Annotated in this window: 44 protein-coding genes (1 of these 44 running past the window's edge); 21 read left to right on the top strand and 23 right to left on the bottom strand. The window is 38.2% G+C overall.

All coding sequences use genetic code 11. The features are described from left to right. The first annotated feature begins 30 nt into the window (after nucleotides 1-30). Nucleotides 31-1,032, top strand: a complete 1,002-nt coding sequence (locus A7A78_RS06215; protein WP_068761574.1) for a PorP/SprF family type IX secretion system membrane protein — start codon at nucleotides 31-33, stop codon at nucleotides 1,030-1,032. Between the two features lie 72 nt (nucleotides 1,033-1,104). On the opposite strand, the gene A7A78_RS06210 is transcribed toward A7A78_RS06215, so the two are convergent. Next, complete coding sequence (locus A7A78_RS06210; RefSeq protein WP_068761591.1) at nucleotides 1,105-2,253, bottom strand: vWA domain-containing protein; 1,149 nt, start codon at nucleotides 2,251-2,253, stop codon at nucleotides 1,105-1,107. 203 nt (nucleotides 2,254-2,456) lie between these two features. Between A7A78_RS06210 and A7A78_RS06205 the strand changes: the two genes are divergently transcribed. The 3 genes from A7A78_RS06205 (at nucleotide 2,457) to A7A78_RS06195 (ending at nucleotide 6,007) form a co-directional block, all read left to right on the top strand. Further along, nucleotides 2,457-4,652 carry a histidine kinase gene (locus tag A7A78_RS06205; RefSeq protein ID WP_068761590.1) on the top strand — a complete coding sequence of 732 codons (2,196 nt, stop codon included), beginning with the start codon at nucleotides 2,457-2,459 and terminating at the stop codon, nucleotides 4,650-4,652. Continuing rightward, entirely contained in the window at nucleotides 4,652-5,383 is a 732-nt protein-coding gene (locus A7A78_RS06200; protein ID WP_068761573.1) for a LytR/AlgR family response regulator transcription factor, read from the top strand. The genes A7A78_RS06205 and A7A78_RS06200 overlap by 1 nt, the downstream gene beginning before the upstream one ends. A gap of 111 nt (nucleotides 5,384-5,494) precedes the next feature. Continuing rightward, a complete protein-coding gene (locus tag A7A78_RS06195; RefSeq protein WP_068761572.1) occupies nucleotides 5,495-6,007 on the top strand; it encodes a gamma carbonic anhydrase family protein in 513 nt (170 codons plus the stop codon). Here the strand turns inward: A7A78_RS06195 and murI are convergent, their stop codons facing one another. The 8 genes from murI to A7A78_RS06155 form a co-directional block, all read right to left on the bottom strand. Continuing rightward, a complete protein-coding gene (murI, locus tag A7A78_RS06190) occupies nucleotides 6,008-6,799 on the bottom strand; it encodes a glutamate racemase (RefSeq protein ID WP_068761571.1) in 792 nt (263 codons plus the stop codon). Nucleotides 6,800-6,893: 94 nt separating this feature from the next. Further along, nucleotides 6,894-7,403, bottom strand: coding sequence for an OmpH/Skp family outer membrane protein (locus A7A78_RS06185; RefSeq protein ID WP_068761570.1), 510 nt, complete (start codon nucleotides 7,401-7,403; stop codon nucleotides 6,894-6,896). Nucleotides 7,404-7,459: 56 nt separating this feature from the next. Beyond that, nucleotides 7,460-8,335 carry an OmpH/Skp family outer membrane protein gene (locus A7A78_RS06180; RefSeq protein WP_068761569.1) on the bottom strand — a complete coding sequence of 292 codons (876 nt, stop codon included), beginning with the start codon at nucleotides 8,333-8,335 and terminating at the stop codon, nucleotides 7,460-7,462. Nucleotides 8,336-8,374: 39 nt separating this feature from the next. Then, nucleotides 8,375-10,975, bottom strand: coding sequence for a BamA/OMP85 family outer membrane protein (locus A7A78_RS06175; protein WP_068761589.1), 2,601 nt, complete (start codon nucleotides 10,973-10,975; stop codon nucleotides 8,375-8,377). Continuing rightward, nucleotides 10,956-11,699 carry an isoprenyl transferase gene (locus tag A7A78_RS06170; protein WP_068761588.1) on the bottom strand — a complete coding sequence of 248 codons (744 nt, stop codon included), beginning with the start codon at nucleotides 11,697-11,699 and terminating at the stop codon, nucleotides 10,956-10,958. The genes A7A78_RS06175 and A7A78_RS06170 overlap by 20 nt, the downstream gene beginning before the upstream one ends. 7 nt (nucleotides 11,700-11,706) lie before the next feature. Continuing rightward, nucleotides 11,707-12,399: a type IX secretion system protein PorG gene (porG, locus tag A7A78_RS06165; protein ID WP_068761568.1), complete on the bottom strand. Its 693-nt coding sequence runs from the start codon at nucleotides 12,397-12,399 to the stop codon at nucleotides 11,707-11,709. A gap of 99 nt (nucleotides 12,400-12,498) precedes the next feature. Beyond that, a complete protein-coding gene (locus tag A7A78_RS06160) occupies nucleotides 12,499-13,383 on the bottom strand; it encodes an NAD kinase (protein ID WP_068761567.1) in 885 nt (294 codons plus the stop codon). A gap of 3 nt (nucleotides 13,384-13,386) precedes the next feature. Further along, on the bottom strand, nucleotides 13,387-14,043 hold the full coding sequence (locus tag A7A78_RS06155; protein WP_068761566.1) for a CBS domain-containing protein: 657 nt from the start codon (nucleotides 14,041-14,043) through the stop codon (nucleotides 13,387-13,389). A gap of 89 nt (nucleotides 14,044-14,132) precedes the next feature. On the opposite strand from A7A78_RS06155, the gene A7A78_RS06150 reads away from it, so the two are divergent. From A7A78_RS06150 to clpX, 8 genes are all read left to right on the top strand, one after another. Beyond that, entirely contained in the window at nucleotides 14,133-14,846 is a 714-nt protein-coding gene (locus A7A78_RS06150) for a pyridoxine 5'-phosphate synthase (RefSeq protein ID WP_068761565.1), read from the top strand. After that, complete coding sequence (locus A7A78_RS06145) at nucleotides 14,846-15,607, top strand: alpha/beta fold hydrolase (RefSeq protein ID WP_068761564.1); 762 nt, start codon at nucleotides 14,846-14,848, stop codon at nucleotides 15,605-15,607. The genes A7A78_RS06150 and A7A78_RS06145 overlap by 1 nt, the downstream gene beginning before the upstream one ends. 89 nt (nucleotides 15,608-15,696) lie before the next feature. Then, nucleotides 15,697-16,947, top strand: a complete 1,251-nt coding sequence (locus A7A78_RS06140; RefSeq protein ID WP_068761563.1) for an OmpP1/FadL family transporter — start codon at nucleotides 15,697-15,699, stop codon at nucleotides 16,945-16,947. A gap of 18 nt (nucleotides 16,948-16,965) precedes the next feature. Then, a complete protein-coding gene (locus A7A78_RS06135; RefSeq protein ID WP_068761587.1) occupies nucleotides 16,966-18,501 on the top strand; it encodes an SGNH/GDSL hydrolase family protein in 1,536 nt (511 codons plus the stop codon). 83 nt (nucleotides 18,502-18,584) lie between these two features. Beyond that, entirely contained in the window at nucleotides 18,585-18,929 is a 345-nt protein-coding gene (locus A7A78_RS06130; protein WP_068761562.1) for a phage holin family protein, read from the top strand. An 82-nt stretch (nucleotides 18,930-19,011) separates the two neighbouring features. Next, entirely contained in the window at nucleotides 19,012-20,331 is a 1,320-nt protein-coding gene (tig, locus tag A7A78_RS06125) for a trigger factor (protein ID WP_068761561.1), read from the top strand. Between the two features lie 133 nt (nucleotides 20,332-20,464). After that, on the top strand, nucleotides 20,465-21,139 hold the full coding sequence (gene clpP, locus A7A78_RS06120) for an ATP-dependent Clp endopeptidase proteolytic subunit ClpP (protein WP_068761560.1): 675 nt from the start codon (nucleotides 20,465-20,467) through the stop codon (nucleotides 21,137-21,139). Nucleotides 21,140-21,163: 24 nt separating this feature from the next. Further along, nucleotides 21,164-22,396 (top strand): ATP-dependent Clp protease ATP-binding subunit ClpX, encoded by a 1,233-nt coding sequence (gene clpX, locus A7A78_RS06115; protein ID WP_068761559.1) that lies wholly within the window; start codon nucleotides 21,164-21,166, stop codon nucleotides 22,394-22,396. 436 nt (nucleotides 22,397-22,832) lie between these two features. Here the strand turns inward: clpX and A7A78_RS06105 are convergent, their stop codons facing one another. After that, entirely contained in the window at nucleotides 22,833-24,353 is a 1,521-nt protein-coding gene (locus A7A78_RS06105) for a GH3 auxin-responsive promoter family protein (protein ID WP_068761557.1), read from the bottom strand. A 122-nt stretch (nucleotides 24,354-24,475) separates the two neighbouring features. Here A7A78_RS06105 and A7A78_RS06100 point away from each other — a divergent pair, with 122 nt between their 5' ends. The 7 genes from A7A78_RS06100 to A7A78_RS06070 all read left to right on the top strand — a co-directional run bounded on the left by A7A78_RS06100 (nucleotide 24,476) and on the right by A7A78_RS06070 (nucleotide 32,687). Further along, nucleotides 24,476-25,270: a DUF2797 domain-containing protein gene (locus tag A7A78_RS06100; protein WP_068761556.1), complete on the top strand. Its 795-nt coding sequence runs from the start codon at nucleotides 24,476-24,478 to the stop codon at nucleotides 25,268-25,270. Between the two features lie 13 nt (nucleotides 25,271-25,283). Further along, a complete protein-coding gene (gene folK / locus A7A78_RS06095) occupies nucleotides 25,284-26,411 on the top strand; it encodes a 2-amino-4-hydroxy-6-hydroxymethyldihydropteridine diphosphokinase (protein ID WP_094746053.1) in 1,128 nt (375 codons plus the stop codon). 98 nt (nucleotides 26,412-26,509) lie between these two features. Next, nucleotides 26,510-27,439: a pseudouridine synthase gene (locus A7A78_RS06090; RefSeq protein WP_068761554.1), complete on the top strand. Its 930-nt coding sequence runs from the start codon at nucleotides 26,510-26,512 to the stop codon at nucleotides 27,437-27,439. 311 nt (nucleotides 27,440-27,750) lie between these two features. Next, nucleotides 27,751-29,148, top strand: a complete 1,398-nt coding sequence (locus tag A7A78_RS06085) for a type III PLP-dependent enzyme domain-containing protein (protein WP_068761553.1) — start codon at nucleotides 27,751-27,753, stop codon at nucleotides 29,146-29,148. Continuing rightward, nucleotides 29,138-30,073, top strand: coding sequence for an agmatinase (gene speB, locus A7A78_RS06080; RefSeq protein WP_068761552.1), 936 nt, complete (start codon nucleotides 29,138-29,140; stop codon nucleotides 30,071-30,073). The genes A7A78_RS06085 and speB overlap by 11 nt, the downstream gene beginning before the upstream one ends. Continuing rightward, nucleotides 30,063-31,040, top strand: a complete 978-nt coding sequence (locus A7A78_RS06075) for a deoxyhypusine synthase family protein (RefSeq protein ID WP_068761551.1) — start codon at nucleotides 30,063-30,065, stop codon at nucleotides 31,038-31,040. The genes speB and A7A78_RS06075 overlap by 11 nt, the downstream gene beginning before the upstream one ends. 108 nt (nucleotides 31,041-31,148) lie before the next feature. Continuing rightward, nucleotides 31,149-32,687 (top strand): bifunctional GNAT family N-acetyltransferase/carbon-nitrogen hydrolase family protein, encoded by a 1,539-nt coding sequence (locus A7A78_RS06070; RefSeq protein ID WP_068761550.1) that lies wholly within the window; start codon nucleotides 31,149-31,151, stop codon nucleotides 32,685-32,687. 45 nt (nucleotides 32,688-32,732) lie between these two features. On the opposite strand, the gene A7A78_RS06065 is transcribed toward A7A78_RS06070, so the two are convergent. Together A7A78_RS06065 and A7A78_RS06060 are read right to left on the bottom strand one after the other, a co-directional pair. Then, the gene (locus tag A7A78_RS06065) at nucleotides 32,733-34,109 is read right to left on the bottom strand and encodes an MptA/MptB family glycosyltransferase (protein WP_068761586.1); all 1,377 of its coding nucleotides are present in this window, start codon (nucleotides 34,107-34,109) and stop codon (nucleotides 32,733-32,735) included. Nucleotides 34,110-34,186: 77 nt separating this feature from the next. Next, complete coding sequence (locus A7A78_RS06060) at nucleotides 34,187-35,314, bottom strand: TolB family protein (protein ID WP_068761549.1); 1,128 nt, start codon at nucleotides 35,312-35,314, stop codon at nucleotides 34,187-34,189. A gap of 30 nt (nucleotides 35,315-35,344) precedes the next feature. On the opposite strand from A7A78_RS06060, the gene A7A78_RS06055 reads away from it, so the two are divergent. Further along, nucleotides 35,345-36,574 carry a M20/M25/M40 family metallo-hydrolase gene (locus A7A78_RS06055; RefSeq protein ID WP_068761548.1) on the top strand — a complete coding sequence of 410 codons (1,230 nt, stop codon included), beginning with the start codon at nucleotides 35,345-35,347 and terminating at the stop codon, nucleotides 36,572-36,574. An 8-nt stretch (nucleotides 36,575-36,582) separates the two neighbouring features. Here A7A78_RS06055 and A7A78_RS15090 read toward each other — a convergent pair whose 3' ends face one another. From A7A78_RS15090 to miaB, 11 genes are all read right to left on the bottom strand, one after another. Continuing rightward, entirely contained in the window at nucleotides 36,583-36,753 is a 171-nt protein-coding gene (locus tag A7A78_RS15090; protein WP_165593551.1) for a hypothetical protein, read from the bottom strand. A gap of 12 nt (nucleotides 36,754-36,765) precedes the next feature. Further along, complete coding sequence (locus tag A7A78_RS06050; protein WP_068761547.1) at nucleotides 36,766-36,966, bottom strand: hypothetical protein; 201 nt, start codon at nucleotides 36,964-36,966, stop codon at nucleotides 36,766-36,768. Next, the gene (locus tag A7A78_RS06045) at nucleotides 36,963-38,357 is read right to left on the bottom strand and encodes a radical SAM protein (protein ID WP_068761546.1); all 1,395 of its coding nucleotides are present in this window, start codon (nucleotides 38,355-38,357) and stop codon (nucleotides 36,963-36,965) included. The genes A7A78_RS06050 and A7A78_RS06045 overlap by 4 nt, the downstream gene beginning before the upstream one ends. Nucleotides 38,358-38,372: 15 nt before the next feature. After that, nucleotides 38,373-39,152 (bottom strand): prolipoprotein diacylglyceryl transferase, encoded by a 780-nt coding sequence (locus A7A78_RS06040; protein WP_068761545.1) that lies wholly within the window; start codon nucleotides 39,150-39,152, stop codon nucleotides 38,373-38,375. 100 nt (nucleotides 39,153-39,252) lie between these two features. Next, nucleotides 39,253-40,890: a chaperonin GroEL gene (gene groL, locus A7A78_RS06035; RefSeq protein ID WP_068761585.1), complete on the bottom strand. Its 1,638-nt coding sequence runs from the start codon at nucleotides 40,888-40,890 to the stop codon at nucleotides 39,253-39,255. A 154-nt stretch (nucleotides 40,891-41,044) separates the two neighbouring features. Continuing rightward, nucleotides 41,045-41,320, bottom strand: coding sequence for a co-chaperone GroES (locus A7A78_RS06030; RefSeq protein WP_062623053.1), 276 nt, complete (start codon nucleotides 41,318-41,320; stop codon nucleotides 41,045-41,047). A 151-nt stretch (nucleotides 41,321-41,471) separates the two neighbouring features. After that, on the bottom strand, nucleotides 41,472-41,804 hold the full coding sequence (secG, locus tag A7A78_RS06025; protein WP_068761544.1) for a preprotein translocase subunit SecG: 333 nt from the start codon (nucleotides 41,802-41,804) through the stop codon (nucleotides 41,472-41,474). Continuing rightward, a complete protein-coding gene (locus A7A78_RS06020; RefSeq protein WP_068761584.1) occupies nucleotides 41,801-42,700 on the bottom strand; it encodes a hypothetical protein in 900 nt (299 codons plus the stop codon). Before A7A78_RS06020 ends, secG begins: the two co-directional genes overlap by 4 nt. Before the next feature lie 4 nt (nucleotides 42,701-42,704). Next, a complete protein-coding gene (locus A7A78_RS06015; RefSeq protein ID WP_068761543.1) occupies nucleotides 42,705-43,217 on the bottom strand; it encodes an LptE family protein in 513 nt (170 codons plus the stop codon). Nucleotides 43,218-43,253: 36 nt separating this feature from the next. Continuing rightward, on the bottom strand, nucleotides 43,254-44,531 hold the full coding sequence (locus A7A78_RS06010; protein ID WP_068761542.1) for a sigma-54 interaction domain-containing protein: 1,278 nt from the start codon (nucleotides 44,529-44,531) through the stop codon (nucleotides 43,254-43,256). A gap of 3 nt (nucleotides 44,532-44,534) precedes the next feature. After that, nucleotides 44,535-45,980: a tRNA (N6-isopentenyl adenosine(37)-C2)-methylthiotransferase MiaB gene (gene miaB / locus A7A78_RS06005; RefSeq protein ID WP_068761541.1), complete on the bottom strand. Its 1,446-nt coding sequence runs from the start codon at nucleotides 45,978-45,980 to the stop codon at nucleotides 44,535-44,537. 131 nt (nucleotides 45,981-46,111) lie between these two features. On the opposite strand from miaB, the gene A7A78_RS06000 reads away from it, so the two are divergent. Next, nucleotides 46,112-46,312, top strand: partial view of a hypothetical protein gene (locus tag A7A78_RS06000; RefSeq protein ID WP_068761540.1) — the start only. It continues 570 nt past the right edge of the window; only the first 201 of its 771 coding nucleotides appear in the window; it begins with the start codon at nucleotides 46,112-46,114; its stop codon lies beyond the right edge, outside the window.

Below are 46,312 nucleotides of genomic sequence, written 5' to 3'. Positions count from 1 at the left end.
CATTTTACCTTAAAACGATAAAAAGAAACTATGAATATTAAACGAATCTCCCTCATCCTACTTTTGTTGACATCTTTTTATGGATTTTCCCAAGATGGAATACCGATATATTCAGATTATTTTTCAGATAACCTCTATTTAATTCATCCGTCTATGGCAGGTGCGGCCACACATAACCAAGTACGGTTAACTGCGCGGCAACAGTGGTTTGATCAAAATGAAGCCCCAAATCTTCAGACGCTAAGCTTTAATGCACGCCTTGGTGAGCAATCTGGGGTAGGAGTTATTTTATATAACGATAAAAATGGCTATCATTCGCAAACTGGAGGATATGTTACCTATGCCCACCATATTATGTTTTCAAGAAGTGAGGCAGACCTTAACCAGTTGTCCTTTGGTTTGAGTGCGGGATTGACCCAATCTAGACTCGATGAGACTAATTTTGATCTAACGGATTTCGACCCAGTAATTGCAGGAATTATTCAAAGCACTTCTTATTTTAATGTGGATGCTGGTCTTTCGTATAACTTTTTGGATTTCTCCGGGCATTTTACCGTGAAAAATATCATATTTCAAAATAGGTCGATTTATACAGAAAAATACGAATCTAACAATCAACGTAAATACTTGATTTCCGCAGCATATGCTATTGGTAAATATGGAGCCGATTGGAGCTATGAGCCTTCCTTCCTTTTTCAATGGAGCGAACGTACAGGTGAACAAGCTATTGACGTAAATTTTAAGGCTTACAGAACAATGGATTTTGGACAACTGTGGGGCGGACTGTCATACAGAAGAAGCCTTGATGGTGCAGAATACCTTAATGGGGAAGAAGTAAAGGTGCAAAAATTGCAATATTTCACACCGGTTTTAGGTATTAATTATAAGAATTTTATGTTCGCATACACCTATTCTTACCAAGCTGGAAATGTAAAATTCCAAAGTGGTGGTTTTCATCAAATTACTTTGGGTTACGACTTTTTGGGTGGAAGACCAGAACCGTATGATTGTAATTGTCCAGCCATTAACTAAATTATATATTTCGTAAAAGAAAAAGCCTGATACTTTTAAAAGTATCAGGCTTTTTTTATTTGTTAAAGAGAGTTATTCCCACGTGTAATTCTTTTTTTCAGCTTGCTTTTTTATGGCTTGCACCATTGCATTTTCCAAACCGTTGTCTATTTGTTTGCTATTTTCTGAAATGTATTTCCGGCGCTGTTCATTCAATTCCTTTATTTCATTTTGAATTGCTTCTCTTTCGTTTCGCTTCGTTTCAAGATATTTCTTTATTTCAGAATTAGATTTACCTTTCAGTTCCTGGGGCAATTCATCTTTCTTCAATTTGTCATAACTAAAACCTGCTTCTTTTTCGGCATCTACCAAATCCCAAGTACTGTTGGTGTAAAGATGGCTTCCTTTTGAAACTGTTCGGCTCACGGCGTTTGCCTTGCTATATTCCTCGGCATTTGCGTCCTGCTCCTGTTGCATGGCTTGTTTCATTTCTCCACGCGATCCATAAGGTACATAGGTGTTGTTCAGTTTTATGTTTAGTTGAATAATTACATCATCATATGGAGAGGGAACATAAACAGTTTGCTGGTTTTGATTGATGGCCATATAATCGCCATAAGTAAGTTGGGCGCCATCTTTCCAGTAACTATCAATTCCGTGTTTATAATCCCCACAGAAAATAGTATTTACTACAATACCGTCTTCTTTTGCGGCCATTGCTGCATCTTTATAATTAATTTTGCCTTGATTGAAAGGTTCATTACCCGCAATAAAAACCATTTTTAAATCATCATTTTCGTTTCCCCAATCAAGTTTATTTAATGATTCCTGAATTACCGCCCCGCAGTATTCGCTTCCGCCGTTTGTTGTGAGTGAAAAAAGTTCTTTCGATACATCGTCAAAATCTTCAGTAAAGCTTAAAATTTTTCGAATGTAATTGTCACGCGAACTCAAATTATCATTCCCGTATTCGTATAAAGCAATTTGAAGTTTAGGACGGTCATTACGGCATTTTGCGTAGCTGAGTTCGTTTACAATTTCCCAAAGTTGGGCCTTGGCTTGGTCGATCAATCCGTCCATGCTGTTGCTTGTGTCAAGTAATAAAGCCACTTTTATATAGTGTTCTTTTTTCGGCGTTTCTATTGCTGCCAATAATTGTTTATCGGTCTTTTTCGTGTCTGCTTTGCAGGAATATGTAAGTGCGAGCATTAAAGCCAAAAGAATAATTTGAGATTTTTTCATAACGGTCATATTTATTTTAATGTAAACCTATGGCGAACATTTTTCTTAAAAAATAGACTTTGAGGAAGCAGTTTGTATCAATTAGGGAAAAGTATTTTTGGATGAGTGAAGTATTCTTTTTTCACCTTTGCAGAAGCTATTTCAGAAAAACGTAATTTTAGGCATTGCGCCAAAGTGCGTATGTTTACCGTTTTAAAGACGAAATGAAAAAACTTTTTTTCCTTTTATTTATAGTTGTCCTTTTTTCTTCGGAAGAAAGCTTTTCGCAAGTGAAGCGTTCTTTGGAAAATAAATCATTTATGCTCAAGGGCGAAGTGATTGATGGCGAAACCAATATGCCTATCCCAAAGGTGAACGTTGAGATTCTGGGGGGCCAATACACTACAACGAATTTTTCGGGCAGGTTTGCCATTTCAGCAAAAATAGGTGACGAGCTGGTGATAAAAAGTGATGATTTTGTTACGGTTTATTACACAATCAAGGAAAACGACTTTGTAACGGTCCGGGTGGAAAAGGCCAAAACTGAATCTGCGCCGGTTGTTTCAAAAACCTCCCAAAACGGTAGGCAAGCCGGTTTCAATGTTTATTTGGATTCTGCTAAATTTTTTCTGAAAAAAGATGCACAAAAAAGTATTGAATACGTAACCAAAGCATTGGAGCCGAAACGGGGACAAACTATTTCAAAAAAAGAAAAAAGTCTGGCCTTTGAAACTTTGGGCGATATCAATTTGTTTTGGAGCCAGCCAGATTTAGCGATTGATAATTTCAAACAAAGCCTTCAAAATAGCAGCAATACAGATGTGGCGATTAAATTGGCAAAGGCATTTGCGCAGAACAAAAATTATCAGGAAAGTATTTCGGAATTTCAAAAATTGTTAAAAGATAATCTTTCCGGTTATCAAAAAGTGGAAGTTTACGAAGGCTTGGGCGATACCTACAAAGCTATTGGCGACGGGGTGAAAAGTGTTTTTAACTACCAAAAGGCATTGGACACAGCCAAAGAAAATAGAATTACCCCAAAAATCACAAACTTAAATTCCAAGATTGGCGAGGCTTATGCACAAAGTGGCGCGTTGAGCGAAGCGGAGGAATATTTTGACAATTCATTGAAACTTGCCAAAAAGGAAAATAAACAGCGCGCAGTATCTGAAAAAAATAAAGTAGCCGATTTTTACAACCAAAACCGTGATTATGAAAAGGAAATCCAACTTCGGGAAGAAACCTTGGAAGAATTAAATTCAATGGATAAAGGCGCCACCGTTGAAGATGAAGCACTAACACCTCAACGCCAAAACTATAAAATTGCAAATGCCTTTGTGGCTCAGGAAAAGTATAAGCAGGCAATTCCGTATCTCGAAAAAAGTATTGCGGAGGCAGATAAAAAGGAAGATTTGATTGTGCAAAAAGATGCCGTGCGAAAGCTTTCTGAAATTTATCGGGACATTGGCGAGTTTGATAAAGCTACCGAGAGCTATCAGCGATATGTGGAAGTGGTGGATGAGCTTTACATAAAAAAAGAACAAGAAATAAGCCAAGCAGCACGTTTCAGTAAAGAGATTACACAGAAACAAAACCGAATTGCCAGTCTTGAAAACGACCGAAAATTGAATGAAAGCCGCTACAAACTCGCTTTTGAAAACCAAGAGCTCATTCAAAAGAATGACCGAATTCAAAAATGGATTATTGGGTCTTTGATTTTAATAGTGTTGCTTTTGTTTTTTGCGGCTTATACACAGTATAAAAACGTGAAACAACAAAAATTTGCCAATAATATTTTGGCGCTGAAATCGCTTCGGTCGCAGATGAATCCGCATTTTATTTTTAATGCACTGAATTCCGTAAATAGCTTTATTGCGGTAAATGACGAGCGTACGGCGAACAAATATTTGACCGATTTTTCACTGTTGATGCGTTCCGTTTTGGAAAACAGCGAAGAGGATTTTATTCATTTGGAAAAAGAAATTGAGCTGCTTGAACTGTATGTGAAATTGGAACATTTTCGGTTTAAGGATAAATTCGACTATAAAATTTCGATTGACGAAAACATAAAGTTGAATGAATTTGTAATTCCGCCAATGTTGCTTCAGCCGTATGTGGAAAACGCCGTTTGGCACGGACTTCGGTACAAAGAGGAAAAAGGATTGTTGGAAATTAATTTCGCGCAAATAGATTCCGAAACCATAAAAATTTCCATTATCGATGATGGAATTGGCCGTTCTAAATCGAACGAATTCAAAACCGAAAACCAAAAGAAACAAAAATCAAAAGGAATGGGGAACACGCAAAAACGGATTGCTATTTTAAACCAAATGTATAAGGACAAAGTGGATGTAAAAGTGGAAAACGTTTTTGAAAATAACGAAGGAACCAAAGTTGAACTTATTTTAAAGAAAGACTGATGAAATTAAACGCAATAATTGTTGAAGACGAAGAGACAAGCCGCGAAATTCTGAGGAATTATTTGGCGAAATACTGCCCGAATATTGTCTTGAAAGGTGAGGCCGCAAACGTAGATGATGCTTTGGTCTTAATACGAAACAATGATTTGGATGTAGTTTTTCTCGATGTGGAAATGCCTTATGGAAATGCTTTCGATTTGCTCGATAAAGTTGGCGACAGGCAGTTTGAAACTGTTTTTGTGACGGCTTATAACCATTATGCAATTGATGCTTTAAACGCCCATGCTTCCTATTATTTGCTGAAACCAATTTCCATTGATAAATTGATTGAGGCTGTTGATTACGTTTCGGAAATAAAAACGAAGGAAAACAATCTGCAGAATTCAATTTTAAAGCCGTTACAAACGCAGGTTGCGGGAAAGATTACAATTCCGCTGCAAAACGGTTTTGAAGTGCTTCAAATGGAAGATATATTGTATTGCCAAGCCGATGATAATTACACGCAGATTCATCTAAAAGTTGGAAAGCGATTGGTGAGCAAAACCTTGAAATATTTTGAGGATTCGCTTTCGGAAAATGGCTTTGCAAGAGTACATAAATCCTATTTGGTAAATGTGAACGAAATTACCGAATACAAAAAAGGAAAGGGTGGGAGCGTAGTGCTTTCCAGCGGAAAGGAAATAATGGTAAGTCCTTCGCGGAAGAAGGATTTGTTGGCTTATTTTGGGTGAAAAGTTCAAAGTTGCAAGTTGCAAGTTTGGCGAGATGTCTTATTTTAGCTTTATTTTGCAACCTGCAACCTGCAACCTGCAACCTGAAATCACAAATCACAAACCTAAAAAATGATTATTAGAGAAGTAAACGGAAAACACCCCCAAATCCCCGAAGATTGTTACATTGCTGAAAATGCTACTATAGTTGGCGATGTGGTGATAGGTAATGAATGTAGCGTTTGGTTTAACGCTGTAATTCGCGGCGATGTGAATTTCATCAAAATGGGCAATAAAGTGAATGTGCAGGACGGCGCTGTGATTCACGCAACTTATAAAACTTCGCCCACAACTATTGGCAATAATGTGTCTATTGGACACAATGCCATAGTTCACGGTTGCACAATTCATGATAATGTGTTGATCGGGATGGGAAGTATTGTTATGGACGATTGTGTAATAGAGAGCAACACAATAATTGCTGCTGGCGCCGTGGTTTCAAAAAACACGAGAGTGGAAAGTGGAAGCATTTATGCAGGCATTCCTGCCAAAAAGATAAAAGACATAAGCCCTGAACTTACCAAAGGTGAAATAGAAAGGATTGCAAATAATTATGTTATGTATTCTTCGTGGTTTAAGGAATAATCAAAAATCTATTTTTTCTACGGAAATTTTTTCTGAATACTCTTTCAGTAGAAATTTTAAAGTATTGGTTTCAGCGTTTGTGAAAAACTGAAGTTTCGGCTTTGTATTTTCTTCGCGAAGCAAATTCAAGCTTTGCAAAACTGTTTTAGTTTGCCTTGCAACCGCTTCGCCGGAATCGATAATTTTCACGTTCTCGGGAAGAATTTTTTTCAACTGCGGAATAATATACGGATAGTGGCTGCAGCCCAAAACCACATAATCAACATTTGCATCAATCATCGGTTTGGTATGTTTTTTCAAAAGCGAAATCATTTCAGGGCCGTCAAGATTTCCCGCTTCAATTAAAGGTACAAGCCCTTCACCAATAATTTCAACTACACTAATATCTTTTGTAAATTCTCTAGTTGTTCTGCTGAAGAGAGCGCTGCTAAGCGTTCCCTTTGTCGCTAAAATTCCAATACTTTTTGAGGTGGTTTGCAGGGCTGCGGGTTTTATTGCGGGTTCTATTCCGATAATGGGAATTTCATATTTTTCCCGAAGTGTTGAAATGGCATTTGTAGTAGCCGTGTTGCAGGCCACAACTATTATTTTACAGCCCAGTTCGAGCAACTCTTCAACATTCTTGATGCTGAGAGCGGTTATTTCATCTGAAGATTTGTTTCCGTAAGGCGCATTTTTACTATCTGCAAGATAGATTGTATTTTCATTTGGCATAAGTTTATTAATTTCCTGCCAAATGGAGGAGCCACCAACTCCCGAATCAAAAACTCCTATGGGACTGTTTTTATCCATATCGTAAAAGTAGCCAATTACTTCAAATTTGGGAATAAAAAAACTGTCCGTTAATAACGGACAGTTTTTAAAATTTTATAAGCCTAAAAAAGAATTACATTCCCAATTCTTTTTTAACGTCTGCCATAAGATCTTTACCATCGGCAAGGATAACACCGCTACCTACAGTTGAATCCAAAACATATTGAAAGCCTTGTGCTTTAGCTACTCTTTGAATTGTAGATTGTGCTTTTTCAAGGATTGGCTTGAAAATATCGGTTCTTTTATTGTCTAAATCCTGAAGTGCTTGTTGTCTGTATGCTTGAATGTTATTCTGCATACCTTGAACTTCTTCAACTCTTTTTTGATTTTCAGCGTCTGTTTTGCCAGCAGCCTCGCTATCGTATTGTCTCATTTTGGTATCAAGTTCCTTGGCCATTGCTTTAATCTCAGTGTCATAGGTTTTCTGCACTTTTTCCAATTGGCTTTGTGCTGCCTTGTATTCTGGCATTGCCTCGATCAATTCCTGTGCATTAATATGAGCAATTTTTGATTGGGCATTTACAAAACTTGTAGCCCCAACGAAAAGTGCAATTGCAACTAATAACGTTTTCATTTTTTTCATTGTAAGTGTATTTAATTTAAGTGTTATTTTATTATAAGTGTAAAAGTATTTAAAATTTATTCTCCACCTTCTTGACCATCTCCACCTTCGTTCCCCCCAGAAGGAGTGTTGTTTCTATTTTGGCGTGAATTCATAATGGAATCTCTTCTTCGTTCTCTTTCTTCAATCAAGCGTTGTCTGCGATCTTCAAATTCCTGCTTTTTAACGGCTCTAATTGAATCCCGCTCTCTTTGCCTTTGTGCCATCATTTCCTCACGTTCGGTTTTTTTGGCTTCAACAGCTTCTTGACGCTCTTGCTTTTCTGCTACTTTTTCTTTTTCTTCTGCGGTTATTGGCCCATCAAGCGGATCCTCGCTTTGTTCAATTTTTCTTTGTTCCTTTTTGTTTGCAGCCTGAACTCTTCTTCCTGCTCGTTCTATACTTCTAAGAACTGCATCACTGATGTCGTTTCTTTTTGCAGCAAAAAGCATAACAACGTCTGCAGATTTATCAAAAATGAAATCATATTTTTTTGCTTCAGCAATTTCCTGCACAATATTGAAAACCTGATCCTGGATGGGCTGCACCAATTGTCTTCTTTGAATCATCAAATCACCATTAGGGCCAAAACGATCCTGTTGGTATTGAAGCATTTCATCTTCCTTTATTTTAATTTCCTCTTCGCGCTCGTCAATCAATTCTTTGGTAAGAAGAACCCTTTCATTAGCAAGGTTCAATTTCATTTGATCAATTTCTTTCTGCTTTTTTTCAATATCCTGTTTCCAGCGTTGAACCTTACCTTCCAATTGGATGGAAGCTTCTTTGTATTCTGGAACACTTTCTAAAATATATTCCATATCAATATATCCTATGCGAACGCCTTTTTGAGCTTCAGCCATAAAGGTGAAGCAAAAAAGGGAAAGGGTAAAAAATAGTATTTTTTTTGTCTTCATATTAGTTGGTTGTTGTTTAAGAAAATATCGTGCCAGTTTTTAAAATTGTTGTCCAATGATAAAGTGGGTTTCCCATCCGTTCTTCTCTGTACCGCCCAAAACAGGGTCAAATCCATATCCAAAGTCAATACCTAAAAGTCCAAATGCAGGCATAAATATACGTAATCCTGCGCCAGCGGAACGTTTTAATTCAAAAGGATTGTAATTCCTGAACCCATCATAAGATGCTCCACCTTCCACAAAGCCAAGCACATAAATGGATGCAAGTTGTTTTAAGGTAACAGGATATCTTAACTCTAACGAAAATTTATTGTAAATCGTATTTCCGTCAGTATCAGAAAGTGACTGGTTGGGGTAACCTCTCATCTGGATCACTTCCCTACCGTCCAAACTATACGCGCCAAGCCCATCTCCACCAACGAAAAATCTTTCGAATGGAGGAACGCCTCGATCTTGATTATAAGCACCCAAGAATCCAAATTCAGTGTTGGTGCGAAGAACCATTTTGCCAATCATTCTGGTGTACCAAGTTCCTTTAAACTTGATTTTATAATATTCTAGCCACTTGAAACGCTCTTGGTCAATTTCTGAAATTCGCTTGTTGTCGTCAACATATTCAGGATTGTCAGGCAGTGTTTGGGAAAGCAAATCCCTTTCATCAGCAAGTGCTTTATAATCTACACTGTTAAAGGCTGAATACGGTAAAGTAAGTTTCGCTGTAATACTAAAATCTGAACCCGAAGTAGGATAAATGGGGTTGGTCGCTGTGTTGTTTCGGCTTATACCTATTGTATATGCAAGGTTGTTTGAATATCCATCCCCAAACGTAAACAATCCGGTATTGTAATTATTAAGGTTGTAGTGTTGGAAACTAATGGCATTTGACCACACAAAATAATCATCAGGCCATTTTATCTTTTTTGCCAAACCAATTGAACCACCAGTAATTGTAAAGCTTCTGGATTTATCTGCCCGTCGGTTGTTATAATCATAAAAATTCTGAATGGTATGTGAAAATGAAGTAGATAATTGTACCGGTTTTCTACCGCCTAACCAAGGTTCTGTAAGCGAAAGGCTATAGGTTTGGTAATAACTACTTGCTTGCGCACGTAACGAAAGTTTCTGTCCATCTCCCATTGGAAGAGGCTTATATGAATCAAAGTTGAAAATATTGCGAAGTGAAAAGTTGTTGAATGAAAGCCCTAATGTTCCCACAAAGCCACCACCGCCATAACCTCCTTGAAGCTCAATCTGGCTGGAGCCTTTTTCAACTACAGAGTATTCCAAATCTACCAATCCGTTGTTTTCATCTACTTTTTTGAAGTTTGGAGAAAGCTGCTCTGGATCAAAGAAACCTAATTGGCCCAACTCACGGATGGTTCTTACCACGTCGCGTTTGCTGTATTTCTGTCCGGGTCGGGTTCTTAATTCCCTGTAAATAACATGGTCATTGGTTCTATCGTTTCCTATAACCGTAACGTGGTCAAAATAGAAAAGATTACGCTCCATTATCCTGATTTCAAAATCTATGGTGTCGTTACGAACCGCCACTTCCACAGGGTTTATACGTGCTGCAAGATAACCGTTGTTTTGGTATAGGTTTGTAAGGTCATTTGCTTCGGGATCGGTTTCGTCCGCAATACGTTCCTGTAAAAGAACCCCGTTGTAAACTTCACCTTTTTTTATCCCTAATATTTGGCGCAACTGGCTATCAGTAAAAACACTGTTTCCAATAAATTTTATATCGCCAAAATAATACTTATCGCCTTCTTCAAGTTTAATGTCCAGGGCAACATTCTTTTTGTCCAAAACCCTTAAAGTGTCGCTAATAATGCGCGCATCACGATATCCATTTGATTTGTACTTTTTCAGAATTGATTCTTTGTCTTCTTCAAACCCTTCTTCAGTATATTTTGAGCGCTTCCATAAACGAATAAAATTTTTCCGTTTTGTCTTTTTCATGGAGCGTCTCAATTTACCCTTGGTAAAATGTTCGTTTCCTTCAAAAGTGATCTTTTTTACCTTAACACGTTTTCCTTTATCTACGGTGATAGCCATGTTTTTTGAAACTTCAACACCTGTAGAATCTATATAGGGAGTGGTAGTAATGGATACTTCGGTATTATAAAAACCGTCTTTTTTATATTTGTTGGTAATGTAATTTTTGGTGGTTGTAAGCAGGTTTTTTGTGATTTTTGCACCCGCATTCAAATCATTGTCCTTAATAATTTCCTTTCGTTTTGCTTTGCGGACGCCTTTCCCGTTTATAGTTACTTCGTGAAGCTTTGGTAGCTCTACAATGTATAGTTCCAAATCTACACTGTCGCCATCCATGTTTGTAACATAAAAAGCAATGTCGCTAAATAGGTTTTGCTCCCAAAGTTTTTTGGTCACTTGGCTCAATTTTTCGCCCGGAATGTAGATGCGGTCTCCTTTTTTAAGGCCGGTAAAAGCTATAACCGTTTGTTCGTTAAAACTTTGTGCGCCTGTAACGGTTATTTGATTGATGGTGTATTTTTTTCCGCTGTCAAGTTCTTTTTGCTGCGCCTGTAGTGTAAAAACGGAAAGTATTGTAAATAATAAAATACAATAAGATTTTCTGTATGTATGCAATAGGGAACTATTGATTGAGTTGTTCACTGGTTTTTCCAAATCTTCTTTCTCTGTTTTGATAATTTAATATTGCTTCAAAAAGATGGTTTTTAGTATAATCCGGCCAAAGTGTTTCAGTAAAATACAGCTCGGCGTACGCTATTTGCCATAGTAAAAAATTACTGATGCGCTGTTCGCCACTGGTGCGGATCAATAAATCTACATCTGGTAAATTTTGCGTGTAAAGATGATTATTTATTACCGTTTCATCAATATCATGCGGCGAAATTAGGTTATTTTTAACTTTAAGACTAATCTCTTTTATTGTTTTTGTAATTTCTTCCCTTGAACCATAACTCAAGGCTAGGGTAAGGGTCATTCGCTTGTTGTTCTTGGTTTTTTCAATAACGTCCATCAATTCTTTGTGCGCTTTTTTTGGCAAAGCGTCCAAATTACCTATTGCGTTAAGTTTTATATCGTTGTCCGTTAATGTCTTTATTTCTTTTTTGAGGGAAGAAACCAAAAGTTTCATCAACAGTTCTACCTCCAATTTTGGACGGTTCCAGTTTTCTGTTGAAAAGGCGTAGAGTGTTAAAAAAGGAATTCCAATTTCAGCACTGCCTTCCACTATTTCCCGAACGGCTTTGGTGCCGTTTTCGTGACCAATAGACCTGAACAAACCTTTCTGTTTTGCCCAACGACCGTTGCCGTCCATAATGATGGCAAGATGTTGAGGAAGTTTGTTTTTATCTATTTGGTCTTTTTGATCCATTATGTTTTTAAAAATTGCAATAGCAAGGTTTTCTTCCGAAAGCAAAAGTAACGGTTATACCCGTAAATACATACCAATCATCACTATTGGTGTTTCCGAATTTTAGACCTTCTTCGTCTGCCAAGCCTTTTATGGGGTTACTTCCGTCCAAATCGTCCGTGAATGTATATCGGGCTCCAATTTCAAAACCTAACATTGCATTTTGGCCCATATTCGCTTTGAAGCCTACTACCATTGGGATTGCGATGCTTGCTGCATTGTCATATTCAACAATCTGACCGGAATTTCTTTTATAAAGTGCTGAATAGCTGAAACCTGTAAGCCCAGTATATAAATAAGGAGTGGAAATTGCTTTTTGGCTATGAACATCAAAATCCCAAAATGTATATTCAATACCAATAGAAAGTTCCTTTACCGTATTTTCAAAAGAATACCCACGCTCTTTTCTGCGACTGTTGGAACTTTTTGAGTCGTCTCCTTTTATTTTTGCAACCATTACCGAACCCCTAAATGCATGTCTGGCACTGCGGTTCCATTTAAAAATACCGCCTACCGCTAAACTATTTGGGTTTATATAATTGGTTTTCCCAACATCTCCAATATAGTTAGCGCCACCAATCATTCCGCCAATTTCATATGTTTGGGAATGTGCTAAAAACGCTGTTGAGAGTATTAAAAATACAGTCGCGAAATACTTCATATTCTTTAAAAGTTTGCAAATATAACAATAAACTTGGCTTATCTATATTCTAAGCCTATTTGTCTCTGTTGATTAACAAATTTTGGAGCGTTTTATTGTTTAATTGCGCTTGTCTTCACCCCACAAAAGTTTTTTGCGAAGGGTTTTTATAAAGCTATCATCGTGAAGTTGAAGTAATTTGATAGTGAAAGGCGCTTTTTTTATAATAATACTTGTTTCGTTTTCCAGTGTAGCTATTCGCGAGTCCATAGAAACCAAAAAGCTACTTTCCCTTCCCGAAACTTTTAAAGCGATGGTGCAGGAATCTGGTATTACCAAAGGTCTTGCGTTAAGATTATGCGGTGCAATAGGTGTGAGTACAATATTATTAGCCTCCGGGTCTATTACCGGTCCGCCGCAGCTCAATGAATAACCTGTAGAGCCCGTAGGAGTTGCAACAATAAGCCCGTCTGACCAATAAGAGGTGAGGTATTTGTCGTTTACTAGCGTTTCCACTTTAATCATGGAAGTTGTGTTCCGTCGGTTTACGGCTACTTCGTTTAAGGCAAAATTTAGCGGCTTTATTTCGTCGCTCTCCGGAAAAGTTTCCACTGTAAGTAAGCTCCTTTCAGAAATGGAATATTCGCCTTCCAAAATTTGGTTTAGGCTTTCCGTCATTTCCTCTTTTTGGATTGTGGCCAAAAAACCAAGTCTTCCTGTATTTATTCCCACAATAGGAATGCCTAGATCCCTTACAAATGTTACGGCTTTCAAAATTGTTCCATCGCCACCAATGCTGAAAAAAAGATCGAAGCTGGAATCTAATTCAGTAAAAGTGGAGAATCCCGAGAAATTTTTCGTGATTTCCTGATTTTGGTTGATGATGCCCAAAAAATTTGCTTCTATAAGTACTTCTGCCTCTCTCTTCTGAAGTGCATCGAGCAACATCTGAATATAGATTTCAGAATTTTCGTGATAAAACTGGCCGTAGATACCTATTTTCATCAATTATATATTAAGGTATTTATCCAAATATTCGGAACGCTCTTTTAAATCCTCCAAAAATTTATCTTCTTCATGATGGCTAATAACGTTATAATTATATCTTCTAAAAGTTTGAACAATACTGTTAAGTGCGGTGTGACCCACTTTTAATGTAACCTGAACCGTGTCATTTTCAATTTTTGAAATAAAGACACCAAATATTCGGGTTCCGTTAGATTCCACAATTTGGCATACTTCACTGAAAGAATAATCCTGAATTCCTTTTTCAACAACTATAATTCCGCCCGTTTCATTTAAAAATGGGGTGTTGTTGAAAAGACTCATGATGTCGCCCAATTCATAATATCCTAAATATTTGTTGTCCACACCCAAAACAGGCATTATGTTGCTGTTGTTTAGGGCGAAAGCTTCCAAAATATCCAGCCAATTGGTATCTTCCAAAACGTGGAAAGGCTCCAAAGCATATTGAAAATCACTAAGCAATTTTTTGTTGTCGAAACAATACGCATCGTTTTCTGAAACACAACCTATATAATGACCATCCTTTTCAACGGGTACATGGGAATAGGTAAGCTGATTGAAAACGGTTTGCACATCTTTTATCTTCGCCGAAATGTCAAAGGGTTCAATATCGTTGATGATGTAATTCAAGGTTTCCATTGCAATCTATTTTTTAATGCAAATTACTTAAAATAAAGGTTCAGTAAGCGCTGTAAGGTTTGTATTTTTGTTAATTCTAACACAAAGAAATGACAAAATTAAGCGTAAACATAAACAAAATTGCCACGTTGCGCAACGCGCGAGGCGGCAACGTGCCTGATTTGTTGCGGGTTGCAACGGATATTGAAAAATTTGGCGCACAAGGAATCACCATCCACCCTAGACCCGATGAACGCCACATTCGGTATCAAGATGCGTACGATTTAAAACCCATCGTTTCCACCGAATACAACATTGAGGGAAACCCGATGGATAATTTTACAAAGATGGTTTTGGAAATAAAACCCACCCAAGTTACCCTCGTTCCCGATGCTGTTGATGCAATTACTTCCAACGCAGGTTGGGATACTGTGAAGCACGCAGCTTATTTAAAGGAAATAATTTCTGAATTTAAACGAAACGGAATCCGCACTTCCATATTTGTAGATCCAACCTTAAAAATGATTGAAGGCGCCGCAGAAACGGGAACCGATAGAATTGAATTGTATACAGAAGAATTCGCCAAGCAATATTCTTTGGGCAATAAAGAAGCAATAAAACCATATACGGAATGTGCAATTCTTGCAAACAAATTGAATTTGGGCATCAACGCAGGTCACGATCTTTCATTGGAAAACATAAAGTTTTTTAAAGAAAATATTCCAAACCTTTTGGAAGTGAGCATTGGGCATGCGCTTATTTGTGAGGCGCTTTATGATGGGTTGGAGAAAGTGATTTCAGAATATTTAAAAAAGCTTAGCTAATGACTTTACACTCCCAAATACTCGGCTCCGGCAAACCCTTCGTAATCCTCCACGGCTTCCTCGGTATGAGCGACAACTGGAAAACCCTCGGCAACCGATGGGCGGAAGATGGTTATGAAGTTCATCTTTTAGACCAACGAAATCACGGTCGAAGTTTTCACAGCGATGAATTTTCGTATGAACTAATGGCTGAAGATTTGAAAAATTATTGCGAAGAGCACGGTTTAAAGGAAATAATTCTGCTCGGTCATTCCATGGGCGGGAAAGTTGCAATGCAGTTTGCGGTAACCTATCCTGAAATGGTTTCGAAATTAATAGTTGCAGATATTGGCCCAAAAGCCTACCCGCCACACCATCAAGATATTTTGAAAGCGCTTTCTGCATTGGACTTCTCTAAAATAAAGTCCCGCGGTGAAGCAGAAGATATTCTTTCGAAATATATAAAAGACGAAGGCACAAAGCTTTTTCTTCTAAAAAATCTTTACCGAAAAAATAAAAATGAATTGGGGCTTCGTATAAATCTTCCTGTCCTTTCAGCAAAAATTGGAGAAGTAGGCGTAGCTCTTCCTGAAAACACTATTTTTAAAGGCGATACGCTATTTTTAGGGGGCGAAAAAAGCGGTTATATTGAACCGATGGATGAAATTTTGATTAAAAAACATTTTCCAAAAGCAAAAATTGGAACAATTTCGAACGCTGGACATTGGCTACACGCAGAAAATCCCGACGAATTTTATGAAAATGTTATGAATTTTTTATAATATTGTAAGGGTATTTATTATGCACGCATAAGAAATAAATTATTATTAAACAGATTCCTTTCACATTTAACTTAAAGAAATAAACAATTATGAAGAAAGTATTATTAATTGCCGTTTTTGCACTTGCAAGTGCGGTTACTTATGCGGGAGGTTACCGCGTAAGTTTGCAGGGCAATAAAGCCTTGGCTATGGGGCACACGGGTGTTGCGATAGTAAATAGCAGTGAGCTAGTGTTTTTCAACCCTGCTGGTCTGGTTTATTTGGATGATAAATTTAATATCTCTGCCGGGGCTAGCGGTGTATTTTCCAACATTGCTTACCAAGATACCGAAAGTGGCGCCAACGCGCGCACAGATAGCCCAGTGGGAACACCGCTTTATTTATATGCCTCTTATAAGGCGACCGATTGGTTGGCTTTTGGCCTTGGTGTTTACACGCCTTATGGAAGTGAAGTGAAATATGAAGACGATTGGGCAGGTTCACATTTGGTAAATAATATTGACTTAAAAGCAATATATATCCAGCCAACAGTTTCCTTTAAAGTAAATGATGTTATAAGTTTTGGGGGTGGTCCTATTTATGTGACTGGTTCGGTAAACTTTAACAGAAACCTAAACCGTACTCTTACAGATCTTGATGGAAACCGTGCCAACGTTACTGTTGATGCAACTGGTGTAAGCAATTGGGGTTGGGTTGCCAGTACGATGGTGAATCTTACGGAAGACCTTCACATTGGTGCTACATACCGTTCCGAAATTATTCTTGATGCTGAAGACGGCGATGCAACTTTTGAAAATGTTCCAAACTCGCCATTAACACCTTTTGAGGATACTAAAATTAATGCTTCATTGCCGTTGCCTGCTGAAATGACTGTAGGTATGTCATACGATTTCTGCGAAAAATGGACATTTGCTTTTGATTTCAACCGTACTTTTTGGGATGTTTACAAATCATTGGATATAGATTTTGCAAATCCGGATATTCCAGATTCAAAGAATGCACGTAATTATAAAAACGCTTCTATTTATCGTTTCGGAATGCAGTATGACGCAACAAAAATGTTCACCTTGCGCGCTGGTTATTATTTTGATGAATCTCCAGTTCAGTCTGGCTATTTTGCGCCAGAAACTCCACGAAATGATAGTAGTAATTTTACTGCAGGTTTAACCGTAAACCTTGGCGAGCACTTGCAGATAGATGCATCATTCCTTTATTCATACTTTAAGGAAATAGATGCTTCCTATAATTATTATTTCGAAAACGGACAGTCTGTTCCTTTTAAAGGAACTTATAAAACCAATGCCTTTGTTCCAGGATTGGGGCTTACTTATAAACTATAATTGAAAAATTCAGAAAAGATGAAAAATATATTTAAATATACATTCGCACTTTTAGCTATTGGCTTTGTGAGTTGCGACCCAGAATTTGACAGCCCAGTAACGGATGAAGGTTTTTACACAAGTGGATCGGCCGATCTATCAAAATATGTTTCCGTTGGAAACTCTTTGACCGCTGGTTATGCTGATGGAGCACTTTATATTACTGGTCAGGAAAACAGTTACCCAAACATTATGGCACAGCAATTTTCCTTTGCTGGTGGTGGCGAATTCACCCAACCATTAATGAATGATAATGTGGGGGGGCTATTGTTGGGAGGTGCCCAAATTACCGAAAACAGATTTGTATTGGCCGTTGGCCCGGACGGCAGTCCTTCGCCAGTGCGTTTGGTTGGTACCCCAACTACAGACATTACTAATAGATTAACAGGACCATTTAATAATATGGGTGTTCCTGGAGCTAAAAGTTTTCACTTGGTAGCTCCTGGCTATGGAAATGTTGCAGGTGTTCCAACAGGTGCTGCAAATCCTTATTTTGCTCGTTTTGCTAGTAGCGAAAGCGCAACGGTTATTGGCGATGCCGCTTCTCAAAACCCAACTTTTTTCAGTCTTTGGATTGGAAATAACGACATATTGAGCTATGCCACTTCAGGTGGGGCAGGTGTTGACCAAACTGGAAATTTTGATCCGTCAACCTATGGGCCAAATGATATTACAGACCCAAACGTTTTTGCTTCTGTTTACAGCCAGCAAGTTGATGCTTTAACCGGTGCCGGGGCTAAAGGCGTTTTAGTGAATATTCCTGAAGTAACTTCAATTCCATATTTCACAACAGTTCCTAGAAATGCAATTCCTTTGGATGCTGCTACTGCAGCACAGTTAAATGCTCAGTTCAGCGCTTACAATACACAAATATTACCAGGTTTGGTAGGAGTGGGCATTATCACTCCGGAAGAAGCTGCGCTGAGAATGATTAATTTTTCCGCAGGTCAAAACTTTCCAATTATGACTGATGATGATTTAACTGATGTTACAGCAATTCTTCAAGGCCCACCATTTAGTTTGCCAGCGCCATTAGCGGCATTGTTGGGCCAATTGCGTCAAGTGAAATCTGATGATTTAATCGTTCTGACTGCTTCTTCCGTTTTGGGAACAACCCCAGACCCAAGCAACCCTCAAGGTGTTATTGGCGTTTCAATTCCACTTAGCGATCAATATGTATTGGCCGTTTCAGAGCAAGCCCGAGTAACAGCTGCAAGCACCGCATATAATGCAACTATTCAAGCACTTGCCGGAGCTAAAGGATTGGCCTATGTTGATGCAAAAGTTGCTTTAGCAAGAGTTGCAAATGGTGGCGTTGCTTATGACGGTGGCATTCTTACTTCCCAGTTTGTAACTGGTGGCGCATTCTCTTTAGACGGTGTTCACCCAACGCCAAGAGGATATGCTTACACTGCAAATTTGATTATTCAAGCAATAAATGATACCTATGATGCTACCATCCCAATGGTGCATATTGGCAATTATGCAACCATTACGGTAACAAATAGCCCATAATTTTATAAATTAACTTATAAAAAACCGCTATCGTTTGATGGCGGTTTTTTTTATCTTTAAATTCAACTTAAACCTCATTAAAAATGAAACTAATAATAAAACTTTTACTCACCGCTGTGGCTGTTGTTGTTTTGGCCAAAATCCTTCCGGGAGTTGCCGTGGAGGGTTACGGCTCTGCAATTATTGTTGCTATTGTTATTGCTTTATTGCGGTTACTTGTTAAACCAATATTGGTGCTTTTAACCCTGCCGATAACCATTGTTACTTTCGGGCTTTTCCTCCTTATAATCAACGCGATTATTATCTTAATGGCAGATTACTTTGTAGATAGTTTTGAAGTGGTTTCAATATGGTGGGCGCTACTTTTCAGCTTGTTGTTGTCGCTTTTTCAATCCATTCTTTTTTCACTTTTGAAGGAAGACCAATAATTCGCTGAACATCAATTTGTAAATGTTTGTTGGGTTTTGCAAAAAACCGTACTTTTGCATCCCGAAATTCAGAAGAGAAAAAATGAACATTACAAAAAAAGACATTGATAAATTAAACGCTGTACTTACAGTGGAAATTTCAAAAGACGATTATTCAAGCAAGGTTGAAAAAGTATTGGCTGATTATCGTAAAAATGCTAATATTCCTGGTTTCCGTAAAGGCCAAGTGCCAATGGGAATGGTGAAAAAACAATACGGAAAGGCCGTTTTGGTTGAAGAAGTAAATAAACTTTTGCAGGACGCACTTCATAAATTCCTTACCGAAGAAAAACTTGACATCCTCGGAAATCCGCTTCCAAAGAACGAAGCAGATATAAACTGGGATGCTGATGATTATTCATTTGAATTTGAATTAGGCCTTGCGCCAGAATTCAGCGTTGACGTAAAAGGAAAGGAAGTGCTGCAATATAAAATTGTTGCGGACGATGAAATGTTGAACAACCAAGTAAAAACTATCCGCAAGCAATACGGAAAATTGATTTCCAAAAAGGAAGTTGAAAAAGGCGATGAGATAACCGGAACTTTTACTTCAACTGAAAAAGAGATCGAAAAGAAAACAACTCTTTCCACAGATGAAATTGCTGGAAAAAAGCAATTAGAAAACCTGATTGGTGCAAAAGTGGGCGATACGGTTACTTTAAAAACAAAGGGAATGTTCGCCGATGATCACGATAACCAGAAATATTTGGGTGTTGCCCACGATGACGCACACGGTTTGGATATTGAGGTTTCCTTCAAAATTGAAGAAGTGAATAAGCGTGAAATGGCCGAATTAAACCAAGAATTGTTCGATAAATTATTTGGCGAAACCGTTGTTACTTCAGAAGAAGAATTGAAAGCTAAAATTAAGGAAGATGCCGAAGGACAGTTTGCACAACAAAGCGACCAAAAGCTTTTGAATGACGTTGTCGATTCTTTATTGGAAAACACAAAGTTTGATCTTCCGAAGGAATTTTTACAACGTTGGATTGCAATGAGTGGCGAAAAAAGACTTTCCGAAGAAGATGCAAAAGCAGAATACGAAAGAAGCGAAAAAGGACTCCGCTACCAATTGATTGAAGGAAAACTTCGCGCTGAAAACAAATTGCAAGTTACTTTTGACGAGTTGAAAGACTACTCAAAAAACATGATAAAAGCACAAATGGCACAGTTTGGACAAACCAACCCTTCTGAAGAGGAATTGGAATCCATTGCTGCCAGAATCCTTTCAAACAAAGAAGAAATTGAGCGCTTGAGCGAGCAATTGAACACAGCAAAATTGCTAAACTTCTTTAAGGAAAATGCAAAATTGAAGACCAAAGAGGTTACTTACGACAAATTCATTAAGGAAGCCTACGCATAATTCAGCGAAGAAATAGTTATATTTAGGCGTTGAATTTTTTTAATTTAACGCCTTTTTAATTCCTGCGAAGGCAGGAATATTTTGAGGCTATCTTAATTAACTTTCGTATCTTAAAACAAACGAACACACATTTATGAACTACAGTAAAGAATTTAGAAATTTTGCTATAAAAGATCAAGGGATCAACAATATGTATTATGACCAGATCATAAGCAGTATGTATCCAACAAACTTGACACCAAATATTATTGAAGAACGCCAAATGAACGCCGTGGCGATGGACGTTTTTTCGCGTTTAATGATGGACCGAATTATTTTTCTCGGTACCGGAATCAATGATCAAGTTGCAAACATTGTGCAGGCGCAATTGCTGTTTTTGGCAAGTACCGATGCCTCTCGCGATATTCAAATTTATATCAATTCTCCCGGGGGAAGCGTTTATGCAGGTTTGGGAATTTATGATACCATGCAATTCATAAAACCAGACGTAGCAACTATTTGCACCGGAATGGCGGCCTCAATGGCAGCCGTACTTTTATGTGCCGGTGAAAAAGGAAAACGCAGTGGTTTGACGCACTCGCGAGTGATGATTCACCAACCATTGGGTGGCGCGCAAGGGCAAGCTAGTGATATTGAAATCACGGCACGTGAAATAATTACATTAAAAGAAGAGCTTTATAAAATTATTGCGAAACATTCCGGTCAAACCTACGAAAAGGTTTACGAGGATAGCGATCGTGATTATTGGATGAAAGCAGACAGAGCTTTGGAATACGGAATGATTGATGAAATATTGACACGAAGCTAAAAGAAGATTTTGAAAAAAGATAATATGTCGAAAGAAGATTTAGAATGTTCCTTTTGCGGCCGTAAAAAGTCGGAAACCAACTTGCTTATTGCCGGTTTGGACGCCCACATTTGCGACCGTTGCATTGAGCAGGCTCATGGAATTGTGGTAGAGGAGGCTTTGCATTCCGGCAATACGGAATTGTCCAAAGATTTAATGCTGAAGAAACCGAAGCTTATAAAAGCATTTTTGGACGAATATGTAATTGGGCAAGAATTCACGAAAAAAGTGATGTCCGTAGCCGTTTACAACCATTACAAACGTTTGCTTCAACCCAAAAGCGATGACGATATTGAAATACAGAAAAGCAACATTATTATCGTAGGACAAACCGGAACCGGAAAAACTCTGATCGCAAAAACCATTGCGAGAATGTTGAACGTTCCCTTGGCAATTGTGGACGCTACTGTTTTAACCGAAGCAGGTTACGTGGGGGAAGATGTTGAAAGTATTTTAACGCGTTTGCTTCAAGCCGCAGATTACAACCTTGAAAAAGCAGAAAATGGAATCGTTTTCATTGACGAGATTGATAAAATAGCCCGAAAAAGCGACAATCCTTCAATCACTCGCGATGTAAGTGGCGAAGGTGTTCAGCAAGCTTTATTGAAACTTTTGGAAGGAACTACGGTAAACGTTCCGCCAAAAGGAGGCAGAAAACATCCCGACCAAAAATTCATTGAGGTAAATACCGAAAATATTCTTTTCATCGCCGGTGGCGCTTTTGATGGAATTGAACGTCATATTTCAAAACGTTTGAATATGCAAGCCGTTGGTTTTACAGCTTCGGTAAAGGAAAACCAAATGGAGAAGGACAATATGCTTCGGTATATTATTCCGAAGGATTTAAAGGATTTTGGATTGATTCCTGAAATAATTGGGCGTCTTCCGGTTTTAACTTATATGAATCCTTTGGACAAGGAAACGCTTCGCGCAATTCTTACCGAGCCGAAAAATGCCATCATTAAGCAATACAAAAAATTGTTTGAAATGGACGGGATCGACTTTGTAATTACTGAAGAAGCCTTAGATTTCATCGTAGGACAAGCGATTGACTACAAGCTTGGCGCCCGTGGTTTACGTTCGCTTTGTGAAGCTGTCTTGACTGATGCAATGTATGAAATGCCAGGCACTGATGAAAAAACCGTTCATGTTACAAAGGAATACGCTGAAGAAAAATTGAACAAATCAACCCTTAAAAAGTTGAAAGCAGTTTCATAAAAACTAAAACATTTATAAAAAGCAAAAACCCCGATAAAATCGGGGTTTTTTTATATTGATAAATTCAAATTTATGGTGTTGCGAGCAAAGTTTTGTTCTTGCTGTAAAGAATTTTATTCTGCATTTGCTCTTTTTTGCTTTTCAAATTATAACCCGCTACCTCAGTTTCTTTTTTATTTACTGTTTGCGTAGTTGCGCAAGAAGAAAATAAAACCGTGAAAGCTAAAAAACATACTATAAAAAAAACCTGTTTCATTTTGAAATACTAATGATTTTATAGGTCAAAAGTACTTCGGAAGAAAAGCGCCCACAAAAGTTTTAGTTGAACTTACCAGTAAACTCGTTGAAATACAACTTTTGAAAAAAGCTGTCGATAAAGTGCTTGAAATGCCCGATTTACAACACGTTGCAAGAGTCCTTATTTTTAAAAAGAAAGCTAAAAAGTGCTATTTAAACGCAAAAGTTCCTCCAAATAATCTCGGGTATTGGAAAGTCGTGGCACTTTATGTTGTCCGCCAAGTTTATCATTTTCTTTTAGCCAATCATAAAAAAGTCGCTCTCGGGCGTGATGGATTTTTGGAGCATTTAAAGTGGTATTGTTGAAACGTTTTGCTTCGTAATCGCTATTCACTTCCTGCAAAGCTGAATCCAAAAGTTTGGTAAATGAATTTAAATCTTTGGGAGGTGATTTAAATTCTATAATCCATTCGTGCGCCCCTTTTTCCTTTCCATTCATAAAAATTGGAGCGGCGGTATAATCTACAATTTCGGCATTGGTAAGTTGTGAAACCTTGCGTAGTGCAGTTTCGGCATTTTCGATAATCAATTCTTCACCAAAAACGTTTATATGGTGTTTTGTGCGTCCGGTAACTTTTATTCTGTATGGATTTATTGAAGTAAAACGAACAGTATCGCCTATTTTATAACGCCAAAGCCCAGCATTCGTGGTAATTACCACCGCATAGTTTTTTCCTTCCTCAACCTCGCTTAGCGGAATTATACTTTCTGCAGGAGTACCGTAGCTATCCATCGGGATGAATTCATAAAAAATTCCGTAATCCAGCATTAACAATAATTCCTTGTTTTCATTGCGATCCTGAATGGCGAAAAATCCTTCCGAAGCATTGTAAATTTCATAATATCTAAAATCACTTTTAGGCAATAATTTATTGTATTGGTCAATGTATGGGTCAAAATTTACACCGCCGTGAAAATATACCTCCAAGTTAGGCCAAACTTCAAAGAGGTTGCCTTTTCCGGTAGTTTCCATTACGTTATTCATTAAAACCAGCATCCACGAAGGTACGCCTGCAAGACTTGTTACATTTTCTTTGATAGTCTCGTTCACAATGGCTTGCATCTTGGTTTCCCAATCGCCCATCAGTGAAACTTCGTTGCTGGGCGTACTGCTAAATTCCGCCCAAAAAGGCATATTGTCAATTAAAATTGCAGAAAGGTCCCCAAAGACAGTCCCGTTTTCTTCATACAATTGTTTGCTTCCGCCAAGCCGCAAACTTTTCCCAAGAAATAATTGTGCGTTTGGATTGTTATTGAGATACATACACAACAAATCCTTGCTTGCTGCGTAATGGCAGTCTTCCAACGAGTCGTTTGTTACAGGTATAAATTTACTTTTGGCGTTTGTGGTGCCGCTGGATTTTGCAAACCATTTTATGGGCGTGGGCCAAAAAATATTGGCTTCACCTTGTCGGGCACGTTCAATTCGCGCTTCGTTTTCTTCGTAAGTTGTAATAGGAATTCGTTCCGCAAAATCGCGATAGGTTCTAATTGAAGAAAAATCATATTCCCGCCCAATCTCAGTATTTTTCGCTTTTTGCAATAAATTGAAAAGCAGTTCTTCCTGAACCTCAATAGGGTACTTTAAAAAAAGGTCTATTTGGTGAAACCTTTTCTTCAGAAACCAAGAAGCAATGGAATTTACAATGGGGATTGGCATATTTTTCCGCTATCTTTATGCTATAAAAATAACGATTTTATAATTACGATTTCTCCTTTTTTGAAGCGATGTTTCCACAGCAGTTCTTCGGAAAAGTTTTCGGCATAAATAATTTTAAGTAAATGAATTACGAAGGAGTACTCACCAAAATGCAGACTGAAAACGGTTCGCCCATTCAGTATTACCTTGTTTTTGAAAACGATTTTTTGAACATGAACCAATTGTTGGACAAAAAAGTTGCCATTAATTTTCTGCATTACCAATGTTTAAATTGCGGACTTCAAAAGAAAATTTACCGCCAAGGATTTTGTTATGATTGCTTTTACGAAATACCCCAGGCCGCAGATTGGATAATGAATCCGGAACTGAGCAAAGCACATTTGGGAATCGAGGATCGCGATCTTGCCTATGAGGAAAAAGTACAGATACAACCGCACGTGGTTTACCTTGCCAATAGCAGCAGCGTGAAAGTTGGCGTTACGCGAAAAAGTCAGATTCCCACCCGATGGATTGACCAAGGTGCCCACGAAGCCATAGAAATTGTTGAGGTTCCCAACCGTTATTTGGCGGGAATTACCGAAGTAGCTTTAAAAGATCATGTGAGCGATAAAACCAATTGGCGAACAATGCTGAAAAACGAAATTAAAGATGAAGATTTGGTGGAATGGCGAAATAAGTTGAAACAGTTTATTCCGGCAGAAGCAATTGAATATTATTTAGAAAACAATGCTGAAACCAATCTGCAATTCCCGGTTTTAAAATATCCCCAAAAACCAAAATCGCTCAACCTTGAAAAAACACCTTTTTATGAAGGAATTTTAAAAGGAATAAAGGGACAATATCTTATTTTTGACGACGACACCGTGTTCAACATTCGAGGAAACGAAGGGTATGTGGTTTCAATAGTTGTAAATTAAAAAAGGGAATTTCATTAAACCACAATCAAATATATATCTTTCGTTAGGGAGCAATATGGGCAACCGTTTTGAGCATCTTCAAAACGCCGTAAATTCAATTTTTGAAGAGGTGGGAAGCATCGTTAAAATCTCTTCCGTTTACGAAACTCCTGCATTTGGTTTTGAAGGCGATCCTTTTTTGAATTGCGCTGTTTGGCTTCAAACAGATATGAAGTCTTCCAAAGTTTTGAAAACCATTTTGGAAATTGAAAAAACAATGGGACGAAAACGCAACGCCTCAAAAACCTATACTTCCCGGCCGATTGATATTGACATTCTGTTTGTGGACGATGAAATTTTTGATACTGAAAAATTAATCGTTCCGCATCCCGAAATGGAAAAGCGAAAGTTTGTTTTGCAGCCGCTGGCGGAGCTAAATTCACATTTAATCCATCCTATTTCACATAAAAATATAATCAAACTTTTGGCTGAAACTGAAGATAATAGCGCACTGCAAAAACAATCCAAATGGTTGAGCAACCCGATGAAGGATTATAATATTTCACGATTCAATTACATTACCATTGAAGGAAATATTGGGGCTGGAAAAACGAGTTTGACGACTAAAATTGCAAATGATTTCAATTCAAAATTAATTTTGGAACGCTTTAAGGACAACCCTTTTCTTCCAAAATTTTACGAAGATCCAGCACGCTATGCTTTTCCTTTGGAAATGTCTTTTCTTGCAGACCGCTATCAGCAATTAGTTGATGATATTACACAGTTTGATCTTTTTAAGGAATCTGTAATTGCAGATTATGACGTAAATAAATCCTTGATTTTTGCCAGCATCACTTTGCCAGAAGAAGAATTTTCACTCTACAAAAAACTCTTTCAGGTGATGCACAAGGAACTTCCGAAACCTGATATCTATATTTATTTATATCAAAATACCGATAGGCTTTTGGAGAACATCAAAAAGCGGGGACGCAAATATGAGCAGAGCATTCAAGCCGAATATCTACAAAAATTGAATGCAAGCTATTTGGAATTCATCAAAAACCAACATTCTGAAAATATAAAAATCATCGATATTTCTGAAATGGATTTTTTAAAAAATCGAGCGGATTATTTAAAGATTTTGAAACAAATAATTTCCTAAAAAAACCTCGGTTGCCAATTACTATTTGCAGTCCTTTAACTGAAAATTGAAAACTGCGACTGCCTACTAAATTTGCTTACCTTTGCAAAAAATACTAAATGAGCACACAAGACAATTACGATAAAGGAAGAGGTTCCAACAAGCCGGGGAAAAATGCACGAAAGAAAAGTATGGCTCGTGGAAATGCTCCTTTGAAGTCTGATTCTTCAAGTAAAAAAACGAGTCGTCAGCAAGATCCAACGAAACCAAAGTTGAAGTTTGACAAAACAGGAAAAGAAATTGGCCGTCGTGAAAAACCTGCACAAGTAGTAAAGAAAAGCAATCCTGAAGATGGAATTAGGCTGAACAAATACATTGCAAACAGTGGTGTATGCTCCCGTCGTGAAGCAGATACTTATATTGCCACAGGTTTGGTTACGGTAAACGGAAAGATCATTAATGAAATGGGCTATAAAGTTCAGTTGAAAGACGATGTGCGTTTTGACGGACGAAGATTGAATCCTGAACCAAATACATACGTTTTGTTGAACAAACCCAAAGGTTTTTCAACCACAGACAGCAACGCAAAAGGAATGACAGTGATGGATTTGGTTGCAAACGCTACCACGGCAAAAATAAAACCGTTCGGGCGTTTGGGCAGAAATGCAACAGGGCTTTTGCTTTTCACAAATGATGACGAATTTGTTCAAAAATTCTCTAAAAAGGGAATTCCAAGATTGTTTCATATTGAGCTTGACAAAAACCTAAAGGCTGAGCATCTTAAAAAAATTAAGGAAGGTTTCACTGTAGAAGGCAAAGAAATTACGGTTGAGGAAATAAGCTATGTTGATAATTCGCCAAAAAGTGAAATTGGTTTAAAGATAAAACACACTGGAAACAGTATCATCAGAACCATTTTTGAAAACCTTGGCTATGATGTGGTTCGTGTAGATTGCGTTACTCTCGGACCGCTTACCAAAAAGGATTTGCCCCGTGGCCGTTGGCGAACCCTTACCGAAAAGGAACTCAATATGTTCAGTATGATATAGCTGGAAGTGAAAATTTTTCAGGTTTTATAAATTATTGAAATTTTTTTGGCACTTTTGTACTGTAAATATTTAAAAAATATTATAATTTAAAATGGTTGGTTTTTGAAAAATTTCGGAAACATAGATTCTAAATGAACAACACATTTTTACTTCCAACAGCTGCGTCGCAGTGGGTTACGGGCAAACGTTTCATTATAAATACTTTGCCTATTCGTATTTAATCTTCAAGTTAATTTTTTGTTATACTTCTCTTTTTTTTGGAAATACGCAACAAGAATTTTTAATTTACACCATACAACGAAAACAAAAGGATGAACACCAAATACATAGATTTAATTGACCAAACGTATTATTTTCCACAGGAAGAATTCCGTTTGGGCGAAAATGGGCTGGAATTTCACGGCATAGACTTGATGGGGCTAGTAGAGCAATATGGCGCCCCGCTTAAGTTTACCTATCTTCCCAAAATTTCAGAAAATATTAAGCTCGCCAAGAAATGGTTTAAAAAAGGAATTGAAAAAAACGATTATAAAGGAAGCTACAACTATTGTTATTGTACAAAAAGTTCCCATTTTAAGCACGTTTTAAATGAAGCTTTAAAGAATGATATTCATATTGAAACCTCTTCCGCTTTTGATATTGATATTGTTGAAAGCCTAAAGAAAACAGGTAAAGTAACAGATAAAACTTATGTAATTTGCAATGGTTTTAAGCGTGAGCGTTATATTGAAAACATAGCCCGTTTAATCAATAACGGTCATGAAAATTGCATTCCGATTATTGATAATTATGAGGAAATTGAATTGCTTTCAGACAGTATTAAAAATCATTTCAACGTAGGTATCCGTATTGCTTCGGAAGAAGAGCCGAAATTTGAATTTTATACTTCAAGATTAGGTATTGGTTATAAAAACATCATCCCTTTTTATGAGGAACAAATAAAGAACAACGAGCGTGTAGATCTAAAAATGCTGCATTTCTTCATAAACACCGGTATTCGTGACACTGCCTACTATTGGAACGAATTGGTAAAGTGTTTAAAGGTGTATGTTCGATTGAAAAAAATCTGCCCTTCCCTTGACAGTTTGAATATTGGTGGTGGTTTTCCCATAAAAAATTCATTGCATTTTGAATATGACTATCAATATATGATAGACGAAATTTTAAACCAAATAAACATTACCTGTGCAGAGGCGGAAGTGCCCGTACCGCATATTTTTACAGAGTTCGGAAGCTTTACAGTAGGCGAGAGCGGTGGTGCTATTTATGAAATTCTGTACCAAAAACAACAAAACGACCGTGAAAAGTGGAATATGATAAATTCTTCATTTATAACCACACTTCCGGATACTTGGGCAATCAGCAAACGCTTTATTATGCTCGCCATAAATCGTTGGAACGATGAATATGAAAGAGTGCTTTTAGGAGGATTGACTTGTGATAGCGATGATTATTACAATAGCGAACAAAACATGGCGGCTATTTATCTACCAAAGTTCCGTAAAGAAAAACCTTTGTATATTGGCTTCTTTAACACAGGAGCATATCAAGAAAGTATCGGTGGTTTCGGGGGGCTACAACACTGTTTGGTGCCTTCGCCTAAACATATTTTGATAGACAGAGACAAAAACAATAACATAACAACCAAACTTTTTTCAGAACAACAAACAAGCGAGCAATTGCTAAACATTTTAGGTTATGAGCACTAAGACGTACGCCGGAATCCCGCAAAAATATGCGGCCCTTGAAACATCAAAAATTGTATTAATTCCAGTTCCCTATGATGGAACCAGCACTTGGCAAAAAGGTGCGGATAAAGGCCCAGAGGCATTTTTGGACGCTTCGGAAAACATGGAACTTTATGACATTGAAACCCAAACAGAGGTTTATAAACAAGGTGTTTACCTTGCAGATGCCATAACTGAAAATTCCTCTCCGGAAGCAGTTGTTTCAGAAGTGCACAAAACCACAAAAGATTATATAAAGCGAAATAAATTTGTAACAATCTTTGGCGGCGAGCACAGTATTTCAATTGGTACAATTCGCGCTTTCAATGAGTGTTTTGATGATTTAACAGTGCTTCATATTGATGCCCACGCCGATTTGCGAAAAGATTTCCACGGAAGCACTTGCAACCATGCCTGCGCTGTTTATGAGGCCAGCCAAACTACCAACCTTGTACAAGTTGGTATTAGAAGTATGGACATTGCCGAAACCCGCGTGATGGACGAGGAGAAAGTATTCTTCGCCCATGATATGGCAAAGGATGAATATTGGATGGACAAAGTAATTGAAGCATTGGGAGAAAACGTTTTTATCACTTTTGATTTAGATGCCTTCGACCCTTCAATCCTACCATCAACGGGAACTCCAGAGCCAGGTGGGCTTTTTTGGTACGAAACCCTTGATTTCCTAAAACAGGTTTTTGAAGAAAAAAACGTGGTAGGTTTTGATATTGTAGAACTTTGTCCAAATGAACAAGAAAGAGCTTCAGACTTTGTAGCTGCAAAACTTTATTACAAAATGTTAACCTATAAATTTGCGGGAACTGAGGAAGGCGACGAATACGAAAGCAATTTTAACGAAGCCAAAAAAGGCGTTTCAAAATTTAATACCGAAGAAGATGAGTACTAGTAAAGGGTCTATTTCCCAATTTATTGAAAAATATTATTTACACTTTAACGCCGCCGCTCTGGTGGATGCCGCAAAAGGATACGAAGCGCAACTGAACCAAGGTTCAAAAATGCTCGTTTCCCTTGCCGGTGCTATGAGTACTGCGGAATTGGGAAAGATTTTTGCCGAAATGATCCGTCAAGATAAAGTACATATTATTTCCTGCACGGGTGCAAACCTCGAGGAAGATATTATGAATCTTGTGGCGCACAGCCATTACAAACGCGTGCCAAATTACCGCGATCTAACGCCGCAGGACGAGTGGGATTTGCTTGAAAAAGGAATGAATCGCGTAACCGATACGTGTATTCCCGAAGAAGAAGCTTTTAGAAGAATCCAAAAACACATTGTAAAATTGTGGCAGGAAGCCGAAGCCAAAGGCGAACGCTACCTTCCGCACGAATATATGTACAAACTGCTTTTAAGCGGGGTAATGGAAGAACATTACGAAATAGATTTAAAAGACTCCTGGATGTATGCCGCTGCCGAAAAAAATCTGCCAATAGTCTGCCCAGGGTGGGAAGATAGCACTATGGGCAACATCTTCGCCAGCTATGTTTTAAAAGGCGAATTAAAAGCTTCCACTATGAAAAGCGGAATAGAATACATGACTTTTCTTGCTGATTGGTACACAGACAATTCAGAAAAAGGAATCGGTTTCTTCCAAATAGGTGGAGGTATTGCGGGTGATTTCCCAATCTGCGTAGTGCCTATGCTTTATCAGGATATGGAGCGCACAGACACTCCATTTTGGAGTTATTTCTGCCAAATTAGTGATTCAACTACAAGTTTCGGTAGCTATTCCGGAGCTGTTCCAAACGAAAAAATTACTTGGGGAAAACTGGATATTGATACCCCAAAATTCATTATAGAAAGTGATGCGACTATCGTTGCGCCTCTAATTTTTGCGTACCTTTTGGGTATGTAAAAATAGTTATACATTTTTCATACAAATACGAATAAAAAAAGCAGAAATCGTTTCCCTCAACACAAAAGTTGGGGGAAGGGATTTTAGATTATTTAATAAAATAACAGAATGGAACCGCAAAAAATTGAAAATATAGAATTAAAATTTCTAACGCTAAAAGACTATGAGGCGTTGAAAGAAGCTACCATTCAATCTTATGGCGGACTTCCAAACAGTTATTGGAAGATAAACGAAATCGGTAATCTAATCGATATTTTCCCGGATGGCCAGGTTGTTATTATGGCCGATGGGGAAATCGCTGGTTGTGCGCTGTCAATTATTGTAGATTTTGATGAAATTGAAGATCAGCATACTTATAAAGATATCACGGACGATCCTACTTTCAGCATTCACGATCCCGAGGGCGATGTGCTCTACGGAATAGATGTCTTCATTCGCCCAGATTTTCGCGGGTTACGTTTGGGAAGAAGATTATATGATTACCGAAAAGAACTCTGCGAAAATTTAAATTTGAAAAGCATCATCTTCGGGGGAAGAATGCCCAACTATCATTTGCACGCCGATAAAATTTCCCCGAAACAATACATCGAAAAGGTAAAGCGCAAACAAATTGATGATCCTGTTTTAAATTTTCAAATATCAAACGATTTTCACCCAGTTCGCGTGTTAAAAGGGTATTTGGAAGGTGATAAGGCCAGTGGTGAATTTGCGGTTTTAATGGAATGGGACAATATTTATTTCACCAAACCTGAGAAAAAACCGAAACCAAGTACCATTAAAAGTGTTGTTCGCTTGGGGCTCATTCAATGGCAAATGCGGAGTTATAAAGGCATGGAGGATTTAATGCAGCAAGTGGAATATTTTGTAGATAGCGTTGCCGGCTATCGTTGCGATTTTGCTATGTTTCCTGAATTTTTCAACGCTCCGCTTATGGCCGAATACAACCATATGAGTGAGCCAGATGCCATTCGCGAATTGGCCAAACACACCAAGGAGATTATTGAAAAAATGGCGCAACTTTCCATTTCCTATAATATCAATATCATTACAGGCAGTATGCCGGAAATGGTGCGCGGAAAACTTTATAATGTAGGTTATCTCTGCCGCCGTGATGGAAGCGTGGAACGGTATGAAAAAATTCATGTAACTCCCGATGAAGCCAAAGTTTGGGGAATGGTAAACGGAAATTCACTTCAAACTTTTGATACCGACTGCGGAAAAATTGGAGTGCTAATCTGTTACGATTCCGAGTTTCCGGAATTATCGCGATTACTTTCCGACGAAGGAATGGACATCCTGTTTGTTCCATTTCTCACAGATACCCAAAACGGTTATTCCCGTGTAAGATTATGCGCGCAAGCAAGAGCCGTAGAAAACGAATGTTACGTGGCCATTGCGGGAAGCGTTGGAAACCTTCCAAAAGTTCACAATATGGATATACAATACGCCCAAAGTGCCGTTTTCACTCCTTGTGACTTCTCTTTTCCCAATAACGGAATTAAAGCCGAAGCAACCCCAAACACCGAAATGATTTTGGTTGCAGATGTGGATATCGACTTGTTGAGAGAGCTGCATACTTTTGGAGCAGTTAGAAACTTAAAGGATAGAAGAAAGGATTTTTATAGGTTGGAACGGGTGAAGAAGTAATAATTTCAGAAAAGTTCCTTCCACTTTTTTTAGGGGAAGGTAGCATCAATATCGTTGAAAACGATTTTGATGACGGAAGGGGTACATCTCCCAAACTGCAACCCCAATTACTACAACATATTCCAAAGCCACCAACCAAAGATTTTCGTTAAACCCATCTTTTCCGTAGGCGGAATAACTCAACATCACAACAAAACTCCATACAATCGGGAATTTATATTTTGTGAAAACCGAAAGCAAAAGTGGGGTGGCAATGTACCACGGATGCACGGTTGTTGAAAGTAAGAAGTAAAAAGAAACTGCAAAAAGCATCGCGGTAATCAATTGCTGAGGAGTTTTATTTTTTCTGAAAAAAGCAATTCCCAAAACAAAAAGTAAAACCAAAACAGGAAGAATCTTTCCGACGGTTTCTATCAAATTCCAGCCCACAATTTGAAATCCAATCCACCGAATTACGTAATAAATACTGGCATTAAACTCAAAATTTTGAAACCAGAGCGCAATGGTTGCTGAGAAATGCTCAATAAATTCTGAAGAAAGAAAGGGAAGGAAAGTAATCAAAACCGTAAGCCCAATGATACTGTAAAATTTCACCAAAGTTGCCCAACTTGAACTTTGGGTTTTAAATGGAGCTGAGGTATTTTTCGAAATAAAAAACTTCAAAAATAACGGCAAAAACAACAAAGGAATCAACTTGACTGAAACTGAAATTCCAATCAAAACCCCTGCCCAAAGCCATTTTCCTTTTAAAAGAAGATATAACGCCCACACAAAAAAGAAAAGCATCACCCCTTCAAAATGAAGGTTTCCTGTAAGTTCGATAATTATAAAAGGATTTAGAAAATACCAAAAGATGTTTTTAATTGGAAGGTTCAGTTTCTCCAAAAGTTTCTTCCCAAAGTAAAGAATACCAACATCTGCCAAAATAATCAGCACCCGAAGAACAACCACAGAACCCAAAATACTTTTGCCAGTAAATAGCGCAGCGATTGCAAAAAACAATTGATTAATAGGAGGATAATTGCTGAAATGGCTTGCATTAAGCGAACCCATTCCCTCAATTAATTGTTGGGATTGCTCAATTGTCACTCCGAGCGCAGTCGAGGAGCTGGGAGTGAACAAGTATGGACTCATGCCCTGCAAAAGCAACCGCCCATCCCATAAAAACCGATAAAAATCCTGCGAAAGATTTGGGATTGCAGCAATAAAGGCAAGTCTTGAAACAATTCCCAAACTCGCCAATAACCAAAAATTCAGCTTGACTTTTTCAATAAAATAATAGGAAAGATAAAAAAGATAAGTGCAAAATAAAATGAGTTTTATAAAATCACTTCGCTCCAAACCATAACCAAAATTGATATAAAGCGCAATAGAAGCTATTGCAAATAGTAGCGGAATTTTATATTGTTTAATGAAATTCAAAAGCAACTATTAAAGCATTAAATCAAAAATCTAAAATCGGCTGCCGATAGCTATCGGGACTAAAACCGTTAATCAATTTAGTCCTGCCATTCGGCTATAAAAAGATTGGTGTCGTGTCCGCCGCCGTTATTTCTGTTGGAAGAAAAAGCCAATCTTTTTCCATCGTTAGAAAATACCGGAAAAGCGTCAAAGGTTTCGCCGTGGGTAACACGTTCCAAGTTTTTTCCATCAATATCAATTAAATACAGATTGAACGGAAATCCTCTTTCCGCCTCAAAATTGCTAGAAAACAAAATCTTTTTCCCCGAAGGATGAAAGAACGGTGCCCAATTCGCATTTCCCAAATGCGTCAATTGACGAAGCTCGCTGCCATCAGCATTGCATATAAAAAGCTCCATTTCGGTGGGTTGCACCAAACCTTGGGCTAGTAAATCTTTGTATTCTTTTATTTCCGTCTCGATTTTTGGTCGGGAAGCGCGGAAAATTAATTTTGAACCGTCGGGCGAAAAGAATGCACCGCCGTCATAGCCTAATTCATTGGTAATTTGCTTCACATTTTTACCGTCCAAATCCATCGTGTACAATTCCAAATCGCCACTTCGCATGGAAGTGAAAACTATTTTATCGCCTTTGGGTGAAACGGTCGCTTCGGCATCATAACCTGGTTCGTTTGTAAGTTGTGCGGTAATATTTCCATCTAAATCCGCTACAAAAATGTCGAAACTATCATAAACGGGCCAAACGTATTTTCCTTCTTTTTTCAACGGAACTTCGGGACAGTTTTTGTCTTTTAAATGTGTGCTTCCGTAAACGATGTGTTTTCCGTCTGGCAGAAAATAGCTGCAGGTAGTTCGGCCTTTTCCAGTGCTCACCATCGGTGGTTGCTTGTCTTTGAACGTTTCGTCAGCATTCATTAAAAACATTTGGTCACAGTTTACGCCCCAGTTTTTATTGTTACTTTGAAAGATGAGTTTGCTGTCGTCAAAACTCCAATACGCTTCCGCATTATCACCACCAAAAGTTACTTGGCGGATGTTTTTGAAATGTTTTTCTTCGGGATAAATTAAAGTATCCTTTGTTTGTTCATCAAGAACATACGATTCGTTTTTATCAATTGTTTCGATTGAATTTTTTTCACTCTTTTTCACATCATTTTTACAGCTTACTAAAACTGAAACAATGATTAGCGTATATAATAATTTCATTTTAATGTACTTTTGCACAAAAGTAATGATATGCGTGCAATTTTATTGATATTTCTGGCAATGCTTGTTTTTTCCTGTAAGGAAACAAAGATGAAATCGGTAACTATGAAAGAGGATGTTTCCGTTTTGGCAAACGATAGTTTGAACGGAAGAAAAACAGGTTCCACAGACGAAAAGAAAGCTGCGGAATATATTGCGAAAAGATTTGAAGATTTAGGATTGCAATCGAAAGGAACGGATGGCTATTTTCAGAAATTTACTTTTAAGGGCAGTAAGAACCCACATCAAGAAGCAGAATTTACTTCAGAAAAAAACGACAGCACTGAAACTGGCGAAAACGTAATTGGATATATAGACAACAAAGCCGAAAACACTGTTGTTATTGGAGCACATTACGACCATTTGGGAATGGGTGGCGAAGGATCACTGTATCGCGAAGGTGAGGCAATCCACAACGGCGCGGACGATAATGCGAGCGGCGTAGCAATGATGTTGCATTTGGCGGATTCGCTTCAAAAGAAAGGTTCTCCAAAAAACAATAACTATCTTTTTATTGCTTTTTCCGGGGAAGAAGAAGGTTTGCTGGGTTCCAATTATTTCGTGAAAAATCCAACTATTAATACCAAAAAAGTAACCTATATGCTGAATATGGATATGGTTGGAAGATTGAATTCTGAAAACACTTTGGCGGTTTATGGCGTGGGAACTTCACCTATTTTGAAACAGACCGTAAATGCGAATGCTGGCGATTTAAACATTGCCGAAAATGAAAGTGGGGTTGGACCGAGCGACCATACTTCGTTTTATTTGGCGGATATTCCTGTGCTGCATTTCTTCACCGGACAGCACGAAGATTACCACAAACCAAGCGACGACACCGAAAAAGTTAATTTTGCGGGAATGGAAATTGTTTCAAATTATATTTTCAGCATTATAAAAGATTTGGATTCCCAAAAGAAACTTCCTTTCAAAAAAACCAAAAATGAAAGCGAGGTTGTTCCAGATTTTAAAGTGACATTGGGTGTAGTTCCCGATTATCTTTTCAGCGGAAAAGGAATGCGAATTGACGGCATCAGCGAAGACCGTCCCGCACAAAAAGCAGGGCTTCAAAAAGGTGATATTGTAGTGAAAATGGGCGATTACGAGGTAACCGATATGATGAGCTATATGAAAAGTCTTTCGAAATTTGAAAAGGGGCAGACTGCAACTGTTACAGTGAACAGAAATGACGAATTGATAGAAGTAGAGGTTGCCTTTTAAGGAATTTGCTATAGTAACATTCCGCAGTATCCTAAACCAATTATTGCAAAAACAATTGATGTTATAATCAATATTTTTCCTGTTTTCTTGTCTTTCACCTTATTTTCTTCTCTTATAAGAACTTGGCCATAGATAAAAATAGCAAATGGCATAAAAACAAAAACAATAAACAGTATCATTAAAACTAATTTTTAAATCATCATACTCCCACAAATCCCAAGACTTATCAAAAGATAAACTACCCCAAGAATCATAAGTATTTTTCCTGCTTTTTTCTTGTCATTTGCAAATAAAACGGCGCCAATTATTCCCAAAATAATAGAGGGAAGTAGCATAATTGCTACAATGATGATAACTAAACCGGTTAGGTCACCTACTTCTAAAAAAATCATAACGCTTCTGATTTAAGTTTCTCCAAATATTCTTTTTTATCATCCCGATAAAATAAATTCATCGTTTCAAACGGGATGATTTTGTAATCTTTGTCCACAATATGCACACAGGATTTTTTGATGCTGCGGACGTCAAAATTATAGGCGTCAATAAATTGCATAATAATTACTCTGAAAAGATTGTCATAGCCTAATTCCGGCGCGTCAATATTGGGAAGACAACAGAGAATTGACTTCAAATTTTTCTGCGCGCATTCTACCGAATTTCCCGTACTGAAAAGCTCAATCATTTTTCCTTTTAGCATTTCGTCCTGTTCGTAAACTATCGTGTTTTTACTGTTGTCCAACAAATCCTGCGGATTGATGTAACGCGTCAACGGAAAAACTTCGTCGCCCAATTTTAGGGCATAACCCATAGCCAAAGCATCGGGATTGCAGGGAACGGGAAGTAAATCTTCTGCATTAAAAACATCGGTTTGCTCCAAAATTTTTCTGCGTACTTCCGTTAAAGTAATCCTATCGGTTTCAGTATTGAAATCTTCCAATCTCCCAGCAATTTGAGTGGGCTGAAATGTTACGCCGCGAACGCATTTTTGTTTTAAGGCGAAGTCGATAACTTTACCAATTTCGCCATCATTCAATCCTTTTTGAAGGGTTACAACCAACGTTGTTGAAAGATTCACTTCATTCAAATTGGCAAGCGCTTGCTGACGGATTTTACTCAAATCGGCGCCACGCAAGGTTTGCAAAACTGAATCCTCAAAAGAATCGAATTGCAAATAGATTTCGAAATCGGGAGCGTACGTTTTCAGTTTTTCGGCAAAATCTTTCTCTTTTGCAATCCGGATTCCGTTGGTATTCAGCATTACATGTTTTATGGGAAGCGTTTTTGCATAATCCAAAATCTCAAAAAACTGTGGATGGATTGTGGGTTCGCCGCCACTTATTTGAACAACATCGGGCTCTTTTTCATTCCGAACCACGGCGTCCATCATTTTTTTTATTTCATCCAAAGTTCGGTGCCGCCCATACGTTGGCGACGAACCTGCGTAACAAGTAGGGCAGGTGAGGTTGCATCGATCGGTGACTTCAACAATCGTCAAACACGAATGCTGTTCGTGGTCTGGGCACAAACCGCAATCATACGGGCAGCCGTAATGCGTTTTTGTGTTGAAGGTATAGGGCATTTCCGAAGGCTTGTTGTAGTTTCGGATGTTTTTGTAGTATTCGGCATCATCGGCAATCAAGACTTTGCTATTGCCGTGTTCTGGGCAACGCTTCAGCATAAAAACATTGTTTTCCTCAAAAACTATTTTTGCGTCAATTCGCTTTAAGCATTCTGGGCAAAGGCTTAGGGTGAAATCGTAGTATGTGTATTTTCTTACGGGCATCGAAAAAGTTAAAAGTTAAAAATTTTCAGTTGGCTGTCTTATATCTTGGTTCTTGTGTCTTGATTCTTTTACAAAAAAGATTGTTTTATAATAGTAAAGCAAACAAATAACGCAAAGTATTTGAACGCTACTCAATCCTAAAATGAAAAACTCATTCGGTTTTAAAAATTCTATTAAAAAGCGAAAACCAAAATAGGATATCATAAACCATTTGAATAATCCGCCGCTTTTCAATATTTTTTTCTTCTGAATTTGTTTCAGCACTATTGCTAAAAGTACCAAAAAAACGAGTTCGTACAACGCAAGTGGTTGCCGAAGCACTCCATCGCCCAAATCCATTCCTAAGATTGATTTAGTTTCTATTCCGTAAGTGAATTCATTTGTGCCCGAAAGAAAGCAACCAATCCGCCCTATAAAGATCCCGAGAATGATGGGAAAAGTGAACAAATCACCGGACGAACGTTTTTCGCCAATTATCTTTTTTGCAATCTCAACGCCCAAAAGTCCGCCGAAGAGACCGCCCATTATTGATTTTGCGTTCAGTAATTCAATCCAAGTATTTTCAGAAAAGTTTATAAAAGGATATTCCAAAAATCCAATAATACGCGAGCCAATCAACGCGCCTAAGGTAGCGCCGATGATAATTGAAAGTCTGTTGTTTGAGGAAATTTCATCCGTACTTCTTTTCCGAAGAAAAACATAATAACGGAAACCCACGATAAAAGCGAGATATTCCATAATGAGATGAATATTCACTTTTATTCCGAAGAGAATGGGTTCGAAAGGGATTTCCAAATTTTGACTGTTTGGTTATAAATGTAGTCAATTTCAGAAATAAAAAAACCTCACAAATCTTGAAGACTTGTGAGGTTTTAACTATTAATCACTTTAGGGATTACATCATCCCGGGCATTCCACCGCCCATGCCGCCTGGCATTCCGCCGCCGGCATTTTCTTCTTTTATATCAACCAAAGCACATTCGGTAGTCAAAATCATCCCAGCAACCGAAGCAGCGTTTTCAAGCGCGATACGGGTTACTTTTTTAGGATCGATGATTCCTGCTTTTAGCATATCAACATATTTTTCAGTTTTAGCATCGTAACCGAAATTTTTCTTGCCTTCCAAGACCTTATTGATTACTACGGAACCTTCACCACCAGCGTTTTCAACGATTGTACGAAGTGGAGATTCAATGGCGCGAGCCACGATTTGAACCCCTGTTGTTTCGTCTAAAGTTTCTGTTGTAAGTTTTTTCAAAACCTCAATGGCGCGAACCAAAGCTACGCCACCACCTGCAACTATACCTTCCTCAACAGCCGCGCGGGTTGCGTGAAGTGCATCATCAACACGGTCTTTTTTCTCCTTCATTTCCACTTCAGAAGCAGCACCAACGTAAAGAACGGCAACACCACCAGCCAATTTGGCCAAACGCTCTTGCAATTTTTCTTTGTCGTAATCGCTAGTTGTAGATTCTATCTGCGATTTTATTTGGTTCACACGACCTTTAATGTCGCTTTTGTTTCCTGCGCCATTTACAATTGTAGTGTTGTCTTTATCAATTGTGATTGTTTCCGCAGAACCCAACATATCGATTGTTGCATTTTCCAAAGTGAAACCGCGTTCTTCAGCAATTACAGTTCCTCCAGTTAAAACTGCGATGTCTTCCAACATTGCCTTTCTTCTGTCACCAAAACCTGGCGCTTTTACAGCTGCAATTTTCAATGAACCGCGAAGTTTATTTACTACCAAAGTAGCCAAAGCCTCTCCGTCAACATCTTCGGCGATAATCAAAAGAGATTTTCCTTGTTGTGCCACTGGCTCAAGTATAGGAAGCAAATCTTTCATTGAAGAAATTTTCTTGTCGTAAAGCAATACCATTGGGTTTTCCAATTCGGTCTGCATTTTTTCGGTATCGGTTACGAAATAAGGAGAAAGGTAGCCACGGTCAAATTGCATACCTTCAACAACATCAACGTAGGTTTCAGTTCCTTTTGCTTCTTCAACAGTGATAACGCCTTCTTTTCCAACTTTTCCGAATGCTTTGGCGATCAAATCGCCAATAACATCATCATTGTTTGCAGAAATGGAAGCCACTTGCTTTATCATTTCTGAAGAATTGCCAACTTTAGTAGATTGGCTTTCCAAATTTTTAACGATAGCTTCAACAGCTTTGTCAATACCGCGTTTCAAATCCATTGGATTTGCGCCAGCGGCTACGTTTTTAAGACCTTCTTTTACGATTGCCTGTGCAAGAACGGTAGCGGTTGTTGTTCCATCACCAGCGAGATCGTTGGTTTTTGAAGCTACTTCCTTCACCATTTGCGCGCCCATATTTTCAAGTGGGTCTTGCAATTCAATTTCTTTTGCAACTGTAACACCATCCTTGGTCACTTGTGGAGCGCCGAAAGATTTGCTGATAATTACGTTACGGCCCTTTGGGCCCAAAGTTACTTTTACTGCGTTTGCCAATGCGTCAACGCCGCGTTTAATTGCATCGCGGGCATCTACATCAAATTTTATATCTTTTGCCATAAACTTTAATTTTTTCATTTCCGCGAAGGCGGAAATCTTTAGTTAATACTTATAAATTTTAAACTTTTTGTTTTTGAAGAAATTCCAAAATAAAAATCCCAAATCCCAAATCCCAAATCCCAAATTTTGGAATTTGGTACTTGTGATTTGGAATTTAGATGATGGCTAAAATATCATCCTCGCGCATAATCAGGTAGTCTTTGCCATCAAACTTTAATTCGCTGCCAGAGTATTTTCCGTAAAGAACGGTATCGCCAACCTTCACGGTCATTTTGTGGTCTTCTTTGCCTTTGCCCACAGCTACTACTTTACCTTGTTGCGGTTTTTCCTTTGCGGAATCAGGAATGTAAATTCCAGATGCGGTCTTAGTCTCAGCTTCTTGCGGCTGAACTAAAACGCGGTCTGCAAGTGGTTGAATTTTTAATGCCATTTCAATTTTATTTTTTAGTTGTTAAACTTGAGTTTAAATGTTTGATTGCTAATTGGCAGAAATTGTGCCACTGCCCATAAACTGACACATTACAAAACAAAAATGCCAGCTTGTCAGAAGCTGGCATTTTTAAATATATTGTAACTAAATATTAGTTTGTAGTTTCAGGTGCTGTTGGTGCAGGAGTATCCGTTGTTGGTACTGCTGGTACGCTGTTTGGATCAAAAGTTTTTGATTGCAAACTGTTACCGCCCATTATAAAAACATTTGAAAATAAAATCAACGCCAACATAATGGTTGCAAGCGTCCAAGTACTTTTATCAAGAAAGTCACTTGTTTTTTGAACGCCACCAATCTGTGCGCCTCCGCCACCGCCGAATGACGATGAAAGCCCGCCGCCTTTTGGGTTTTGAACCATTATAACTATGACCAATAAAAAGGCCACTATCATTATTAAAATTAAAAATATTGTAAAGGTACTCATGATTGTTCTGAATTAATCAATTTTTCTATTGCCCGAATTTGGTCTGCAAAGAAACCACTTTTTTCGGGATTTTTCAAAATTAAAATTTTATATGCTTGAATTGCTTTTTTATAGTTTTTTTGTTGCAGGTAAACTTTCGCCAAAGTCTCCGTCATTAGTGAATCAGACGGTTGTGAATGTGGATTGGCTGTAATGGTTTTTTCTTCTTTGGGCGCTTTATTTTCTATTTCTGAAGGAATTATTTTTGGGCGTTCCTGAATAAATTTATCAATCAATTCAAATTTTCGCTCTCTATCGTCCTTTTTCGGTTCGTCATTTTTTCCTTCGGAAGTATCTTCCAAACGCTCAATGGGTTTTGCCTTAGTCAGTTTTAACCATTCGGAGAAGGAATGCGTATCATTTTTAGTAAACTCCAATGGCTTGTCTGGCTGAAGTATTTCTTCTGGGTTTTCTTCCTTTTTTTCAGCTAAAATGGTTACGGATTCTACTTTTCTTTGGAAAAGTTGTGGGTTCAGAATATTCTCAGCTTTTTGCATTTCGGCTTTCAGTTGCCTATCAATTTCAAGACTTATTTGTTCCGAAACATCTTCTGAAACTACTTTTATCTCATCAACCGTAGCGTCGTGCTGCAATATGGATTGCGAAATTTCATTCTGGATAAATTTTTCCGAAGTGATATATTCAAAAAGAATATCACGATCGGTTGTGTGCGCAGCGGTAAGCTTCAGCGCATCGTTATATAAAAAACTATCGTTGTTTTTCAAGCCTTTCAACTGCAATGCCCGAGCACTCTGAAAATAGGGGTATTTCTTAATGAGTAAATCCAAAGTAGCTAAATCCTCAGCTGTTATTTTCTGAGGATTGGCGAGCAAATATGTAAAGTTTGATGTGTTCAAAATGCTACCAATTTGCAAGTGATTTGTTAAAAATATCCTGCGTCAGGCGTTCAAAAATAATATCGACAGCGGCGTCCAATTTTGAGCCGGTCAATTGAGTCTGGCCATCGTAATCGTAATAAAAACTGAAGGGTTGCTCAAAATCCTTCAATGGCTCTTTTGTGTTGTAAAATCTCACATTTATTGCAATAGTCAACCTGTTTTGAGCAGCTGTACTGTTTGAAGTTGCAGTAATTGGCGAAATATAAAACTGGGTAATTTCTCCCTCGTAAACCAAATCGCCACTGCTGTTAACCAAATCCAAACTGGTTTGGTTCAGCAACAAATCCTGTAATTTTTGTGTAAAATCCCGTGCAATTCCCGGCTCAACAATTGGAGCGTTGTTTTGAAAATAGTTTACCTGCACCGTTTTGGTGGTAGTATAATTAATATCCGCACCCGTAAAGGAATATGAGCCGCAACTTTGCAAAATTAAAGTTGAAGTAATAAGAAATACTGTTAATAATATTTTACGCATTTATGTTATTTTAATTTTTAACCACAAACCACAAACCTATAAGTCGTACTGCTTTATCTTTCTATATAAAGTTCTTTCGGAAATGCCCAGCTCATCCGCGGCATCCTTTCGTTTTCCGTGATATTTTTCCAGCGATTTCTTGATTAGTTCCAATTCTTTTTGTTGAAGTGAAAGGTTTTCTTCTTCTTGTATTTCCTCAGCATATTCATATTTGTCTTTTCTCGTCTCAGAAGCATTTTCGGGAATGCTGAAAACTTCCACATCACTTTCCTGGCCGTTGTTTTCTTCCTCAATTATTGATGCCAATTCTTCCTCTGCCTCATTTTCTTCGGAATATATTTTATTGATAAGCGACGATTGCTCTTCTTTTACTTTGGCAGTATTTCCCGTTTTCATCAATTCCAAAGTAAGTTTTTTTAGATCGTTTACGTCACGTTTCATATCGAAAAGCACTTTGTAAAGAATTTCCCGCTCGCTACTGAAATCACTTTCGGCTTTCTTCGCGTTTACAATTGCGGGAAGATTGCTGCCCATGTCTGGCAAATAATGCTTTAAGGTTTCATAAGAAATTTCGCGATTCTGCTCCAAAACCGAAATCTGTTCGGCAACATTCCGCAGTTGGCGAATGTTTCCACTCCAGCGATATTTCAGCAAAAGCTCGGTAGCGTGATCGTCCAAACGGATGGTTGGCATTTTATATTTCTGCGCAAAATCCGCCGCAAATTTTCTGAAAAGCAAATGTATGTCTTCCTGCCGTTCGCGAAGTGGTGGCAAATTTATTTCCACAGTACTCAGCCTATAATAAAGGTCTTCGCGAAATTTTCCTTTTTCAATGGCATCGACCATTTTTACATTGGTTGCGGCAACAATACGAACATCGGTTTTTTGCGCTGCGGAGGAACCAACTTTTAAAAATTCGCCATTTTCCAAAACGCGAAGCAAGCGAACTTGCGTTGGTAGCGGCAGTTCGCCAACTTCATCAAGAAAAATAGTTCCGCCATCGGCTACTTCAAAATAACCACTTCTGGTTGCGGTTGCGCCCGTAAAAGATCCTTTTTCGTGACCAAAAAGTTCGCTATCAATAGTTCCTTCGGGGATTGCGCCACAGTTTACGGCAATGTATTTTCCATGCTTTCTGTGCGAAAGTGAGTGGATTATTTTCGGAATACTTTCTTTCCCCACACCGCTTTCGCCCGTAACCAATACAGAAATATCAGTAGGTGCAACCTGAATTGCTTTTTCAACGGCACGGTTCAGTTTTGGGTCGTTGCCTATTATTCCGAAACGTTGTTTTGTTGCTTGTATGCTTTCCATAAATTAATTGTTGCCTGAAAAACCTACAGCTTTGCCAATTAGGGTAGCCGTAGTGCAATCGGTTACTTTTACTTTTACAAAATCTCCCGCTTTGTAATTTTCCTTCGGAAAAACAGCAACATTATTATGCTCCGTTCTTCCGCTCCATTCATCTTTGTTTTTTTTGGATTCTTTCTCAATCAAAACAGTAACAATTTTTCCTAAAAATTCCGCTGTGCGAATGGCGCTGTGTTTTTGCTGAAGATCAACAATCTCAGTCAATCTTCGGCTTTTAATTTCTTCGGGCACATCGTCTTCCAGTTTTCGGGCAGCCATGGTGCCGGGCCTTTCGGAATATTTATACATATAGCCAAAATCATATTTCACATATTCCATCAAGCTCATCGTTTCTTTATGGTCTTCTTCAGTTTCCGTGGGAAAACCAATAATCATATCCTGCGAAATGGAACAACCGGGAATGATTTCCCAAATCCTATCAATCAACTTCATATATTCCTCCCGGGTATGCTGGCGGTTCATTTTCTTTAAAATCCGCGTGCTTCCGCTTTGAACGGGAAGGTGAATGTGGTTGCAAATATTGTCGTGTTTCGCTACAATATGCAATACTTCTTCGTGCATATCCTGCGGATTGCTGGTTGAAAAACGAATTCGCATTTTGGGGTGAGCCGTTGCAACCATATCAAGCAATACGGCAAAATCCGTAGCGGTTGCCTTTTGCATTTCCGAAGCATTTTTGAAATCTTTTTTCAGTCCACCGCCGTACCATAAATAGCTATCTACGTTTTGACCGAGCAGCGTAATTTCTTTATACCCTTTTTCAGCCAAATCATTTACTTCGCGTAAAATACTTTGCGGATCACGGCTGCGTTCGCGACCTCTTGTAAAAGGCACGACGCAAAACGTACACATATTATCACAACCGCGGGTGATGCTCACAAAAGCGGTAATTCCATTTCCACCCAAACGCACGGGTGAAATATCGCCATAGGTTTCTTCTTTTGAAAGAATAACGTTCACGGCATCCCGGCCTTCCTCAACTTCTTTCAGTAAATTCGGAATGTCTTTATAGGCGTCAGGCCCAACAACCAAATCGACAATTTTTTCCTCTTCAAGAAATTTTTCCTTTAAACGTTCAGCCATACAGCCCAAAACGCCAACCTTCATTTTTGGATTTATTCGCTTTACGGCGTTGTATTTTTCAAGACGTTTCCGAACGGTTTGCTCGGCTTTATCACGGATGGAGCAGGTGTTTACCAAAACCAAATCGGCTTCTTCGAGTGAATTTGTAGTGTTAAAGCCTTGGTCCGCAAGAATTGAAGCCACAATCTCGCTATCGCTAAAATTCATAGCGCAGCCGTAGCTTTCAATATATAGTTTGCGGGAATTGCCTTCGCGTGCTTCCAGTGTTAGCGTGTTTCCCTGTGTTTTTTCGTCAATAATCTTTTCCATGCAAATTTAAAATAATGATCGCGGTCAATAACTTAGCCATTGAACCTGCAAAGATACAATTTTAAGCAACGGTGACAAAGTGGCAGATTTCTTTTTCATAGATTTGTGGACTAACCAAATTATAAAGAAATATGGAACCACAGATTTTTCAGAGAATTGAAACCGCAAAAGCCCCCGATTTTGGTGATGTTTTAACCAAAAGTTTTGAGCTTTTCAAAAAAATATGGGTGGAAGGAATGTTGCATTTATTGGTGACATTGGCTGTGATTTTGCCTCTGTTAGCCGTGCTTTACATTCCCTTTATAACTATTTTGATTAAAGCTGAAGCCAAT

Origin of the sequence: Aequorivita soesokkakensis (assembly GCF_001641085.1) — a bacterium.
Classification (GTDB): Bacteria; Bacteroidota; Bacteroidia; order Flavobacteriales; family Flavobacteriaceae; genus Aequorivita; species Aequorivita soesokkakensis.
The sequence above is the reverse complement of the archived record's forward strand: the minus strand, read 5'-3'. Positions and strand labels throughout refer to the sequence as shown.

Coding starts and splice junctions, on each gene's coding strand:
- A7A78_RS06010 (WP_068761542.1), bottom strand. CDS start 44,531: ATGGAAAGCATACAAGCAACAAAACAACGTTTCGGAATAATAGGCAAC.
- murI (WP_068761571.1), bottom strand. CDS start 6,799: ATGGATAAAAACAGTCCCATAGGAGTTTTTGATTCGGGAGTTGGTGGC.
- A7A78_RS06045 (WP_068761546.1), bottom strand. CDS start 38,357: ATGCCCGTAAGAAAATACACATACTACGATTTCACCCTAAGCCTTTGC.
- A7A78_RS06195 (WP_068761572.1), top strand. CDS start 5,495: ATGATTATTAGAGAAGTAAACGGAAAACACCCCCAAATCCCCGAAGAT.
- A7A78_RS06150 (WP_068761565.1), top strand. CDS start 14,133: ATGACAAAATTAAGCGTAAACATAAACAAAATTGCCACGTTGCGCAAC.
- A7A78_RS06100 (WP_068761556.1), top strand. CDS start 24,476: ATGAATTACGAAGGAGTACTCACCAAAATGCAGACTGAAAACGGTTCG.
- miaB (WP_068761541.1), bottom strand. CDS start 45,980: ATGGAAAAGATTATTGACGAAAAAACACAGGGAAACACGCTAACACTG.
- A7A78_RS15090 (WP_165593551.1), bottom strand. CDS start 36,753: ATGATACTGTTTATTGTTTTTGTTTTTATGCCATTTGCTATTTTTATC.
- clpP (WP_068761560.1), top strand. CDS start 20,465: ATGAACTACAGTAAAGAATTTAGAAATTTTGCTATAAAAGATCAAGGG.
- A7A78_RS06015 (WP_068761543.1), bottom strand. CDS start 43,217: ATGCGTAAAATATTATTAACAGTATTTCTTATTACTTCAACTTTAATT.
- A7A78_RS06090 (WP_068761554.1), top strand. CDS start 26,510: ATGAGCACACAAGACAATTACGATAAAGGAAGAGGTTCCAACAAGCCG.
- secG (WP_068761544.1), bottom strand. CDS start 41,804: ATGAGTACCTTTACAATATTTTTAATTTTAATAATGATAGTGGCCTTT.
- A7A78_RS06105 (WP_068761557.1), bottom strand. CDS start 24,353: ATGCCAATCCCCATTGTAAATTCCATTGCTTCTTGGTTTCTGAAGAAA.
- A7A78_RS06210 (WP_068761591.1), bottom strand. CDS start 2,253: ATGAAAAAATCTCAAATTATTCTTTTGGCTTTAATGCTCGCACTTACA.
- A7A78_RS06200 (WP_068761573.1), top strand. CDS start 4,652: ATGAAATTAAACGCAATAATTGTTGAAGACGAAGAGACAAGCCGCGAA.
- groL (WP_068761585.1), bottom strand. CDS start 40,890: ATGGCAAAAGATATAAAATTTGATGTAGATGCCCGCGATGCAATTAAA.
- A7A78_RS06070 (WP_068761550.1), top strand. CDS start 31,149: ATGGAACCGCAAAAAATTGAAAATATAGAATTAAAATTTCTAACGCTA.
- A7A78_RS06075 (WP_068761551.1), top strand. CDS start 30,063: ATGAGTACTAGTAAAGGGTCTATTTCCCAATTTATTGAAAAATATTAT.
- A7A78_RS06085 (WP_068761553.1), top strand. CDS start 27,751: ATGAACACCAAATACATAGATTTAATTGACCAAACGTATTATTTTCCA.
- A7A78_RS06215 (WP_068761574.1), top strand. CDS start 31: ATGAATATTAAACGAATCTCCCTCATCCTACTTTTGTTGACATCTTTT.
- A7A78_RS06050 (WP_068761547.1), bottom strand. CDS start 36,966: ATGATTTTTTTAGAAGTAGGTGACCTAACCGGTTTAGTTATCATCATT.
- A7A78_RS06030 (WP_062623053.1), bottom strand. CDS start 41,320: ATGGCATTAAAAATTCAACCACTTGCAGACCGCGTTTTAGTTCAGCCG.
- A7A78_RS06170 (WP_068761588.1), bottom strand. CDS start 11,699: ATGGATCAAAAAGACCAAATAGATAAAAACAAACTTCCTCAACATCTT.
- A7A78_RS06145 (WP_068761564.1), top strand. CDS start 14,846: ATGACTTTACACTCCCAAATACTCGGCTCCGGCAAACCCTTCGTAATC.
- porG (WP_068761568.1), bottom strand. CDS start 12,399: ATGAAGTATTTCGCGACTGTATTTTTAATACTCTCAACAGCGTTTTTA.
- A7A78_RS06135 (WP_068761587.1), top strand. CDS start 16,966: ATGAAAAATATATTTAAATATACATTCGCACTTTTAGCTATTGGCTTT.
- A7A78_RS06060 (WP_068761549.1), bottom strand. CDS start 35,314: ATGAAATTATTATATACGCTAATCATTGTTTCAGTTTTAGTAAGCTGT.
- A7A78_RS06155 (WP_068761566.1), bottom strand. CDS start 14,043: ATGGAAACCTTGAATTACATCATCAACGATATTGAACCCTTTGACATT.
- tig (WP_068761561.1), top strand. CDS start 19,012: ATGAACATTACAAAAAAAGACATTGATAAATTAAACGCTGTACTTACA.
- clpX (WP_068761559.1), top strand. CDS start 21,164: ATGTCGAAAGAAGATTTAGAATGTTCCTTTTGCGGCCGTAAAAAGTCG.
- A7A78_RS06130 (WP_068761562.1), top strand. CDS start 18,585: ATGAAACTAATAATAAAACTTTTACTCACCGCTGTGGCTGTTGTTGTT.
- A7A78_RS06205 (WP_068761590.1), top strand. CDS start 2,457: ATGAAAAAACTTTTTTTCCTTTTATTTATAGTTGTCCTTTTTTCTTCG.
- A7A78_RS06180 (WP_068761569.1), bottom strand. CDS start 8,335: ATGAAGACAAAAAAAATACTATTTTTTACCCTTTCCCTTTTTTGCTTC.
- A7A78_RS06055 (WP_068761548.1), top strand. CDS start 35,345: ATGCGTGCAATTTTATTGATATTTCTGGCAATGCTTGTTTTTTCCTGT.
- speB (WP_068761552.1), top strand. CDS start 29,138: ATGAGCACTAAGACGTACGCCGGAATCCCGCAAAAATATGCGGCCCTT.
- A7A78_RS06160 (WP_068761567.1), bottom strand. CDS start 13,383: ATGAAAATAGGTATCTACGGCCAGTTTTATCACGAAAATTCTGAAATC.
- A7A78_RS06185 (WP_068761570.1), bottom strand. CDS start 7,403: ATGAAAAAAATGAAAACGTTATTAGTTGCAATTGCACTTTTCGTTGGG.
- A7A78_RS06140 (WP_068761563.1), top strand. CDS start 15,697: ATGAAGAAAGTATTATTAATTGCCGTTTTTGCACTTGCAAGTGCGGTT.